General features: G+C 60.2%; 33 protein-coding genes, 2 rRNA genes and 1 other RNA gene (2 of these 36 only partly in view). 15 read left to right on the forward strand and 21 right to left on the reverse strand.

What is annotated here, in order from left to right; genetic code table 11:
- Together dnaX and ffs are read right to left on the reverse strand one after the other, a co-directional pair.
- Nucleotides 1-269: the beginning of a DNA polymerase III subunit gamma/tau gene (dnaX, locus tag CKO36_RS01090; RefSeq protein ID WP_200279353.1), read on the reverse strand. 1,435 nt of this gene lie to the left of the window's left edge; 269 of the gene's 1,704 nt are visible here — the first part of the coding sequence; it begins with the start codon at nt 267-269; its stop codon lies beyond the left edge, outside the window.
- Nucleotides 270-366: 97 nt separating this feature from the next.
- An RNA gene (ffs, locus tag CKO36_RS01095) (signal recognition particle sRNA small type) lies at nt 367-463 on the reverse strand.
- Between the two features lie 205 nt (nt 464-668).
- Here ffs and CKO36_RS01100 point away from each other — a divergent pair.
- From CKO36_RS01100 to dnaB, 5 genes are all read left to right on the forward strand, one after another.
- Nucleotides 669-2,174 (forward strand): M16 family metallopeptidase, encoded by a 1,506-nt coding sequence (locus CKO36_RS01100; RefSeq protein ID WP_242469307.1) that lies wholly within the window; start codon nt 669-671, stop codon nt 2,172-2,174.
- Nucleotides 2,164-3,543, forward strand: coding sequence for a M16 family metallopeptidase (locus tag CKO36_RS01105; RefSeq protein WP_200279356.1), 1,380 nt, complete (start codon nt 2,164-2,166; stop codon nt 3,541-3,543). The genes CKO36_RS01100 and CKO36_RS01105 overlap by 11 nt, the downstream gene beginning before the upstream one ends.
- 50 nt (nt 3,544-3,593) lie before the next feature.
- Nucleotides 3,594-4,136 (forward strand): 16S rRNA (guanine(966)-N(2))-methyltransferase RsmD, encoded by a 543-nt coding sequence (rsmD, locus tag CKO36_RS01110; RefSeq protein ID WP_338053393.1) that lies wholly within the window; start codon nt 3,594-3,596, stop codon nt 4,134-4,136.
- A 197-nt stretch (nt 4,137-4,333) separates the two neighbouring features.
- Nucleotides 4,334-6,238, forward strand: a complete 1,905-nt coding sequence (thiC, locus tag CKO36_RS01115) for a phosphomethylpyrimidine synthase ThiC (RefSeq protein WP_242469308.1) — start codon at nt 4,334-4,336, stop codon at nt 6,236-6,238.
- A 66-nt stretch (nt 6,239-6,304) separates the two neighbouring features.
- Nucleotides 6,305-10,447, forward strand: a complete 4,143-nt coding sequence (dnaB, locus tag CKO36_RS01120) for a replicative DNA helicase (protein ID WP_242469309.1) — start codon at nt 6,305-6,307, stop codon at nt 10,445-10,447.
- Nucleotides 10,448-10,558: 111 nt separating this feature from the next.
- On the opposite strand, the gene CKO36_RS01125 is transcribed toward dnaB, so the two are convergent.
- Entirely contained in the window at nt 10,559-12,205 is a 1,647-nt protein-coding gene (locus tag CKO36_RS01125; protein WP_200279359.1) for a methyl-accepting chemotaxis protein, read from the reverse strand.
- Nucleotides 12,206-12,421: 216 nt separating this feature from the next.
- Here CKO36_RS01125 and radA point away from each other — a divergent pair, with 216 nt between their 5' ends.
- Entirely contained in the window at nt 12,422-13,843 is a 1,422-nt protein-coding gene (radA, locus tag CKO36_RS01130) for a DNA repair protein RadA (protein WP_200279362.1), read from the forward strand.
- Here radA and CKO36_RS01135 read toward each other — a convergent pair.
- From CKO36_RS01135 to amrB, 3 genes are read right to left on the reverse strand one after another with little or no spacing between them, the layout of a single operon-like run.
- Nucleotides 13,840-15,123 carry a CNNM domain-containing protein gene (locus CKO36_RS01135; protein ID WP_200279366.1) on the reverse strand — a complete coding sequence of 428 codons (1,284 nt, stop codon included), beginning with the start codon at nt 15,121-15,123 and terminating at the stop codon, nt 13,840-13,842. The genes radA and CKO36_RS01135 overlap by 4 nt on opposite strands.
- 57 nt (nt 15,124-15,180) lie before the next feature.
- On the reverse strand, nt 15,181-15,789 hold the full coding sequence (gene amrA, locus CKO36_RS01140) for an AmmeMemoRadiSam system protein A (protein ID WP_200279369.1): 609 nt from the start codon (nt 15,787-15,789) through the stop codon (nt 15,181-15,183).
- Nucleotides 15,776-16,597, reverse strand: a complete 822-nt coding sequence (gene amrB / locus CKO36_RS01145) for an AmmeMemoRadiSam system protein B (RefSeq protein ID WP_200279372.1) — start codon at nt 16,595-16,597, stop codon at nt 15,776-15,778. The genes amrA and amrB overlap by 14 nt, the downstream gene beginning before the upstream one ends.
- Nucleotides 16,598-16,745: 148 nt before the next feature.
- Here amrB and amrS point away from each other — a divergent pair, with 148 nt between their 5' ends.
- Nucleotides 16,746-17,909, forward strand: coding sequence for an AmmeMemoRadiSam system radical SAM enzyme (amrS, locus tag CKO36_RS01150; RefSeq protein WP_200279539.1), 1,164 nt, complete (start codon nt 16,746-16,748; stop codon nt 17,907-17,909).
- Nucleotides 17,863-19,449: an O-linked N-acetylglucosamine transferase, SPINDLY family protein gene (locus CKO36_RS01155; protein WP_200279374.1), complete on the forward strand. Its 1,587-nt coding sequence runs from the start codon at nt 17,863-17,865 to the stop codon at nt 19,447-19,449. Before amrS ends, CKO36_RS01155 begins: the two co-directional genes overlap by 47 nt.
- A 36-nt stretch (nt 19,450-19,485) precedes the next feature.
- Here the strand turns inward: CKO36_RS01155 and lpdA are convergent, their stop codons facing one another.
- The 3 genes from lpdA to aceE all read right to left on the reverse strand — a co-directional run bounded on the left by lpdA (nt 19,486) and on the right by aceE (nt 25,461).
- Nucleotides 19,486-20,922 carry a dihydrolipoyl dehydrogenase gene (lpdA, locus tag CKO36_RS01160; RefSeq protein ID WP_200279377.1) on the reverse strand — a complete coding sequence of 479 codons (1,437 nt, stop codon included), beginning with the start codon at nt 20,920-20,922 and terminating at the stop codon, nt 19,486-19,488.
- 67 nt (nt 20,923-20,989) lie between these two features.
- Complete coding sequence (gene aceF, locus CKO36_RS01165; RefSeq protein WP_200279380.1) at nt 20,990-22,729, reverse strand: dihydrolipoyllysine-residue acetyltransferase; 1,740 nt, start codon at nt 22,727-22,729, stop codon at nt 20,990-20,992.
- A gap of 83 nt (nt 22,730-22,812) precedes the next feature.
- Nucleotides 22,813-25,461, reverse strand: a complete 2,649-nt coding sequence (aceE, locus tag CKO36_RS01170) for a pyruvate dehydrogenase (acetyl-transferring), homodimeric type (protein ID WP_200279383.1) — start codon at nt 25,459-25,461, stop codon at nt 22,813-22,815.
- 256 nt (nt 25,462-25,717) lie between these two features.
- On the opposite strand from aceE, the gene CKO36_RS01175 reads away from it, so the two are divergent.
- Genes CKO36_RS01175 through CKO36_RS01185 form a run of 3 tightly spaced genes read left to right on the forward strand, consistent with a single transcriptional unit; the run spans nt 25,718 to nt 27,557 of the window.
- The gene (locus CKO36_RS01175) at nt 25,718-26,758 is read left to right on the forward strand and encodes an SLAC1 anion channel family protein (RefSeq protein ID WP_338053394.1); all 1,041 of its coding nucleotides are present in this window, start codon (nt 25,718-25,720) and stop codon (nt 26,756-26,758) included.
- 35 nt (nt 26,759-26,793) lie between these two features.
- Complete coding sequence (locus tag CKO36_RS01180; RefSeq protein ID WP_200279386.1) at nt 26,794-27,210, forward strand: DUF6858 family protein; 417 nt, start codon at nt 26,794-26,796, stop codon at nt 27,208-27,210.
- Nucleotides 27,210-27,557 carry a NifB/NifX family molybdenum-iron cluster-binding protein gene (locus CKO36_RS01185; RefSeq protein ID WP_200279388.1) on the forward strand — a complete coding sequence of 116 codons (348 nt, stop codon included), beginning with the start codon at nt 27,210-27,212 and terminating at the stop codon, nt 27,555-27,557. Before CKO36_RS01180 ends, CKO36_RS01185 begins: the two co-directional genes overlap by 1 nt.
- Nucleotides 27,558-27,611: 54 nt before the next feature.
- On the opposite strand, the gene serS is transcribed toward CKO36_RS01185, so the two are convergent.
- From serS to cmoA, 5 genes are all read right to left on the reverse strand, one after another.
- Nucleotides 27,612-28,898 (reverse strand): serine--tRNA ligase, encoded by a 1,287-nt coding sequence (serS, locus tag CKO36_RS01190; protein WP_200279390.1) that lies wholly within the window; start codon nt 28,896-28,898, stop codon nt 27,612-27,614.
- Nucleotides 28,899-28,930: 32 nt separating this feature from the next.
- Complete coding sequence (locus tag CKO36_RS01195) at nt 28,931-29,248, reverse strand: DUF190 domain-containing protein (RefSeq protein WP_200279393.1); 318 nt, start codon at nt 29,246-29,248, stop codon at nt 28,931-28,933.
- 37 nt (nt 29,249-29,285) lie between these two features.
- Entirely contained in the window at nt 29,286-29,663 is a 378-nt protein-coding gene (gene crcB, locus CKO36_RS01200) for a fluoride efflux transporter CrcB (RefSeq protein WP_242469311.1), read from the reverse strand.
- Between the two features lie 100 nt (nt 29,664-29,763).
- The gene (cmoB, locus tag CKO36_RS01205; RefSeq protein WP_338053395.1) at nt 29,764-30,771 is read right to left on the reverse strand and encodes a tRNA 5-methoxyuridine(34)/uridine 5-oxyacetic acid(34) synthase CmoB; all 1,008 of its coding nucleotides are present in this window, start codon (nt 30,769-30,771) and stop codon (nt 29,764-29,766) included.
- Nucleotides 30,735-31,481 (reverse strand): carboxy-S-adenosyl-L-methionine synthase CmoA, encoded by a 747-nt coding sequence (gene cmoA / locus CKO36_RS01210; RefSeq protein WP_200279399.1) that lies wholly within the window; start codon nt 31,479-31,481, stop codon nt 30,735-30,737. The genes cmoB and cmoA overlap by 37 nt, the downstream gene beginning before the upstream one ends.
- Nucleotides 31,482-31,597: 116 nt before the next feature.
- Between cmoA and ppk1 the strand changes: the two genes are divergently transcribed.
- A complete protein-coding gene (gene ppk1 / locus CKO36_RS01215) occupies nt 31,598-34,123 on the forward strand; it encodes a polyphosphate kinase 1 (RefSeq protein WP_242469312.1) in 2,526 nt (841 codons plus the stop codon).
- An 83-nt stretch (nt 34,124-34,206) separates the two neighbouring features.
- On the opposite strand, the gene CKO36_RS01220 is transcribed toward ppk1, so the two are convergent.
- The 3 genes from CKO36_RS01220 to CKO36_RS01230 form a co-directional block, all read right to left on the reverse strand.
- The gene (locus tag CKO36_RS01220) at nt 34,207-34,650 is read right to left on the reverse strand and encodes a hypothetical protein (RefSeq protein ID WP_200279402.1); all 444 of its coding nucleotides are present in this window, start codon (nt 34,648-34,650) and stop codon (nt 34,207-34,209) included.
- Between the two features lie 269 nt (nt 34,651-34,919).
- On the reverse strand, nt 34,920-36,665 hold the full coding sequence (gene ilvB / locus CKO36_RS01225) for a biosynthetic-type acetolactate synthase large subunit (RefSeq protein ID WP_200279405.1): 1,746 nt from the start codon (nt 36,663-36,665) through the stop codon (nt 34,920-34,922).
- 110 nt (nt 36,666-36,775) lie between these two features.
- On the reverse strand, nt 36,776-37,534 hold the full coding sequence (locus tag CKO36_RS01230; RefSeq protein ID WP_200279408.1) for a retropepsin-like aspartic protease family protein: 759 nt from the start codon (nt 37,532-37,534) through the stop codon (nt 36,776-36,778).
- Between the two features lie 257 nt (nt 37,535-37,791).
- Between CKO36_RS01230 and CKO36_RS01235 the strand changes: the two genes are divergently transcribed.
- The 3 genes from CKO36_RS01235 (at nt 37,792) to CKO36_RS01245 (ending at nt 40,730) form a co-directional block, all read left to right on the forward strand.
- Complete coding sequence (locus CKO36_RS01235; protein ID WP_200279411.1) at nt 37,792-38,988, forward strand: aspartate aminotransferase family protein; 1,197 nt, start codon at nt 37,792-37,794, stop codon at nt 38,986-38,988.
- Nucleotides 38,989-38,992: 4 nt separating this feature from the next.
- A complete protein-coding gene (gene argF, locus CKO36_RS01240; RefSeq protein ID WP_200279414.1) occupies nt 38,993-39,934 on the forward strand; it encodes an ornithine carbamoyltransferase in 942 nt (313 codons plus the stop codon).
- Nucleotides 39,935-40,076: 142 nt separating this feature from the next.
- A complete protein-coding gene (locus tag CKO36_RS01245; RefSeq protein ID WP_200279417.1) occupies nt 40,077-40,730 on the forward strand; it encodes a TIGR04211 family SH3 domain-containing protein in 654 nt (217 codons plus the stop codon).
- On the opposite strand, the gene ilvD is transcribed toward CKO36_RS01245, so the two are convergent.
- The 4 genes from ilvD to CKO36_RS01265 all read right to left on the reverse strand — a co-directional run.
- Nucleotides 40,727-42,577, reverse strand: coding sequence for a dihydroxy-acid dehydratase (ilvD, locus tag CKO36_RS01250; RefSeq protein WP_200279420.1), 1,851 nt, complete (start codon nt 42,575-42,577; stop codon nt 40,727-40,729). The genes CKO36_RS01245 and ilvD overlap by 4 nt on opposite strands.
- Nucleotides 42,578-42,629: 52 nt before the next feature.
- The gene (locus CKO36_RS01255) at nt 42,630-43,751 is read right to left on the reverse strand and encodes a DegT/DnrJ/EryC1/StrS family aminotransferase (RefSeq protein ID WP_200279423.1); all 1,122 of its coding nucleotides are present in this window, start codon (nt 43,749-43,751) and stop codon (nt 42,630-42,632) included.
- Between the two features lie 62 nt (nt 43,752-43,813).
- Nucleotides 43,814-43,929, reverse strand: a 5S ribosomal RNA gene (gene rrf, locus CKO36_RS01260).
- 117 nt (nt 43,930-44,046) lie between these two features.
- Nucleotides 44,047-46,574, reverse strand: a 23S ribosomal RNA gene (locus tag CKO36_RS01265) (it continues 360 nt past the right edge of the window).

Below are 46,574 nucleotides of genomic sequence, written 5' to 3' on the forward strand. Positions count from 1 at the left end.
GAACAGACTCCGCAGGGCGTAGCGCTAATGCCTTGCTCGCAATTCAGCGACTTGGCCAGAATGCGGGCCAGTGTAGTTTTACCAACACCACGGGTGCCAGTAAACAGATAAGCGTGATGCAACTGGCCGCGATCCAGCGCATTGGTCAACGCCTGAACCACATGCTCCTGACCGACCAGATCGGCAAAGGTATTCGGGCGCCATTTGCGCGCCAGCACCTGATAGGGTGCCTGAGGCGACACGGCGGGGTCGGAATCACTTGGCGACATGCGAGTGCAGCGAAAGAGCGTGGATAGCTGGAACGGGCGACAGACAAGACGATGCGCGCAGATTCGGTGCGCATCTGGAAAGATTAAGGGTGGCGAACGATGCCAGCCACACCACGGCACAGACGTCAATCGCTGCGGCTGCTCCCTTCCGGGCCTGACCGGGTTCACGATCTAATCTTGCGCGGGGACCGACATCATCCACCATTGACAAGCAGCACCGCAGATTCTACTAGCTGCGCCGTGCAGAGTGCAAAGTTAGCAGAGAGCGGGAGGGGATACAAGCCGGGTGGCATGATCCCCTGGAGTTTCAGCCAGTGCATCCCCACTGTATCGCGGCAGAGATGATTCACAACTGTAACCATGTAAGCGCCTACGAAGGCGTTAGGTCACCTTGAGCTTATGAGTATCCCACCCCTGCAATTACGCCGGTTGGCGTTGACCTTGCTGCTCGGCGCGCTGGCCGGGCATGTTCTGGCAATGCCACCCGCACATTCGCCCGCTACCACGCCTGCAAGCCATGCCCCGACACCAGCGCCCGCCACGGCTAGCGCGCCGGGCGCTACACAGGACAAGCCTCAGGTCGTCGAGACTACACTCGACAATGGCCTGAAGATTCTGGTCAAGCCGGATCGGCGCGCCCCCATTGTGACCTCGCAGGTCTGGTACCGGGTCGGCTCCAGTTATGAATATGGCGGCATCACCGGAGTGTCGCATCTGTTGGAGCACATGATGTTTAAGGGTACCGAGCGTCTGGCGCCCGGCGAGTTCTCGCGCATTATCGCTGCCAATGGCGGTGACGAAAACGCGTTTACCAGTCGTGATTACACCGCGTACTTTCAAACCTTAGCGGCCGACCGGCTGGAAATCTCCTTTAAACTTGAAGCTGAGCGCATGCGCCGCCTCGCCCTGCCGAAGGATGAATTTCTTAAGGAACTGGAGGTGGTCAAGGAGGAGCGCCGTCTGCGCACTGAAGACGACCCCGAATCCATGACCTTTGAACGCTTCAACGCGACAGCCTATGAAGCCTCGCCCTATCGCATCCCGATCATTGGCTGGTCCAGCGATCTTGACTCAATTCAGGTTGAGGATCTGCGCGCTTGGTACCGACGCTGGTATGCGCCCAACAATGCCACCCTGGTGGTGGTGGGCGATGTTGACCCGGCTGAGGTCTTTGCGTTGGCGAACAAGCATTTCGCCCCCTTGCAGCCGGAACCTATCGCCCCTCCCAAACCGCGCACCGAACCCGAGCAAATCGGCGCCAAGTCGCTGATCGTGCGCGCCCCCGCGAAGGAACCCTATCTGCTGTTTGGCTATAAGACACCGGCGCTGCACGAGCTCGGCCCGGACAGCGAGCAGGCCTGGGAGCCCTATGCCCTGGAAATGCTCGCCGCCGTGCTCGATGATGGCGCCAGCTCGCGCTTCAGTCGTCACTTGGTGCGCGGCCAACAGATTGCCGCCGCCGCCGATGCCAGCTACAGTGCCTTCAGCCGCCTCTCCGGCATGCTGCTGTTCGATGGCACCCCGGCCAAGGGACAGGACATTGAGGCGCTGGAACAGGCCATGCTCGCCGAGATCGGGCAACTGCGCGACGAGCCGGTCGCGCCCGATGAATTGGCGCGTATTCGCACCCAGCTGATTGCCGGCAAAATCTACGAACAAGATTCGGTCTTCTACCAGGCGATGCTGCTCGGGCAGCTTGAAAGCGTCGGACTTGGCTGGCGCCTGGCAGATGACTATGTCAAGCACCTTGCCGCCGTGACCCCGGAGCAAATCCAGGCCGTCGCGCGCCGCTACATCCGCCCTGAGAATCGCACCCGTGCCGTACTGGAGCCGCTGCCACTGGATGGCGCGACGAACGAAGCCTCGGCGGTCACGGCTACCGGAGATCACCGCCATGTTCGTTAAGCTTCGCCCCTTGCAACTGTTCGCCTGTTTGTTGCTCGCCAGTGCGCCCCTGAGCCAGATCCTGGCCGGACCGCCGATTCAGCACTGGCAGACCGCTCAGGGCAGTCAGGTGTTGTTCGTTGCGGCGCCCGATTTGCCGATGCTCGACATTCGCGTCGCCCTGGATGCTGGCAGCGGACGCGATGGCGCCCGCCCCGGTCTGGCGTCCCTGACCGCCAGCCTGCTCACCCAGGGCGCGGGCGACTGGGATGCCGACACCATTGCCGAGCGCATTGAGTCCATCGGTGCTCAGCTCAGCGCCAGTGCTGACCGCGATATGACCACCGTCAGCCTGCGCACCCTGACCGCCCCGGCGGATCTCGATGCCGCCGTCGCCACCCTGACGCAGGTCCTGAGCGCGCCACGTTTCGCCCCGACGGATGTTGCGCGCCTGCAACGCAACCGCTTGACCGCACTGCGCCAGGCGGAGCAGGATCCGGGCACAGTCGGGCGCAAGGCGCTCTACCAGGCCGTGTTTGGCGATCATCCCTATGCCAGTGATCCGCAAGGCACCGCTGCCAGCATTGAACAGCTGACTCCGGAGGACTTCAAGCGCTTCCATCAGGACTACTATCGCGCCACAGGGGCCACCATCGCCCTGGTCGGAGCCATCGACCGGGCGCAGGCCGAAGCCATTGCGACGGCCATTGCCGCCGGTCTGCCCCGGGGAGCCGCCCCACCACCACTGCCGCCAGTACAGGCGCCGGAGCAGGGCCGCACTCAGGTCATCGCCTTCCCCTCCAGCCAGACGCATCTCTATGCCGGTCAGCCGGGCATGCGACGCGGCGATCCGGATTATTTTCCGCTCTATGTCGGCAACCATATCCTCGGCGGCAGCGGCCTGGTATCGTTGCTCATGGAGCAGGTGCGCGAACAGCGCGGCCTGTCCTACAGCGTCTACAGTTACTTCCTGCCACTGGCGCAACGCGGACCCTTCGTGCTGGGGCTGCAAACCAAGAATGCGCAAGCCGAACAGGCGCGCTCAGTGCTGCTCGACACCCTCAAACAATTCATCGACACCGGCCCGACCCAGAAGCAGCTCGATGATGCAGTCAAGAACATCACCGGTGGCTTTCCGCTGCGCATTGCCAGCAACAGCAAGATCGTGGCCTATCTGGCGGTCATCGGCTTCTATGATCTGCCACTGGATTATCTGGAACGCTTTACCGACCGCATCCGCGCGGTCACCCACGAGCAGATTCACGCCGCCTTCCAGCGTCGCGTTCATCCCGAGCAGCTGCAAATCGTGATGGTTGGTCAGCCCGCCACCGGCGAACCAGTGGCGCCGACCACCGCCGCAGCGTCCCTGACCACCCCGGACGGACGCTGACCCTGGCCCGCGCACAGCCTTCCAAGCGGCGCGGTGCTGCGCCGGGCCAGGTGCGTCTGATCGGCGGGCGCTTCGGCGGGCGGCGTCTGCCCATTCCAGATCAGCCCGGCTTGCGCCCCACCGGCGACCGTGCCCGCGAAACCCTGTTTAACTGGCTGCAACCCATCCTCAGCGGCAGCCGCTGCCTGGATGTCTTCGCCGGCAGCGGTGCCCTGGGGTTCGAGGCCTTATCGCGCGGCGCGGCGCAGGTGGTGATGCTGGAGCGCAATGCACTGGTCGCGCGCCAATTGCGCGCCAATGCCAGGCAGCTGGCCGCCGCAGCGCTCGATATTCAGCAGACCGACAGCCTGCGCTGGCTCGCCACCAGTCCCCCGCGCCCGTTCAACATTGTCTTTCTCGATCCGCCCTTCGCTGCCGACCTGCTGCCCGCCAGCCTGGAACAGCTCAGCACCCGGCCCTGGTTAGCACCCGAGGCGCGGATCTATCTCGAAACCGCTGCCCAGGCACCGGCCATCGAGCTTCCCAGCGGTTGGCACTGGCTGCGTGAGAAAAGCGCTGGGCAGGTGCGTTATGGGCTGGCAATCGCAGCCTAGCCGCGCGCTTGCCGACGCAGATCCCAGGCTGTGTGGAGGATCGACCGCTTGAAATCCCCCGCGCCATGGGCTAGCGTGCCGGTACAATCCTGCTGGGGGTGTCCACAGGTCCGGCTTCTTATCCCCAGTACCAGCCTAAGACTTACCGTTTGCCGTCCGTTCCGCTCTGGAGCGCGCGGCCAGAGAGGATCGCCGCGATGAGCGCCACGCCCCCCATTTTCCCCGCCGACTTCGTCGCCACCAGCGCGCGCCTGTCCGCCGAAGTCACCCAGCCGTTCACCGGCTCCCGCAAGCTCTGGGTCCAGGGTTCGCGTCCGGATCTGCGCGTGCCCATGCGCGAGATCGCCCAGACTCCAACCGAGACCCGCCAGGGGCCGGAAGAGAATCCGCCGGTGATCGTCTATGACACCTCCGGGCCCTACACCGACCCGGACGCTCGCATTGATCTGCTGCGCGGCCTGCCCGATGTGCGCGCGGCCTGGATCGACGAGCGCGCCGATACCGAGCAGCTGACTGGCCCCAGTTCAGCCTTCGGCCAGCGCCGTCAGCAGGATCCGACCCTCGACCATCTGCGCTTCGAGCATCTGCGCGCCCCGCGCCGCGCCAAGGCCGGCCACAAGGTCACTCAGATGCACTATGCACGCCAGGGTCTCATCACCCCTGAGATGGAATATGTCGCCATCCGCGAGAACTTGAAACTCGATGAACTACGCGCCGACCCGCGCTACGAGAAACTGCTGCGCCAGCATCGTGGCGAAGCCTTTGGTGCCGGCCTGCCCGACATCATCACGCCAGAATTTGTCCGCGACGAGGTCGCGCGCGGGCGCGCTATCATCCCGGCCAACATCAACCACCCGGAACTGGAGCCCATGATTATCGGGCGCAATTTCCGGGTGAAGATCAACACCAACATTGGCAACTCGGCGCTCACCTCCAGCATTGCCGAGGAAGTGGAAAAAATGGTCTGGTCCACGCGCTGGGGTGGCGACACCCTGATGGACCTGTCAACCGGCAAGAACATCCACGAAACCCGCGAATGGATTCTGCGCAACGCCCCGGTGCCCATCGGCACCGTGCCTATTTATCAGGCACTAGAGAAGGTCGAGGGTCGCCCCGAAGATCTCACCTGGGAGCTGTTCCGCGACACCCTGATCGAACAGGCCGAACAGGGTGTGGATTACTTCACCATTCATGCCGGAGTGTTGCTGCGTTACATTCCGCTCACCGCAGATCGGGTCACCGGCATCGTCTCGCGTGGCGGTTCCATCCTGGCGAAATGGTGCCTGGCCCATCACCAGGAAAACTTTCTCTACACCCATTTCCGCGACATCTGCGACATCATGGCCGCCTATGATGTCGCCTTCAGCCTCGGCGACGGCCTGCGCCCCGGCAGTCTAGCCGATGCCAACGACCGCGCCCAATTCGCCGAACTGGAAACCCTGGGCGAACTGACCAAAATCGCCTGGGAGCAGGACGTGCAGGTGATGATCGAAGGCCCCGGCCATGTGCCGTTGCAAAAAATCCATGACAATGTCACCAAGGAACTGGCCGACTGCCATGAGGCGCCTTTTTACACCTTAGGCCCCATCATCACCGATATTGCCCCGGCTTATGACCATCTGACCTCTGCCATTGGTGCCGCCAACATTGGCTGGTATGGCACCGCCATGCTGTGCTATGTCACCCCCAAGGAACACCTCGGCCTGCCGGACAAAGAGGACGTGCGCGATGGCATCATCGCCTACCGCATCGCCGCCCATGGCGCCGATCTAGCCAAGGGGCTGCCCGGTGCTCAGGTGCAGGACAATGCCATGAGCAAGGCACGCTTTGAGTTCCGCTGGGAGGATCAGTTCAACTTGGCACTCGACCCGGAGCGCGCCCGCGAGTTCCACGATCAGACTCTGCCCCACGACTCGCATAAGGTCGCGCACTTCTGCTCCATGTGCGGGCCGCAGTTCTGCTCGATGAAAATCACCCAGGATGTGCGCGACTATGCGCAAGCCCATGCGCTGAGCGACGCCGAGCAAGCCCTGAGTGCCGGGCTGGAAGAAAAGGCCGCGCAGTTCCGCGACACCGGCGGGGAGCTGTACAAAGCCGTTTGAGTCCGGTGCATGTATCTCCGGGCCGCCGGCCGCCTTTCCTAATCGTCGTCGCACAGGATTTTGCCGTTGGCATCAAACGATCTGTCGGACCTCGCTGAAGTCCGGGTACCACCCAACAACACCAACGCCGAGCAATCCCTGCTCGGCGCCCTGATGCTCGAAAACAGCACCTGGGAACAGGTGGCGGACAAGGTCTGCGAAGAGGATTTTTATCGCCAGGAGCATCGGGTGCTGTTTCGTGGCATCGCGATTCTTGCCGAGGACAATCAACCCTTCGATGTGGTGACCCTGTCGGAAGCGCTCAGCAAGCGCAATCTGTTGGAGGACTGCGGCGGTCTGCCCTATCTGGCCGAGATTGATCGCAACACCGCCTCCGCTGCCAATGCGCTACATTATGCGCGCATCGTGCGCTTCAACTCGGTGCTGCGCCAGCTGGCGCGTGCCGGAGTGGAAATCGCCGATCTGGCCTATGCCACCGAAGGTCGCGGTGAAGCGGAAATTCTCGATCTGGCCGAAGCCAAGGTGTTCCAGATCGCCGAGCAGCTCAGCCGTGGCGGCGGCGGCTTTCAGCCGATTCGCAATCTGCTGGTCACCGCGATGGACAAGATCGACGAGCTCTACCATCGCGAAGAACCCATTACCGGCGTACCCACCGGTTTCACCGACTTCGATATGAAAACCTCCGGCCTGCAAGCGGCGGATCTCATTATCGTCGCCGGGCGACCGTCGATGGGCAAATGCCTCGACGCGAAGACCGAGATTCCGCTCGCGGACGGGTGCGTCGAAACCATCGAAACCCTGTTTTACCGCCGCCAAGCCGAGTTGCTGACACTCAATGATCGGATGCGACTGGAGACGGCACAGGCAAACGCTTTCGTGGATGACGGCTTCAAATCCGTTTTTCGCGTGACCACCAGGCTCGGACGCGTTGTCGAAACCACCGCCACGCATCCCTTTTTGACCCTGGAAGGCTGGAAGCCGCTCGGTGAACTCGCCATCGGCGACACCATTGGCGTCCCGCGTCGCCTGCCCATCTTTGGCACGCGGGCGATGCGCGAGTGCGAGGTCAAGCTGCTCAGCTACCTGCTTGGCGATGGTTGCTTCAGAAACCGAACGCCGAAACTGATTAATGAAAACGCTGCGATTCAGGCGGACTTTATCGCGGCGGCACAGGAATTCGGCGGAGTGCGCGCACAGCTCAAGCAGCGCCCAGACCGCACTCCTGAGGTTTGCGTGATCGGTGATCGCGCGCAAATCCAGAGCCAACGCAAAGCCTTTGGTCAGGCGCTTACGGACGCCTTGATCGCGGCTGGCTCTTCCCAGCGATCACTGGCTCTCGCAACAGGCGCCAGTCCAGCCAGCGTGTGCAACTGGACTCAAGGCCGGAGCATGCCCGGCGCGGCGCTGTTCGAACGAATTCATACCTTTTTTACCGATGCGCACGTCACCTGGGATCCCAATCCACGGGTGGATGGCGCAAAAAACGGCCCCAACGCCCTAACCCGCTGGCTCATTGAACTTGGACTCTGGGAACGCGATGCGCATGGTAAATTCGTTCCTGCCCCCGTCTTTCAACTGCCGAAGAATCAACTGGCGCTGTTTCTGAACCGGCTCTTTGCCACCGATGGTTGGGCAACACGACTCAGCAGCGGACAATGTCAACTCGGCTACGCCTCGGTCAGCGAGCGCCTCGCCCGACAGATCCAGCACCTCCTGCTGCGCTTCGGCATCATCGCCAAGCTGCGTCACCGCCGCATTCGCCGCGAACAGAATGACTCCCATGCCTGGCAATTGGATATCACCGATGGCGACTCGATAAGAACTTTTGCCGCTGAGATTGGCATCTTTTCGAAAGAGGCGGCCCTTGAACGAGTGCTTGATGCGCTCGCGCAAAAGCGCCAGCAGACCAACACCGACCTGATTCCAGTAGCCGTTTGGGAGCGGCTGCGAGCAATGAAGGGCGAGGAGTCCTGGAGTCATCTTGCCGAGCGCGCGGGCTTGATCGGAACCAGCAACATCCATGTAGGCAAGCGCGCCCTGTCACGGCAACGGCTCGCGCGGCTGGCTCATGCCTTGCAGGACCAATCCCTTAGCGATCTCGCCAGCAGCGATCTGTTCTGGGACCCCATCGTCGCCATCGAATCCCTTGGCCGGCGTCAGGTCTATGATCTGACGGTTCCCGACACCCACAATTTCGTCGCCAACGACATTTGCGTGCACAACACCAGCTTCGCAATGAACATCGCCGAAAATGTCGCTATCAAAACCGGCAAAGGCGTCGCCATCTTCAGCATGGAAATGCCCGGCGACTCGCTGGCCATGCGCATGATGTCCTCGCTCGGTCAGATCGATCAGCATCGGGTGCGCACTGGCAAGCTCGGCGATGACGATTGGCCGCGTCTGACTTCGGCTGTCAGCATGCTCTCGCAAGTGTCCATGCACATTGATGACACCGGCGGCCTGTCGCCAACCGAGGTGCGCGCCCGCGTGCGTCGGCTGCAACGCGAGCTGAAGCGCGAAGACAAGGAGCTGGGACTGATCGTGCTCGACTACCTGCAACTCATGCAGGCATCCACCGCCGGGGAGAACCGTGCGACCGAAATCTCGCTGATTTCCCGCTCGCTCAAATCGCTGGCAAAAGAGCTGAACGTACCCGTTGTTGCTCTATCACAGCTCAACAGAAGCCTGGAAAACCGTCCCAACAAACGGCCGGTGATGTCCGATCTCCGCGAATGTGTCACTGGAGATACCAAAGTTGTGCTGGCGGATGGTCGCCGGATTCCGATTGCCGAGCTGTGCGGTAGCCAGGCTCGGGTGTTGGCCATTGATACCAGGGGACGACTCATCGAGGCCGAAGCCGAGTGTGTCTGGCAAGTTGGCACTCGACACGTTTTCAGTATCAAGCTGGCAAGTGGGCGAGTCATGCGCGCGACGGCCGAGCACCGGCTCAAAGGCGCAAATGGTTGGATCAAAGTCAGTGAGTTAGCCCAGGGCACCCGTCTGGCAACAGCGCGCTTACTACCCGAGCCTCGTCAACCCCAAGACTGGCCTGAGCATGAGCTGATCCTTCTCGCCCACCTAGTCGGAGATGGAAGCTACCTGAGCGGTCAGCCGCTCAGATACACCACGGCATCGGAAGACAATAGCCGAGTGGTCACCGAATGCGCCCAATTTTTTGGGGTAAAGGTTAACCGACACCCAGGTCGCGGCAACTGGCACCAGCTCGTTTTTAGCGGTAATGGTAACCGCTGGCACCCAGCAGGTATCAATCTGTGGCTGCGCGGACTTCGCCTGTTTGGACAACGCTCCTATGAAAAACGACTGCCACCCGAGCTTTTTCAATGCCCTAACGCACAGATTGGTCTTTTTCTTCGGCACCTTTGGGCGACAGATGGCACGATTTCGCCGCGTAAGCCTGGCCAAAAAGGCAGCCACGGAGTGCATCTTAGTACTAACAGCCGCAGCCTGGCCGAGGATGTCCAGGCGCTGCTGCTGCGTCTCGGGATTCGCTCAAAAATCCAATCCGTGGAACAAGCTGGCTACCGTACCACCTATCTGGTTTGGGTGATCGGCGCAGAAGCCCAGCAGCGCTTTCTCGATCAAGTCGGTGCTTTTGGACCGAGAGTCGGAGCTGCAATAAAACTACAAGCACTACTCGAAGGTATGAAGGCGAATTCCAATGTCGATACCTTGCCAATTGAGGTGTTCGGGCAAGTACGCAGTCGCATGCTGGCGTCTGGCATCAGCACCCGACAGATGGCCGCATTGCGCGGAACCAGCTACGGCGGCAGCGCTCATTTCAACTTCGCGCCCTCGCAGGTAACCCTGTCAAGCGATGCGACCCTGCTGGATGATCCGGAACTGCGCGATCTCGCCGAGAGCGACTTGTTCTGGGATCGCGTTGTCGCGGTCGAGCCAGCAGGCGAGGAGGCGGTTTACGACCTGACAGTCCCCGGTCCTGCCTGCTGGCTCGCCGATGGTATTGTTAGCCACAACTCGGGCGCAATCGAACAGGACGCGGACCTCATTGCGTTTATATACCGAGACGAAGTGTATAACGAAGACAGCCCCGACAAAGGGGTTGCGGAGATCATTATTGCCAAGCAGCGCAACGGCCCTATTGGCACTGTTAAGCTGGCTTTCCTCGGGCAATACACCCGCTTCGACAACCTGGCCAACGAATACTATCGCGATGACAATGGTTATTAAACTGCATCCCGTTTGAACGGATATCTCTGAATTGATCAGTCGCAATCATTGCGACTGTCAAGTCCCGGAAGATTGTCAGGAAGTTAAACACGCGCGATCTTTGGGCCAAGTTCATACCTTGAAATGCCCAACCATGGCCTGCAAATCTCCCGCAAGCGCGGCCAGCTGGCCACTCGCAGTGGCCGTCTGACGCGAACTCTGAGCATTCTGCTGCGCCACCTCGCCGATATGGGTGATGTTGCGATTGATATCCTCGGTCACCGCATTCTGCTCTTCGGCCGCAGTGGCAATCTGCGAGTTCATGGTATTAATCTGGGTCACTGCGCCGGTCATCGCCTCCAAAGCATCGCTTGCCTTGACGGCCTTCGCCAAAGCATCCTTGGCCTGTTCGCTGCCTTCCTCGACGGCCTCAACCGCATTGCGCGATCCGGTTTGCAAGCGCTCGATCATCCCTTGGATCTCTTGCGTCGATTGCTGACTGCGACTGGCGAGCGCCCGCACCTCGTCGGCCACCACGGCGAACCCTCGCCCCTGCTCGCCCGCGCGCGCCGCTTCAATGGCCGCATTCAAGGCCAAAAGATTCGTCTGTTCCGCGATCTCCCGGATGACGTTCAGGATCGAGCCGATCTGCTCACTATCGTGCCCCAGCGTCTGGATCACCGCAGTTGTGGTTCCAATATCCTGTGCCAATTGCTCCATAGCTGCGGCGGTCTGGCCGAATACGTCCCGACCATTCTTGGAGGCAAGATCGGCCTGCTCCGCAGCAGCTGCGGCCTCGCTGGCATTGCGTGCCACCTCCTGAACGGTCGCCGACAGTTGGTTTACCGCCGTAACAATCTGGTCGGTCGCCGATTCCTGCTCGGTAACAGTCCGATTGGCCTCCTCGGTAATAGCCGACATCTGCTCAGCCGCAGCCGCCACTTGCGCACTCGCGCCAGCAATACCACCGATAACAGTTTGCAACTTGTCGATAAACTGATTTAAGGCCGTCCCTAACTGCCCCAACTCGTCACGAGTATTCACCTGCACGCGGGCCGTGAGGTCGCCCTCGCCTTGCGCAATATCTTGAACGCGATGAATAATTCGATGCAGTGGGCGCGTAATCATACCCGGAAAGACCAACACCAGGAGCAGACAGAAGGCTAAGCCGACAACGAGTGCGGTTATAGCGCTCAACTTGGCATTGCGGGCCACAGCGTCGACCCGATCGGTGGTTACCTGCGCGGATTCGAGGGTAAGCTCTGTCAGAGTATCGATCACCTCGCGCATCGCCTCGAACTGCTCGCTGGCCTTGCCAAGGCTCAATTCGAGCGCACGTGAGCTTTCCTGATTGTCCGCCAAACGGTCGGCGGTCATCACCGCATTTGTAGACAAACGCCATGCATCGTAGAGCGTATCGAACTGTTCCAGCAGTGCATTAACCTCAGGCGTATCGATCAATGCGGCGAACTTCCCGACGCGCGTCCGCGCCTGATCCATATTTTCGTCGTGGTCCCGACGCAGTTGCTCGAAATATTCTGTGCCAACATCCACAAAAAACGAGGTACGCTCCGCCACTAAGGCTTGATAAAGATCACGATCCGCCTCGATCAGGAAATCAACACCCGGCATATAGAGGTGCGCAATGTGGTCTGACTGATCTTTGAGCTCAGAGACCCGCTGGATTGCAATGACGGAAACTCCTGTCAAAACCAGTGCAATAAGCGCGATTGGGAGCCTGAGCTTCCAGCGAAAAGACAGATCGTAAAACCAATGCACGTTGCCACCCCCGCGATAGTTAAATGCTGTATTTTTTATCTCAACAAGCCAGCAAGTTTCAACCTAATATTTCATTGTGCCGAATTATAGTTAAAAGCTCAATCTTTAAGATAAGTAGATAGCGATGATAATCAGTCTCGCTCAGGTTTGCGGACTCAAGGCCAGGTGGGCAGTGCGCGCTTAATGGTTTCTATTAGAGCCGTTATACTCTGCCCCATGCCATCTGCTCCCCACCAGCCAAAAAAATCCAAGTCGCTGTTCGTCTGCGGCGCCTGTGGCGCTCAGTTTCCAAAATGGAGCGGCCAATGTTCGGATTGCGGGGCCTGGAATCAAATTGAAGAACGCCGCGTGCCGGTTGAGTCGGGGCGCCGTGCGGCCTTGTCCGGCTACGCCGGTGCGGCCGCCGCCCCCGCTGCTACAGTGCATGATCTAACCGAGCTAGCGCTGGAGGTGGAAACCCGCTTTCCCTGTGGCATCAGCGAGCTTGACCGAGTGCTGGGCGGTGGCCTGGTCAGTGGCTCGGTGGTATTGCTGGGGGGCGATCCGGGCATTGGCAAATCAACTCTGTTGCTCCAAGCCTGCACCGCGCTCGCTGCGCGCTGGACGCAAGAGGCGCTACGCGGCTATCAGCATCCCGTACTCTATGTCACGGGCGAGGAATCGCCGGAGCAGGTTAGTCTGCGCGCCGCGCGCCTGGCGTTACCGCGTGCGGCGATTCGGTTGCTGGCAGAGACTTCGGTTGAGCGTATCCTGGCGACGGTGGAACAGGAGCGCCCGGCGATGCTGGTGATTGATTCCATCCAGACGCTCTTCACCGAAGCGATCTCCTCAGCCCCCGGTTCGGTCACGCAGGTGCGCGACAGCGCGGCCTTGCTGGTGCGCTTCGCCAAACAAAGCGGCACCACGGTGTTTCTGGTTGGCCATGTGACCAAGGATGGTACTCTGGCCGGCCCGCGCGTACTTGAGCACATGGTTGATACCGTGCTCTATTTCGAGGGCGGACCCAGCGGCACCCATCGCCTGGTGCGCGCAGTCAAGAACCGCTTCGGAGCGGCCAATGAGCTGGGCGTCTTTGCCATGACCGATCGCGGGCTGCGTCAGGTCAAGAATCCCTCAGCGATTTTCCTGGCGCGTCAGGCCGAACCTGTACCTGGCTCCGTGGTGCTGATCACCCGCGAGGGCACCCGGCCCCTGTTAGTGGAAGTGCAGGCGCTGGTGGATGAAAGCCCGCTGGCCAATCCGCGCCGCGTCACCCTGGGACTGGATCAAAATCGTCTGGCCATGCTGCTGGCAGTGCTGCATCGCCACGGCGGTGTGCCGCTGTTCAATCAAGATGTCTTTGCTAACGTGGTCGGCGGAGTGCGAGTCACCGAGACCGCAGCCGATCTGGCACTGGTGCTGGCGGTGCAGTCAAGCTACCGGGATCGCGCACTGCCGCTGGAACTGGCAGTGTTTGGCGAGATCGGCCTGGCTGGAGAAATTCGCCCGGTGCCCAATGGACTGGAGCGGCTGCGCGAAGCCGCCAAGCACGGCATGCGCCAGGTCATCATCCCCAAGGCCAATGCGCCCAAGGGCGGTATTGAGGGGCTGGAAATCCGCGCCGTTACCCGCCTGCGCGAAGCGCTGGAAGCGGTTTAACGACCCACCTCGCTGTCGCTGTCATCATCCTGACCGGCGTATTTCACCGTCTTTACGGCCGTATCATCGGCTTGAATAATCTCCAGCGGATAACCGTGCAGTTTCAAACTGGTGCCCGGCTCAGGGATGGTTTCCATGTAATCGAGAATCAGACCGTTAAGTGTCTTGGGGCCATCGGTGGGCAGCTCCCAGCGCAGGGCGCGGTTGAGTTCGCGCACCGTGATACCGCCATCGAACAACAGGCTGCCGTCTTCGTTGCGGTGCAACTCAGGGAAGGAATCCGACGGATCAGTGGTGATTTCGCCGACGATCTCCTCGACCAGATCGGCCAGTGTAACCATGCCCTGAAAGTCGCCATACTCATCGACAATGAGTGCAATGCGCTCCTTGGCACGTTGAAAGTTCAGCAACTGTCGATAGAGCTGTGTGCCCTCGGGGACAAAATAGGGTTCACGCGCCAGGCGGCGCAAGGCGTCCTTCAGCCCGTCACGTTCGAGCAAGCCGCCAAGCGCATTGCGGGCGTGAAAAATGCCAATGACATTATCAATACTGCCATCGAATAGCGGCAGGCGTGCGTAGCTGGAACGTTTGATAGCGTTGATGATGTCTTCGTCATCATCCTGAATATCGATGCCCTCAACCTCATGCCTTGGGACCATGATGTCTTCGACCGTGGCCTGCTCCAGGTTCAGGATAGCCAGCAGCATGTCGCGACTGCGCTCGGGAATCATAGCGCCGGCCTCAGTGACCACGGTGCGCAATTCCTCCTGACTCAGGGCATGGCCCCGGTGCTCGTCCGGGCGCACACCGAGCTGCTTCAGCAAACCATTAGCGATGAGATTCACCAGCCAGACAATGGGATACAGCACTCGCAGCAGCGGCATATAGATGATGGCCGCTGGATAGGCCAGGCGCTCGGGATGCAAAGCGGCCAGCGTTTTCGGTGTCACCTCAGAGAACACCAGAATCACCAGCGTCAGGAGTCCGGCCGCCAAGGCAATCGTGCCTTCTCCGCCCAGGCGCAGGGCGATCACCGTCGCCAGCGATGAGGCCAGTATATTGACGAAATTATTGCCCAGTAGAATCAGGCCAATCAGCCGGTCAGGGCGTTCGAGCAAGCGCGCGGCCAATTGCGCGCCACGATGCCCCTGTTCCGCCTGATGGCGCATCCGATAGCGGTTCAGCGTCATCAATGCCGTCTCGGAGCCGGAGAAGAAGCCCGAGAGAATCAACAAACCGAGCAAGACCAAAAAGAGTCCGGCCAGCGGAAATTCGTTCACGGCTGCTGTGGACGTATCGCCATTGAATGAAGAATCGTGAACCGGGAGGCGCGCGCTTTATTCACCAAAATACTCGGTGCGGTAGCGCCAGGCGCGCAGGTTCTCGGGCCATTCCTGTGCAGACAGGCCGGCTTTGCGCTTGAGATGGCGCAGAAAATCCTCTGCGCGCGGCAGCTGTTCCCACACCGAGGGCAAAAAGGTGCCACGACGCGCGCCGGCCTCCAAAATCAAGCCATCAACGCCCGGGCAGAGCGCCGCCAGCAGCTCATCTTCGCTTGCGCAGGCCATAGCTTGCCGGGGCCCGATCACGGAAATACTAATGTGCAAAGCTGCAAACTCGGCTTGATGCAGCGGCTCAAAACGCGGATCGCGAAAAGCTGCGGCAAAGGCGTTGTCGCTCACATCCGCCGCCAGGCTGCGGTGCGGGGAAGCTTCCAGGCTGCCAATGCAGCCGCGCAGCTGGGCGTACAATTCGAGCGTGACAAAGGCCGCACCGGGTGCGCGCAGTGTCTCAGATTCCGACTCGGGATGCAGCACCGCCGCATGGCCATATTCCAGCCCTTGAGCAATGGAGGCGCGGGCAATAACCAGCAAACGTCGGCGGTCAGCGTCAACCAAGCGCGTGCCTGGCGCTGCGCTGGTGGTAGAGGCATCAGTGGAAGGCATAGGCACCATACCCGACCACGCGGTCGGGTAAGCCGGCTGTCTGGCTGGAGTTGCGCAAATCGAGCTGCTCGACGCTCAGTCCGCGCTCGCGCGCCAGCTGCAACAGCCCCGACATTGGGTAACGACCACAGGCCTGCTCCGGGCCGATGGCCTGTGGTTGCAGATTCAAAATGGCGGCCGCTGTTTGTGCATCCAGAGCGCGGGCACGGGCGTCATCGAGAAAATGGCTCAAATCCGAGCTGATCAGGATCAGGGTCTCAGCGCCACCCCACAGCGGCGCCAACACCCGGGCCACCTCAACAGGGCTGGCAGTCCCCACCAGCAGCGGCACCAGTTCAAAGTCGCCCAGCATGTGCTGTAAGAATGGCAGTTGTACCTCCAGACTGTGCTCACCCTCGAAGGCGGCATCCAATCGCTGCACCAGCCCCTGTTCAAGCAGGGGCGCCAGCGCCGACCGGGCCACGGGTACCCGGCCCAGCGGTGTCTCGAAGGCCTCAGCGTCACAGATGGCCAGCCCGTGCAACGGCCAGCGATGTGCCGGGCCGAATAGCACCACACGGCGAATGTCAGCCGCCTGGGGCGCCAGGCGCGCATAGGCACTGGCGGCAATCGGTCCCGAGTAGGAATAACCGGCATGCGGCACAATCAGTGCCTTGGTCCGTTGCTTGGACGACGTCCCTGGCTCGGCCACCGCTGGTTCGACCACCGCTGCACGGCGCGCAAAGCAGGCGTCAATGGCGGCGCGCAAGTGCGCCGGATCGGCGGGGTAGAAGGTTCCGGCCACGCAGGCGTGGCGAATGTTGGTCATGCCAAGCGCTCCCAAGCAGGTTCAATTGCACCCAGGCGACGCGCATTCGCGCCTGTTCAGTTATAGTCTAGACGATGCTTGCTCAGAACAGAACCGTCGTCGTCACGCGCGCGTCTGTCTCCACCCAGAGGAGGCCATGCACATGCACATGCCCAGCACCTCAGCAACCGCAACCGCCGCCGCCACAACACAGCACCTGAATGCCGAGCATGACAGCTTTTGTCATGGCCTTGAAGATGGACGCGTGCAATGTGATCTCTGCCCGCGCGTCTGCCGGCTGCGCGCGGGGCAGCGCGGACTGTGCTTCGTGCGCGGCGCGCGCGAGGGGCGTATTGAGCTGCTGACCTACGGACGCTCCAGCGGCTTTTGCATCGACCCGATTGAGAAAAAGCCCCTCTATCACTTTTTGCCCGGCACCCCGGTGTTGTCCTTCGGCACCGCTGGTTGCAACCTGAGCTGTGACTTTTGCCAGAACTGGGACATCAGCACATCGCGCGCCACCGATACTCTGGCCGCCCAGGCCAGCCCGGAGCAAATTGCCCGCACCGCCCGGCAGCACCATTGCCGCAGCGTCGCTTACACCTACAATGATCCGGTCATCTTTTTGGAATATGCGCGCGACACCGCTCACGCCTGTCAGGCACTAGGTGTGAAGAACGTCGCCGTCACTGCCGGTTACATCAGCCCCGGTGCGCGTGAGGCCTTTTTTGCTCCCATGGACGCCGCCAACATTGATCTCAAGGCCTTCAGCGAGGACTTCTACCGCCGCCACTGTGGCGGACATCTCGCGCCGGTGCTGGAAACCCTGCAATACCTGAAGCAGGAGACCCAGGTCTGGATCGAAATCACTACCCTGCTGATTCCGGGGCTGAACGACAGCGACGCCGAACTCAACGCCCTGTGCGCCTGGATTGCCGAACACCTTGGCACCGAAGTGCCGCTGCATTTCTCGGCGTTCCACCCAGACTTCAAACAAGGCCACCGCCCACCGACGCCACGCACGACACTCGTTTGCGCGCGCCAGACTGCAATGGCCCATGGTTTGCATTATGTCTATATTGGCAATCTGCACGACCGTTGCGGCGCCAGCACCTGGTGCTCCAACTGCGGCGCCCAACTGATTGAACGCGAGGCCTATCAGCTCGGCACCTGGAACCTAACCACCTCCGCCACCTGCGCGCATTGCGGCACCCTCTGTGCCGGCGTATTCGAAGCCCGGCCGGGTGACTGGGGGGCGCATCGACAGCCAATAACGATCACCCACCATGCATCCCCTGCTACACACCGCCTACGCCAAGGCCGCCCGCGCTGACTTTCCCGCGTTGCTGCGCCTGTGTGAACAGGTGCGCAGCGATCCGGCTGTCACCCCGGATCATCTGCTCGACAGTGCCAACCTGCTAAACCAATACGGCTTTCTCAGCGACGCCGAGGCCTGCTGCCGGCAAATCCTTGCGCTGGCCCCGAAGGATCTGCGCCCGTGGGTCACGCTTGCGAATCTGGAACGCGAGCGCGGAAACCATGCCATCTCCCGCGCCTACTATGCCCGCCTGCTGAGCCAGCGGCCGGATCACCCTGTCATCCGCCGGAATCTCCTGATCGGCCTGGAGTACGACCCCGCCGTCACTGACACTGATCGCCTCAACGCCGCCCATGCCTGGGGCGAGTGGGCCATCGCGCGCGCTGGCGGTCCCCGTCCGCGCCCGCCGCTCAAGCCACTGGGTGATCGCCCACTGCGCCTGGGCTATGTCAGTGCCGACCTGTGTCAGCACACCGTCGGCCTGTTTCTCCACCCCGTACTGGCCGCCCATGATCCTAACCGCATCACCGCCTTTGCCTACAGCGCTGGTGCGCATCGGGACTGGGTTACCCGCGCCATCACGGCCAACTGCCGTGCTACTGGTGGCGCCTTGCGCGATGTCACCCGCCTGGATGACACCGCCTTGGCGCAGCGTATCCAGGCGGACCAGATCGACCTGCTGGTCGATCTCTCCGGCCACACCGCCGGCTCGCGCCTAAGTGTCTTTGCTCACCGCCCCGCACCGGTTCAAGTCAGCTGGCTGGGTTACTTCGCCACCACCGGCCTGGCGCCCCTGGATGCGGTACTGCTCGATCACTGGCATGCCCCCGCAGGCACCGACCGCCAGTTCATCGAACCTCTCCTGTCCTTAACCCCCGGGCGCTGGTGCTACCAGCCCGTCCCATTCGCCCCCGAGGTCGCATCCAGCCCGCATCAAACCACCGGCACCATCACCTTCGGCAGCTTCAATAACACCGCCAAGTACCACATTGAGGTCTTCGCCCTCTGGGCCCGGGTGCTTCAAGCCGTGCCAAATTCGCGCCTGATCCTCAAATGGCGCACCTTCAACGATGCCGCGCTCAAGGCTCAGGTCACCGACTGCTTCCAACGCTATGGCATCGCCCCCGAACGCCTCGACCTGCGCGGCCCTTCCTTCCATGAAACCCTGCTGCGCGAGTATGCCGACATCGACATTGCCCTCGATCCCTTCCCCTTCAATGGCGGTTTGACCAGCTGCGAAGCTCTGTGGATGGGGGTACCGGTGATGACCTGGCCGCAAGCGCGTGTGGTCAGCCGCCAGACCCACGCGGTGCTCCATCAGATTGGCCTACCCGATCTGTCGGCCAAGGATCCGGAGGGCTTTGTCCGTCTGGCCGCTAACCTGGCGCGCGACACCGCCCGCCTGCGCGACCTGCGCCGAGGACTCAGAGCACAGATGCAAGCCTCAGCGTTGATGGATGTGCAGGGGTTTGCGCGCAGTCTGGAGGAGACGCTGATCGCCTGCTATCGGCGGACTGAGGGTGGGGCTGCCATGGGTGCCACTGGCAGCAAGTGAGGCGCGAAGCGTAGCCCGGGCCAGGATTGATCTTAGCTAGCGCTCACGCCGCTTCGGTGGCAGCAAATCGGTGATGGAGCCATGCGCCATCTCGGCAGCCAGACCGATGGTTTCGTTCAGTGTCGGGTGCGGGTGGATGCTCAGCCCAATGTCTTCCATATCCGCGCCCATTTCCAGCGCCAGCACCGTCTCGCCGATCAACTCACCGGCATTGGGGCCAACGATGCCGGCGCCCAGGATGCGCTTGGTTTCGGGGTCGAACAACAGTTTGGTCAAACCCTCGTCGCGATGGATGCCGAGTGCGCGCCCACTGGCGGCCCAGGGAAAGACGCCTTTTTCGTAGGCAATGCCCTTGGCCTGAGCCTCGGTTTCAGTCAATCCCATCCAGGCGACTTCCGGGTCGGTGTAAGCCACCGAGGGGATGGTCAGCGGATCGAACAGGCTCGGCTCGCCAGCAATCACCTCGGCAGCCACCTTGCCTTCGTGGGTGGCTTTGTGCGCCAGCATGGGGCCACCGACCACATCGCCAATGGCAAAGATGTTGGGCACATTAGTGCGCTGATGGGCATCGACCTTGATAAAACCGTGCGGATCGACCTTGACTCCGGCCTTCTCAGCGTCGATCTGCGCCCCATTGGGCAGTCGACCGATGGCGACCAGTACGCTGTCGTATTCGGCCTCAGTGTTTTCCTGGCCCTCGAAGCGCACCTGGATGCCACGACTGGTGGCGGTCATGGCAGCCACCTTAGTCTCCAGCAGAATGCGGTTGTAACGTTTTTTGATGACCTTTTGGAGCGCGCGCACCAGATCGAGATCCGCCCCCGGCATCAGTTGGGCTTGCATCTCTACCACGTCGATGGTGCTGCCAAGGGTGCCATAGACACTGGCCATTTCCAGCCCGATGATGCCGCCACCGACGATCAGCAGCCGCCCGGGAATGTCTGGCAACTCCAGAGCATCAGTCGAATCCATCACCCGCGGGTCTTCATGCGGAAAGCCGGGGATACGGATCGGGCGCGAGCCGCAAGCGATGATGGCCTGATCGAAGTGCACCGCCACATGCCCCTCGCGACTGTCAACGCCAATGCGGTTAGGTGCCTCGAAGCGGCCAGTGCCCTGCACCACCTGCACCCCGCGCTGTTTGGCCATGCCGGCCAGCCCGGTGGTGAGTTTTTTGACCACCTTGTCCTTGCCGGCGCGCATCTTGTCCAGATCGATCTCCGGTGGGGCGAAGGTCACCCCCATGGCACCGAGGGTTTTGGTTTCCTCGATAATCAACGCGGTGTGCAGCAAAGCTTTCGATGGAATGCAGCCGACATTCAGGCACACCCCACCGAGGCTCGGGTAGCGTTCGATCAACACCACGCGCAGGCCAAGGTCGGCGGCACGAAAAGCAGCCGTATAGCCGCCGGGGCCACCGCCCAAAACGGCAACCTGAGCGCTGAGTTCTTGATGTGAGGCGGAGTCGGTCATGATGTCTCTGATGGTTTCTATGAATACGAGAATTCGCTCTGTTATGCCTTGACAGCAAACAACCGCTTTACAGCAACAACCGCCGAATATCCGACAGCAGCCGCCGCAGCAGGCTGGTGAAGCGCACGCCATCGGCGCCATCGACGACTCGATGGTCATAGGACAAGGATAGCGGCAGCATCAACCGGGGCTGGAAAGCCTGGCCATCCCACACCGGCTTCATCTCGGTACGCGAAACGCCGAGAATGGCGACTTCGGGGGCATTGACGATAGGGGTAAAGGCGGTGCCGCCGATGCCGCCAAGGCTGGAGATGCTAAATACCCCGCCCTGCATGTCGGCGGCCAGCAGTTTGCCGTCACGGGCTTTTTGGCTGAGGCTCATCAGCTCCTCGGCCAGGACAAACAAGCCTTTTTGATCAACATCCCGCACCACCGGCACCACCAAGCCATTGGGGGTATCCACCGCCACACCGATGTGGCAATAGTGCTTGTGAATCAGTTGCTCGCCATCGGCGGCCAGTGAGGCCTTGATGATCGGCATCTGGTTGAGCGCGGTGGCAACGGCCTTGAGCAAAAAGGGCATGAAGGTGAGCTTGACGCCGGCTGTTTCGGCGGCGGCTTTTTGCTCCTTGCGAAACGCTTCCAGCTCAGTGATGTCAGCCTCGTCGAACTGGGTGACATGAGGCACCGTGAGCCAGCAGCGGTGCAAGTGCGCGCCACTGATCTTCTTGATGCGTGGCAGCGGTTCACTGGCCACCGGGCCGAACTTGCTGAAATCCACCGCCGGGGCACTGGGCAGCTGAAAGGGCGTGCCCGCTGCGGCGGCCGGAGCGTCACCAGCCAGACTGTGCTTAACGAACCGCTGAACGTCTTCCTTCAGGATGCGCTGTTTGCGTCCACTGCCCTTGACCCGATGCAGATCGACACCCAATTCGCGCGCAAAGCGTCGCACCGCTGGGCTGGCGTGCGGAGTGCGCCCATGGGCGATGGCGGCCATATCAGCCGGGCGTGGCAGGATGGGTGCCTTGCGCCGTTCCGCTTCGCCAGGGGCGCGCCCACCGGAGGCCCGGCTGGGGGGGCTGCTGGGTGCTGTGGCCGCTGGCCTGGTGGCTGGAGCGTCACTGGATGCAGCAGGCGTGGATGTGGCTGCATCGGCTTTGGGTGTTGCAGCTGGCGCCGGAGCACTTTCCTCATCGTCGCCGGGTTTCTGGCTGGCGTCGGTGTCGTTGGTGCGCACCCTAAACAGCCGATCCCCCTGACTGACGGTATCGCCCACCTGCACCTCAACGGCCGTCACGGTTCCGCCGCGCGGTGCGGGGATTTCCATGGTGGCTTTATCACTTTCGAGCGTCAGGATGGATTGCTCAACGGCGATCTGATCACCCACACCCACCAGCACCTCAATGACCGGAATGTCGGCAAAGTCGCCTACATCCGGCAGGCAGATCTCGACTTCCTCGGCTGCCGGAGCGGCCGGAGGCGCACCGGTTTCAGCAGCTGTGGAGGCTGGCACAGAAGCGACCGCTGATGTTGGTGCTGAAGTCTCCGCTGCCGGCGTTGCGGCGGCGGCCGTTGCCACCCGCATCAATGGGTGGCCTTGACTGATCCGGTCGCCAACCGACACCAGCAGCTCTTTCACCTCCCCACCCATGGGTGAGGGGATCTCGATGCTGGCCTTGTCGCTTTCGAGCGTTAGCAGCGACTGCTCGGGCGCAATCCGCTCGCCTGGGGCGACCAGGATCTCGATGATTTCGACATCTTTGAAGTCCCCGATATCGGGAAGCAGAACCTCTTCTAGCTTGGCCAAAGGTGGCATCTCCAGGCAATCTTGTCAGTCGTCAGTACGCAGTGAGCCGGTATCGGCGGTTCGCTGGCCGCATTCCGCAGTCGTTATTGCGTCACCGGGTTGGGCTTGTCAGGGTCAATGCGATATTTGCTGATCGCCTCGCTTACCTGCGCCGGCTCGATGGTGCCTTCAGCGGCCAGAGCACTCAGGGCGGCCACGACGATATACCAGCGATTGACCTCGAAGAACTTGCGCAACTGACTGCGCATGTCGCTGCGCCCAAAGCCATCGGTGCCGAGTGTCAGGTAACGTGCCGTGATATAGGGACGAATCTGATCGGCATAAGCGCGCATATAATCGGTCGCGGCCACGATCGGGCCAGTGGTCGCACCCAGTTGCTGCTGCACGAAGCTCTGGCGCGGCTCGGCGTCGGGGTGCAGCATGTTCCAGCGTTCGCAGTCCAGACCGTCGCGACGCAGCTCGTTGAAGCTGGTGACACTCCAAACCTGCGCCTGGAGGCCAAAATCCTTTGCGAGCAATTCGCTCGCCGCCAATACCTCGCGCAGAATGGTGCCACTACCGAGCAACTGCACCTGTGCCTGCGCGTCTTCCCGCACCGGGTAGAGGCCGCGCTTGATGCCATCCTCCGCGCCCTCGGGCAGCGCCGGCTGCGGGTAGTTCTCGTTCATCACCGTGATGTAATAGAAGACGTTTTCCCGCTCCTGATACATCCGGCGCAGGCCATCCTGCACAATCACCGCCAGCTCATAGGCATAGGCTGGGTCGTAGCTGACGCAATTGGGGATGGTCGCAGCGGCCAGATGGCTGTGGCCGTCCTGATGCTGCAAACCCTCGCCGGCCAGGGTGGTGCGCCCGGCGGTGCCGCCGACCAGGAAGCCGCGCGCCTGCATGTCTCCCGAAGCCCAGATCAGATCGCCAACGCGCTGGAAGCCAAACATCGAATAATAGACATAGAAGGGAATCATCGCCTGGCCATGGTTGGCATAGGCGGTAGCGGCAGCGATCCAGGACGACATGGCGCCGGCCTCGTTGATGCCTTCCTGCAAAATCTGGCCGTTTTTCTCCTCGCGGTAGTACATCACCTGATCGGAATCAACCGGCTCGTAGAGCTGACCGACATGGGAGTAAATGCCGAGCTGGCGGAACATGCCCTCCATGCCGAAAGTGCGCGCCTCGTCCGGCACAATGGGAACCACGTACTGGCCGATGGCCTGGTCGCGGACCAGAGTTGAGAGTAGCCGCACCAGCGCCATGGTGGTGGACAATTCACGCTCGCCGCTGGACTCCAGCAGCGCGGAGAAAGCCTCGAGTGCGGGCACGGTGAAGGGTTCGGTGCGATCCTGCCGCGCCGGCAGCGGGCCGCCAAGGGCCTCGCGATGCTCATGCAGATAGCGAATCTCCGGGCTGTCCGGTGGCGGCTTATAGAAGGGGGCAGCACCGATCTGATCATCGGAAATCGGAATATTGAAGCGGTCGCGGAAGGCTTTCAGGTGGGTCTCGCCCATTTTCTTCTGCGAATGGGTGATGTTCATCCCTTCACCAGCCACGCCCATGCCATAGCCCTTGACTGTCTTGGCCAAGATCACAGTCGGCTGCCCCTCGGTGCGCAAGGCTTCCTGATAGGCGGCGAAGATCTTCACCGGATCATGGCCGCCGCGATTCAGGCGCCAGATGTCCTCGTCGGTCATATTGGCGACCAGATCGGCGAGTTCCGGATACTTGCCGAAGAAATGCTCGCGCGTGTAGGCGCCCCCCTTGGCTTTGTAGGCCTGATAGTCCCCATCGACGCATTCTTCCATGCGGCGCACCAGAAAACCGTCCTTGTCGCGCGTGAACAGCGGATCCCAGTAGCTGCCCCACAGCACCTTGATGACATTCCACCCGGCGCCACGAAACACGGCTTCGAGTTCCTGAATGATCTTGCCATTGCCACGCACCGGCCCGTCGAGCCGTTGCAGATTGCAGTTGACCACGAAAACCAGATTGTCCAGCCGCTCGCGCGCCGCCAGCGAAATGGCGCCCAGAGACTCCGGCTCATCCATCTCACCATCGCCCAAAAAGGCCCACACCTTGCGCCCTTCGGTATTCAGCACGCCGCGATCACTCAGATAGCGCATGAAGCGCGCCTGATAGATGGCCATAATGGGACCCAGGCCCATGGAAACAGTTGGGAATTGCCAGAACCCCGGCATCAGCCAGGGGTGCGGGTAGGACGACAGTCCGTTGCCATCGACCTCCTGGCGGAAGTTATACAGCTGTTCTTCGCTAATGCGGCCTTCCAAGAAGGCGCGGGCGTATATGCCGGGCGCCGAGTGGCCCTGAATGAACACCAAATCCCCACCATGGTCCTTGCTCGCGGCGCGGAAGAAGTGATTGAAGCCAACATCGTACAGGGTAGCACTGGAGGCAAAAGAGGAAATATGCCCACCCAGCTCAGTTGACAGCCGGTTGGCCTGCACCACCATCGCCATGGCGTTCCAGCGCACGAAGGAGCGGATGCGACGCTCAATGGCCCGATCCCCCGGGAAGCGCTCCTGCTGCGTCACCGGGATGGTATTCACATAGGCTGTATTGGCACTGAACGGCAGATGGGCACCCGAGCGGCGCGCCTTGTCGATCAGGCGTTCGAGCAGATAATGCGCGCGCTCGATTCCCTCGTTCTCCAGAACAGCGTCGAGGGCTTCGAGCCACTCCTGAGTTTCCTGCGGGTCGATATCAGGCTTATTGGGCATAGCAGTGCGAAATCTTCAGAAGGCCAGTAACAGGCTGGTTGAGTCCAGGTTAAGCGGGCAAAACGGCGCCAAAGTAACCCAGACTGGACTAAATTGGCAAATCCAAGTCCGGCCCTGCCGCGCCGCTGTCACAGATCGCATCCGCCTCGGCGCTATTGATCCATTTCAATGCGATGCGCAGCCACAGCCACTTAATCTGCCGGAAATCCAGACGCTGCAGGCGTCCAACAGATTCTGCACCTCAGGGCTTATTTGCATGACCACCACATCTCCCCTGCCGGCGGCAGCCGCTTCATCCGCCAGCCCTTCAAGCGCGGGCATGACGGCCTCGGAGCCGCGCCTCAAGCACTTTCCGATCGCTTTTTTTGCCATCGTCATGGGCCTGACCGGCGTCTCTATTGCCTGGCACAAAGCGCAACACACCTTTAATCTTCCAGTCGACATGGCCGGTGGTCTGCTGTGGATTGCCATCGGGATTTTCGCTGTGGCCGTGGTGCTCTATCTGGCCAAGCTGCTGCGCTTTCCCCACGCTGTTGTACAGGAGATTCGCAATCCGGTGCAGTTGAATTTCTTTCCAGCGATTTCCATCAATCTGTTGCTGCTAAGCATTGCCCTGCTGAACAGCGCCCCCGCTGTGGCAGAAGTGTTGTGGATGCTGGGTGCTGCCGTGCATTTGGCGCTTACGCTGTATGTCATGACCGTCTGGATGCATCACGATCAACTGGAGGTGCACCACATCAACCCTGCCTGGTTTATTCCCATCGTGGGCACGGTCGTGGTGCCCATTGCTGGTGTTCCCCTGGGATATGGCGAGCTGTCGTGGTTCTTCTTCAGCATCGGCATTTTGTTCTGGCTGGTGCTGCTGACCATCATTGTCTATCGCATGCTGTTTCATCACCCGTTGCCCGAGCGCCTGATGCCGACCTTTTTCATCCTGATCGCGCCGCCGGCCGTAGGTTTCATCGCCTACACACGACTGGCCGGTCTGACGGATGGCGGCCATCTCGATGTGTTTGCACGCATCCTGTATTACAGCGGACTCTTTCTGACCCTGCTGCTGGCCACGCAAATCGGACGCTTTTTGCGCATCCAGTTCTACCTGTCCTGGTGGGCCTACTCCTTCCCGCTGGCGGCCATCACCATTGCCAGCCTGATAATGTATGAGCTGACCGGCCTGCAGGCCTTTGCCATCATCGGCGCCTGTCTGTTGACCGCCGTCACCCTGGTAGTGCTCTTCCTGCTGTTTCGTACCGCGCAAGCCATTGGCGCCAAACAGATCTGCATGCCGCATATGTGAACGAACCCAACTTCCAGGGGTAGGATGCACCCACAATGAAGCAAGAATTATTGTTTGAAAAATATCCGCTATTCGTGATGGAAATCCATCATGATGAGACGGATTTCACCTCTGTCGATGCCATTTGCGAGCATCTGCGCACCCGCATCGAGGCGCATCGCTGTGCGCAGTTCATCGCCATTTTCGATCACTACGCCCACACCTGCGCGCTGCCGGAAGGTCATGTCGCTACAGACATTCTGGCCGCCAAGAATGTCATCTTCTGCTTTGGCATCGCCCTGCCCTGCCCCGAAGCCCTGGCCGTGCGGCCACGTTCGATTGGCGTCGCTGAGACACCGCAAGGCTTCCTGATCAGCTTTATGGAAACCCCGATGCCCATCGCCAATACCGCAATGGAAGACTGGGCCGAAAGCCTGCGCCGCACCGAATCAACCCTGAATGGAACCTCTTAATGCGTATCGCCATCAGCAGTCAAAACTTCCGTACCATCACCAGTCATGCCGGCAAAAGCCGTCGGTTCATGCTGTTTGACATTGATGCAGACAGCACCATCACCGAACGCGAACGCTTGGAGCTGCCCAAGGGTATGAGCCTGCATGACACCGGTGGCCCGCATCACCCGTTATTCGAGCAAGGCCTCACGCATTTCCTGACCGGCAGCGCTGGCGAACGCTTTGTCGAGCGCATGGCCGCACAGGGCATTGAGGTGATTCAGACCAGCGCCACCGACATCCCCGAGGCACTCAAGACCCTGGCCGCCGGCCAGCCCCTGCCGCCGGCGGCCCCGCACGAGCACTGAGCCACCAGCGTACAGCAGGAGCAGGGGAGCGGCCGCCGGCCGGGAATCCAATTCTCAAGCGGCCGCAGGTTCGAGCCGCTCCAGGCCGCCCAGATAGGGACGCAGCGCCGGGGGAATGCGAATACTGCCATCGGCCTGCTGGCCATTTTCGAGCAACGCGACCAGGGTGCGGCCCACAGCCAGACCAGAGCCGTTCAGGGTATGCAGCAGTTCCGGCTTGTTGGTCTCAGGATTGCGCCAGCGCGCGAGCAGGCGGCGCGCCTGGAAGTCGCCAAAGTGGCTACAGGAAGAGATCTCGCGATAGCACTGCTGACCGGGCAGCCAGACTTCGAGATCGTAGGTCTTGCTGGCAGAGAAACCGAGATCACCGGCGCACAAACTCACCACCCGATAGGGCAGCTCCAAACGCTGCAAAATGGTTTCGGCATGGCCGGTGAGCTGCTCAAGTGCGGCCTGGCCATCCTCGGGACGCACCGCCTGCACCAGCTCAACTTTCTCGAACTGATGCTGGCGAATCATGCCGCGGGTGTCCTTGCCATGTGAGCCAGCCTCGCTGCGAAAGCAGGGGGTATGCGCCACCCAGCGCTGCGGCAGGTGGTCGGATTCCAGAATGCTGTCGCGCAACAGATTGGTGACCGGCACTTCGGCGGTCGGAATCAGATAGAAGTCGCGCTCGCCCGGTATCTTGAACAGATCCTGTTCAAACTTGGGTAGCTGCCCGGTGCCTTCCAGACTGGTAGCATTAACCAGATAGGGAACATACACTTCCTGGTAGCCATGCTCCTGAGTGTGAATATCAAGCATGAACTGCACCAGCGCGCGTTGCAGTCGCGCCATGGGGCCCTTGAGCACCACAAAGCGGGCAGCAGCAATGGTGGACGCACGGTCGAAATCAACCCAGCCGCCACCAACGCCAAGATCGACATGGTCGCGCGGCTCAAAGTCAAACGCCGGTGGCTCCCCCCAACGGCGCTCCTCGCGATTGGCGCTTTCGTCCCGGCCATCCGGTACGCTGGCAGCGGGCAGATTGGGCAGCCCCAGCGCGATGGCACGCATCTGCTCCTGAATCTCGGTCAGTTCCGCATCGAGCTGCTTGAGCTCTTCGCCGTAGGCGCTGACCTCAGCCTTGAGCGGCTCGATGTCCTGCCCGGCGGCACGCGCCTGGCCAATGGCCTTGGAACGGGTATTGCGCAGATTTTGCAGTTCCTGCACCCGCACCTGAACCTGCTTGCGCCGCTCTTCGAGCGTCTGAATATCCTGCACCTTGACGGTAAAGCCTCGGCGCGCCAGTTGCTGCGCGACCTGATCGAGATCCGCGCGCAACAGTCGAGGGTCCAACATAAGTTTTTAAGCCTTTTCGTTACACTGTTCGTTCAGTTGAGCTGAGCGGGTGCCACCAGCACATTCCAGGTTACCAGATGCCCCGGCTCGACAAATTCCTGAATACGCTCAATGGCCTGATGCACCCGCTCCGGGCGGTCGAAAAACTCCAGCACCAGTGGCAAATCAGTTGAGAGATCAAGCAAACGGGCACTGTGAACCACTCCGGTTTGACCGAATCCGGCGACTCCACGCATCACCGTCGCACCGCACACCTTTAGTTCTTCATGCAGGCATTTTAACAAGGGGTTCAGCTCCCGGTCTGACTCCGAGAGATACACCCGCACCATGGTGGCTTCGACCATTGTCATTGTGTCACCTTCGCTATCAGTGGTGGTCAGTGGCCAATCACAGCGCCCGTGCCGCAATCATGCCGAGCCAGCAGGCACCAAGACACAGGAGCACACTGACCCCGACGTTGAGCAACGCGCGCCCAGCGGCGCCTTGTTCCACCAGTGCCAGGGTTTCCAGTGAAAAAGTGGAGAAGGTGGTAAAGGCGCCGAGAAAACCGACCAGTATCGCCGAGCGCCACTCCGCTGAAGCCACACTGCGTTCAAAAAACAGGACAAAGAGCGCACCCATGAGCAGTGAACCACCGACGTTGACCGCCAGGGTCCCCCAGGGAAACTCCCGCCCCAGCAGGCGATAGACGCCAGTGGATACCGCAAAGCGCGACACAGCGCCCAAGGCACCGCCAGTGGCAATAGCGCTCAATTGTGCAAACATTGGCATAGTCGTAATGGAGAAGAGCCAAGGTTAAAGCGCCCCATTATAGCAATCGCCTGCGGCGGAGGTGGACTCCATACCGTCTGTCACAGGGACGCACTCAAACGCGCCGCGCAAGCACCATGGCGCGCACCGGCGCGGGATGCCCTTCGCAGGTGCGACTGGCATCATGGGGATCGAGAAAATCCGCCAGGGACTGAAAACGCATCCAGTCGGTGCGACGTTGCTCGGCGCTGGTGGTCGGCGTGAGATCGACCCCTTCGATCTGTTGGAAACCGACCGCGTGCAGCCAGCTGTGTAGTCTGGACAGACTCGGAATTGCATGGACGTTGCGCATTTGCGCATAACGCCCCGGTGGTTCCAGCACCGCATCCTCGTCGGTGTCTAACACCAGGGTTTCCAGCAGCAGCCGCCCTCCGGGAAGCAACAGTCGATGGAGAATGCGCAAATGCCGCAGCGGCTCGCGACGGTGATAGAGCACGCCCATGGACAGCAGCAGATCAACACCCGCCTCCAGGTCACTCAAATCCTCATCGGCCAGAGGCAGCACCGCGAGCCGATCACTGCGCAGCATCTGATTCAGCGCCAAAAACTGAGCGACAAAGCGCAGCCCGGGATCGACACCGAGCACCAGACGCGCGCCGGCACCCAAGGCCCGGTAGCCGTAGTAGCCGTTGCCACAGCCAATATCGAGCACTAGCGCATCGCGCAAGGAACCCAGGGCTGCGGCCACACGCGCCCATTTCCAATCCGAGCGCCATTCGGCATCAATGGTGACGCCATGCAGGCAAAACGGCCCCTTGCGCCAGGGATGCAAAGCAAGCAGTCCGGCGCGCAGCTGGTCGCGCATACTGGCATCAAGCGGTGGCGTGGCCTCCACGCCAACACAGGGCGCATCAAAGCGCCGCACGGCTGGCTCGATCACCGGCAAGTGCGCGAGCTGTTCCATCCAGACTCGCCAGTCGCCATGCCGGGGCGCGTGCAGCCGCGCCTGGCTCAGCTCGCGCAAGCGCGGACACCAGGCACCCGCGCGACTGCTCTGCCAGTGGCGCAGAAAGGGTTCGTAACGCGCTAACACCAGGCGGCCCAAGCCATGAAGTTCAAACACTGAAACCAGGGAACCACCTGGGTAAAACCGGCCGCCTGCAAGCGCTCGCGATGCATCTCTAGCGTGTCCGGGCGCATCACGCGCTCCAAGGCGGCACGTTTGCGGCTGATCTCCAGCTCCGAATACCCATTGGCGCGCTTAAAGGCGGCGTGACTGTCGTTAACCAGGGCTTCGGCAGCAGGCTGCGGGAAGCGCACCTTTTCAGCTAACAGTAAACCGCCGCCGGGACGCAGACGCTCGCGCAGGCGTGTGAGCAACGCCAAGCGCTGTTCGGGAGGAATGAATTGCAAGGTCAGATTGAGCACCACCAGACTGGCGCCATGGGTATCGACCGTCATTACATCCGCACAACGCGGTTCCAGCCGACCGGTAGCGACTTCGCCAGCCAAGCGCTCATGCAGCTTGTCGATCATGGCTTGGGAGTTATCCACTGCCACCACTCGCAGTCCAGGCAGCGCATGCTGGGCAAGCAGTGCCGCACTCACGGCTCCGAGCGAGCAGCCGAGGTCGAAACAGCAGGCGCCAGGCTGCACAAAGCGCCCGCCCACCAGCGCGAGCAGTCGCACAAGTTCGCGATAGCAAGGCACGGAGCGGCTAATCATGTCAGGGAACACCTGCGCCACCGACTCATCGAAGGCAAAATCACCTGGCGGCACATTGGCGCCGGCATAGAGTCGGTCACGCATATCGTCCGGCAAGAACTCAGTCATTCGGTCAACTTCTGGCAACACAAGCGGGGCAAAAGGCTGCTAGCATACCGCGATTACCAACACTTGATGCCTGCCCCCTTCCCACACAGCCTCGAACTGCCGCTCAGGATACGCCGATGACTGCCAACAATACCGCCGCAACACAGGATTTTAGCCAACTCGAGTCCAGCCAGCAGACGCCTTGGAACTCCCCTGAAACCTCTGCCGCACCTGAGCCAGTGCCTTCTTTAACCACGGACGAGGCATCTGAAACCACCGACCCAGCGCCCAGCCAAACCTCCGAAACCTCCGAAACCTCCGAAACCTCCGAAACCTCCGAAACCTCCGAGGAAACAGCTTCATTCATTCATGAATTGGAACCAGAATCTGAATTGGAATCAGAATTAGAGTCAGAACCGGATTCGGAGCCAGAACCAGAGCCGGAACCGGAACCGGAACCGGAACCGGAGCCAGTATCAGCCTCAACAACAGCTCCAATCCAGGAATCAATCCCCGCTGCGGAAATCGACCTGTACGACCCGGAACTCTATCTGAACCGCGAGCTGACCTGGCTTGCCTTCAACCAGCGAGTCTTGCATGAGGGGCAGGATTCACGCACCCCGCTGTTGGAGCGGGTAAAGTTTCTCGCCATCGTCAGCAACAATCTCGATGAGTTCTTCATGAAACGCATCGGCGGACTCAAGCAACAACTGGCCGCCGGCGTGCATACGCCCACCATCGACGGTCGCACGCCCGAGCAGCAACTGGCTGCATGCCGCGAACTCATTGCGCAGCTGCAAGAGGATCAGGAACAGCTCTATGACACCCTGATGCAGGCATTGGCCGAGCACGATATCCGTCTGGTCACCGTTGAATCACTGCCCGAGGATGCCCGTGCCCGTCTGCGCGAACACTTCCGCACCAACATCTTCCCGATGATCACGCCGCTGGCGATGGATCCCACGCATCCCTTCCCCTTTATCTCCAATCTCGCGCTGAATCTGCTGGTGCGTCTGCGTTACCCCGGCGGCAACGAGACCTATATGGCGCGCATCAAGGTGCCGGTCAGCAAGGATGTCTCCAAGCGGCTGATTCAAGTCGATGATGTCAATACCTTCGTCACCCTTGATGACTTGATAAAGCACAACCTCGACATGCTGTTTCCTGGCATGGAAATCGAAAGCTGCGAACTGTTCCGAGTGACGCGCAATGCCATTGTCGAACCGGAAGCCGAGGCCGCGAACGATCTGCTGGAGATGATCGAAACCGAACTGCGCGAGCGCCATTTCGCACCCATTGTGCGCTTGCAGGTTCAGGCCGATATGGACCCGATCCATCGCGGCATGCTGGCGGCGGAACTGGGCCTGAATGAAGCCAATGATGTCTATGAAGTCGCCGGCATGATGGCCAAGCGAGATCTGTTTGAACTCGCCAGCCTGAGTTTGCCTGAGCTGCATTTCAAGCCGCACCGTCCTGGCGATCATCCACTGCTCGCCAACGACCGGCGCAATATCTTCCACGTCATCCGCGAAAACGGTCCCCTGCTGCTGCAACACCCCTATGAATCCTTCTCCACCACGGTGGAGCGGTTTTTATCAACAGCGGCCAAAGACCCCAAGGTGCTGGCGATTAAGATGACCCTGTATCGCACCTCGGCTGGCGCCATTTTGGATGCGCTCATCGCAGCCGCGCGTAATGGCAAGCAGGTCGCCGTGCTGGTGGAGCTCAAGGCGCGTTTCGATGAAGCGGCCAACATTGGCTGGGCCCGCCGACTGGAGTCGGAAGGTATTCACGTCACCTATGGGGTGCTGGGGCTAAAAACCCACAGCAAGCTGATTTTCGTGGTACGCCGCGACTACTCGCAACTGCGCCGCTACTACCACATTGGCACCGGCAATTATCATCCGGGCACCGCCAAACTTTACACCGACATTGGCATGCTCGGCTGTGACGAGGAGATCGGCCAGGATCTAACCGAACTGTTCAACTATCTGACCGGCTATTCCCCACCGCCGAGCTATCGTAAAATTCTCGCCGCGCCCTACACGCTGAAACCCGGCATTCTGAGCCGCATTCAGCGCGAGATCGATCACCACCAGCGCGATGGTAACGGCCTGATTCAGATGAAAATGAACGCGCTTGATGATCCGGATATCACCCGCGCGCTCTATAAGGCCAGTCGGGCGGGCGTGAAGGTGGATCTGATTGTGCGGGATACCTGTCGCTATCGTCCCGGTGTGCCGGGCCTGTCAGAAACGGCCCGGGTGATCAGTATTGTGGGACGCTTTCTTGAGCATGGGCGCATCCTGTACTTCCGCAACGGTGGTGAGGAAGAATATTACTTTGGCTCGGCGGACATGATGCGCCGCAATCTGGAAGCACGGGTGGAAGTGCATGCCCCAGTTGAGAACCCGGAACTGCGCCAGGAACTGCGGCTGATTCTCGATGTACAGTTAGCCGATTCCCGCTCGGCCTGGGACATGCAGCCGGATGGCAGCTATGTGCAACGCCAGCCCAGCGATGACAACACCAAGGGCGCGCAGGACCTGTTGATTCAGGTCGCGGAAAAACGCCTGGCGGCTGCGGCTAAACATAAGGAAAAGAGCCTGCGTTCGCGCCTGCTCAGCCATTTCGAGCGCCGGCTGGCAGCGAATCAGACGTAAGCAGGGGTGTAGTGGTGCCGATGCCCTGATGCAACAACAACAGGCATCGGCCGCTGGCCTACCTCTAGACCTGCCGCTGATCTTCAGGCGGCCTGGGCGCGTTCCTCAAGCTTGCGGATCAACGGGTAAAGATGCTCGGTTTCGCGTTGGATCCGGTCCAGCACCAGACCGAACATCTGCTCAGTCTCGCTCAGAAAGTGCTGATGATCGCGAATTTGCAGGCGCCGCTGCGGCTCCGAGCACCATTCCTTCAAATACTGATTGAAAATACGCTTGATTTCGGTGGAACCCGACAGAAAGCGATTGGCGGTGTTTTTAACCGACTGATCGGGGTAAGAGAGCAATTGCCCGCATACCTCACGATCAACAAGCTCGATATGCTCACGCACCTTGGCTGTATACTCAAAAAAAACATCACATGCCGTTGCAGTGTCACACATCTCGCGATTTTGCACCAAATACAGAAAGATGTTCGACAGCTCGGTGATTTTGTGGTTTTGAGCATGCAGTTGAGAAAAGGCGATCATAAACGAATCCTCCAGTCATTCGGCGATCATTCGGCGGTTATCTCGTCGCCTTTTCGCTGATGAGGCGGCTATTACAGCTTCAAGCACCAGGCAGACGACATTCTTATTTGATCGGGCGCGCAGCCAGTGCAAAGCGCCCAGGTTAAGCACGTCCCTAATAGTTTGACACAGGTTGACACGTTGGACTAGGCCGCAGCCATCCAAAGCCTGCACGTCAGCCGAGCCATGCAGCGCCGCATGGCCACCACCGGCACGTCGCCCCGCTGGCTTTATGTGCGCTCAATCATGGCATCAAGCCGTTTGCCGGGTGGCACCATGGGCAAAACGTCCTCAGCCTTATCGACCCAGACATCCACCAGCACACTGCCCTCCTGCTCCAGCGCCTCGCGCAGACTCTCGCGCATGCCCAGGGGGCCGCGCAGGCGCTGCGTCTTCAGACCGGGATACACATGACTGAGCCCGGTCAGATTCGGCACCTGGCGCCGGCAGGTCTGGTCAATGGCGATACAGTCACGCTCGCAGTCTTCATTCCGCGCCAAGCAGGTTTCGTAATGATGGCCATCATCCATCATGTCTTCCCATTGCCGCACCATGCCGAGAAAGCTGTTATTCAGCACAAAGATCTTCAGCGGGATGCGGTGCGCGACCACGGTGGCCAGTTCCTGGATGTTCATCTGAAAGCTGCCATCGCCGTCCACCAGCACCACCGGCTGATTCGGATTGGCGAACCAAGCACCGATCGCGGCCGGCAGGCCAAAACCCATGGTGCCCAGACCGCCGGAGCTGATCCATTGGCGCGGGCGCTGAAACCCGTAGTACTGCGCCGCCCACATCTGATGCTGCCCCACGCCGGTCACCAGGGTTGCGTCGCCGGCAGTCAGCTCCGAGAGTGTCTCAATAACAGCTTGGGGCTTGATGTAATCACCGTCTGGGTAAGGCAGTGGCATTTGGGTGCGCCATGCGCTGATGCGCTCCATCCATGCGGGATGCTGCGCCTGCACAGGGCTGGCCAGGGCATGCTCGAAAAACTGCTCCAGCGAAGCGACTAGTGCCAGGTCGGTTTTAATGGTCTTGTCGATTTCCGAGGGATCAATATCGACATGCGCAATGCGCTTGCCGGTGGCAAAGCCCTTCACCGCCACCCGATCATCAAAGCGCCCACCGAGGGTGAGGATAAAATCGGCTTCGCGCAACGCATAGTTGGCCGGAATACTGCCGTGCATGCCCGGCATGCCGAGCGCATGGCGCGCGCTCAGGGGCACGGCCCCCAGAGCATTGAAAGTGGTGGTCACGGGGGTATCGAAACGCTCGACGAACTGACGTAGCGCATCGGACACCTCGGCATGAATCACGCCACCGCCAGCTTTGATGACTGGGCGTTCCGCAGCCGCCAGGGCTTCGAGTATGCGATCAGCGGCCTCGCGATCAAATGGATAGGGCGTGCGATGGCGCACCCGGGGCGGATTGGGCTGATCAAGCAGCGCAATCTGCGCGTCCTTACAAATGTCCACCACTACAGGACCGGGACGCCCGGAGTTGGCCAGGGCGAAGGCTTCACGCAGCGTCCATTCGAGATCGGCCACCGTCTTGACCAGATAGTTGTGCTTAGAAATGGGCCGGGTCATGCCCAGGGTATCGACCTCCTGGAAGGCATCGCTGCCGATGGCTGTGCTGGACACCTGTCCGGTAATGAAGACCGTGGGCACTGAGTCCTTATGGGCATCGGCAATCGGCGTGGCTAGGTTGGTCGCTCCCGGCCCCGAGGTCGCCAGAACTACGCCGACCCGGCCGCCGGCACGGGCATAGCCCTCGGCCGCATGGCCGGCGGCGCCTTCCTGCCGGCAGAGGATAAAGCGCGGCGCCGGCTTACCCCGGCGCATGCGCTTATTGAGTTCAACATGCAGCGGAATGACGGCACCACCGGTATGGCCGAAAATCAACTCCACACCCAAATCCGTTAGGACATCAAACAAAATAGCCGCGCCACTGCGACGCGCCGGAACCGAAGCCGTCATGCAATCCCCTTCAATCAATCCGTTCAACAGGTGTTATTACCCTGAGCTGAACCACCCAAAGGCTTTGGCCATGAGTTTAGCGCCTTGCCGGGATGGCGCCTAGTGGGGCCTCAACGCGACTCAAGCAGCAGACGATGCGCCTGATCGTCAATGGTCATGCGAAAACGCCCCAGCAGGCTCATGCCCAGCAGACCGTGGCGGCCTAACTGGGCATCATCAAGAAAGGCCACAGCGATATCCGCCACCCGCTGGCCGTTGAGCCAAACCGCCGGTAACTGACCATAGCGCGCCTGGGCACGACCATTGGCGGTCTGCACCTCCCGCTGACGCAGGCCAGCAGTACTGAGTCCGAGCTGGCTGATCATAGAGGCAGGCAGCACCAGCGCATCAGCCCCGGTGTCAATCAGCAGCTCTTGGCCCAGCCGTCGCGCGCCCGCGCCTTCGAGTTCGACCCGCACCAGGTGCTGATTGCCACGCCGCCGCGTCGGCAGCTCAATGAATCCCGGGGTCGCAGGCACCACAGGCACATGAACCGGGGTCGGCGGCATTCCCGACCCGGCCATCTTGATGCCCAGAATCAACACCCGCTCCACGCTTCCATCGGGTCTCTGGATAATAATGTAGTCGAAGGTCTCCAGTAAGGTTCGCAAGCGCTGATACAGTGAGCCATCAATTAACCGCCCGCGCTGTTCAGCGAGATACTCGCCACCCTGGATGCGAAAACCATGCTGCTGTGCCAGACGTGCAAGTTCGGCGCTCAACTCAACCGAGGCTGCGCCGCTGAGCCCCGACCCAAGCATCATGATCAACAATAGCAGCATCAAGAACCGCTGGCGCGCCCCCCGGGTGCCGCTACTTGAGATAAGCATCCATGAAAACCTCATGCAGTTAATGTGGAAGCAGGGCCGGCTTTCCCAATTGCTGCGCTATTACTGCACTGAAAACGCGCTATGCCAGGTCAATCAGTTGTGAGTCAGCACCATCCGCTGATATATTAGGCGTTTCGATGCACTTGGCCCAGCGAAACTTAAGCAGGCGGTCTCGACGCTGACGCGCGCGACCGCTTTATTTTTTGTGGCCTTCGGCCAAGCGCCGCTTTAACTCTGAACGAGAACTCTAACCTGCCATGGGCCAATCCTTGATGCCGACCTATGCACGACAGCCCGTCACCTTCGTTCGCGGCGAAGGGGTCTGGCTGTGGGATACTGAGGACCGCCGCTATCTGGATGCAATTGCCGGCATTGCTGTGTGCGGACTGGGGCACGCTCACCCAGGCGTGGCAGCGGCGCTCTGCGAACAAGCCAAGCGGCTGCTGCACACCTCCAATCTCTACCAGATTGAGGCCCAGCAACAGCTCGGCGATCGCCTGACGCAGCTCGCCGATATGGATCGGGTGTTTTTCGGCAACTCAGGCGCGGAAGCCAATGAGGCCGCAATCAAGCTTGCCCGTCTGCATGCCCATCAGCGCGGCATTGCTGATCCCGCCATTTTGGTCATGGAGTCGAGCTTTCACGGGCGCACCATGGCCACCCTGACAGCCACCGGTAACCGCAAGACTCAGGCCGGCTTTGAGCCGCTGGTGCAAGGCTTTGTGCGGGTACCCTACAATGACCTTGAAGCCATTGATCGGGTGGCGGCCAATCGCACCAATATTGTCGCCGTGCTGGTGGAACCTATTCAGGGCGAGGGCGGCGTGATCCTGCCTGCCTCCGATTACCTCACGGGCCTGCGTGCGCGTTGCGATCAACACGGCTGGCTGCTGATGCTGGATGAAATACAAACCGGCATGGGCCGCACCGGGCGGCTCTTTGCGCATCAGCACCAAGGGATCCGGCCCGATGTTATGACCCTGGCCAAGGGGCTCGCCAATGGTGTACCCATCGGTGCCTGTTTGGCACGAGGTGCGGCGGCCGATGTGCTGGGTCCAGGGAGTCACGGCTCCACCTTTGGCGGTAATCCGCTCGCCTGTCGCGCGGCTTTGGCTGTGTTACAGGCTCTGGAGGATGAGGCGCTGCCGGCTCAAGCCGCACGCCAGGGGGCAGCACTCTTGGAGCGGCTGCGCACCGCCCTTGGCGATCAGCCTGGCGTGCGCGAGATTCGCGGGCTTGGCTTAATGATTGGCATTGAGCTGGCGCGCGACTGCACCGAACTCGTCGGCCAGGCTCTGGCACAAGGCCTGCTGATCAATGTCACCGCCGGGCGCGTCCTGCGGCTATTGCCACCGCTGATTCTCGATGATGAACAACTGGCGCTGCTTGCAGATGGACTGATCCGCCTGATTCAGCATTTTCTAGCCTCGGCGCCACCACATGACCCGGAGTAGCGCGATGGAACCACTCAGCGCAGGCACAGCACGGCACTTTTTAACCCTGCTTGACCTCTCCGCGCAAGAAGCACAGGCACTGATTCAGCGCGCACAGGAACTGAAGCGCCTGCAAGGGGATCCTGCACACCCGCTGCCCTTGCAACAGCGTACCCTGGCCATGATTTTCGAGAAATCCTCGACGCGCACCCGGGTGTCTTTCGAGGTCGGCATGGCACAGCTTGGCGGTCATGCACTGTTTCTGTCGCCACGCGATACGCAGCTTGGTCGTGGCGAGCCAATTCCAGATAGCGCCCGGGTGCTGTCACGCATGGTCGATGCCATCATGATCCGTACCTTTGCGCATGACACACTTGAAACCTTCGCCGCTCACTCTCAGGTTCCGGTCATCAATGGCCTAACGGATCGCTTCCACCCCTGTCAATTGCTGGCGGATATGCTGACCTATCAGGAGCATCGCGGCCCAATCAATGGCCGCCGCGTCGCCTATATTGGGGATGGAAACAATATGTGCCATTCTTATATGAATGCGGCTAAGCTGTTCGACTTTGAACTGCACATCGCCTGCCCGGTGGGATTTGAGCCCGATGAGGACTTGCTCCGCGCGACGGCCAGCCACTGTCAGCTGTCAAACGACCCTGCAGCAGCCGTCGCCGGGGCCGATCTTCTGGTCACTGATGTATGGGCCAGTATGGGTCAGGAGGAGCAGGCACGCGAGCGTCGTCAAGCCTTCACGACGTTTTGCATTGACCAGGCGCTGCTTGCGCAAGCTAAACCCGATGCACTCTTTATGCACTGCCTGCCGGCTCACCGCGGCGAAGAAGTCAGCGCCGAGGTAATCGACGGACCGCAATCGGTGGTTTGGGATGAAGCCGAAAATCGCCTGCATGCGCAGAAAGCGCTGCTGGAATTTCTGTTGCTTGAGCCGTCAGTCAACACGGCTTGAGAACCAGATCAGCCGATCACGCGTTTGCCTTAAGAGCAATGAAATCGTCTTACCCGCTATGCTAAAGCCTACTGCGATCTCCACCCCTGTCGCTTTGAACGCACCTGTTTCACTGCACCCTCACCGGCGATGGTTCGCTGCCGTGCTGGTATTTCTGGTCTGTGGGGCGGCAGGTGCTGAAACCGCCTACATCACTGATCAAGGCCAATTTAATCTGCGCAGCGGTGCAAGCACCCGCCACAGAATTATCCGCACCCTGTCAAGCGGCACCCAGGTCGATGTGCTATCGAAGGACGAGGACAGCGGTTATTCGCGCGTTCGCACCGAAGATGGCAAAACTGGCTATATCCTGACGCGTCACCTGCAAGACAGCCCGGCGGCGCGCAGTCAGCTGGCGGAAATGCGCGCGCAGCTGGAAGAATTACAGCAGGAACCGGATCAGCTGGCGGCCAGGCTCAGCAAAATTAATACCGAACATGAATTGCTCAAGGAGCAATACGCCACGGTCGCCAGCCGCAATGTTGAACTCGAAGAAGCCCTTGCCGAGTTTGAGCACACATCCGCCAACATTGTGCATATCAACGAGGAGCGCAATCGGTTGCAGCGGGATGTTGCCAAACTCACCCGCACCGTTGGTGACCTCGAACAAGAGAATCTGGCGATTCGCAGCGGCGATAACTGGCAGTGGTTTCTCACCGGTGCCGGTGTCGCCGGCGCCGGTCTGCTGGTCGGACTGGTTCTGGGCGGCTCCGGCTTGGGCGGACGCCGCCGCAGCGGATCACGCGATCTGTTTTAACCCCCGATCTGCGTCAAATCCCGCACCGCACCATGCGCGGCACTGGTGGTCAGTGCCGCATAGGCGCGCAACGCTGTGGAGACTGGACGCTGGCGTTTCACCGGCTTCCACGCCCGATCCGCGCGAGCCTCCATGGCCTGGCGACGCTCAGTGAGTACTTGCTCAGATACATCGAGATGAATCCGCCGCGCCGGAATGTCGATGTCGATGCGATCGCCTTCCTGCACCAATCCAATCGTGCCGCCCTCGGCCGCTTCGGGCGAGACATGGCCGATCGACAGCCCGGAGGTTCCCCCGGAGAAACGCCCATCGGTAATCAGTGCACAGCGCTTGCCAAGGCCTTTGGATTTCAGGTAGCTGGTGGGGTACAGCATTTCCTGCATGCCCGGGCCACCTTTAGGGCCTTCATAGCGAATCACGACGATATCGCCTGGTGCAACACGATCGAGCAGGATGCCTTCAACCGCATCCTCCTGACTTTCAAAGACTCGCGCGCTTCCGGAGAAGCGCAGGATAGACTCATCAACCCCGGCGGTTTTCACAATGCAGCCTTCCTCGGCTAAATTACCGTAGAGGACCGCAAGGCCTCCATCGCGACTGTAAGCCGACTCAAGCCGGCGGATACAACCCTGATCGCGATCCAAATCCAGCGCCGGCCATTGCGCATTCTGACTAAAGGCCTGCTGCGTGGGTACTCCACCGGGCGCCGCCAGATAACGCTGAACCACAGGCGGTTCAGCGGTACGCATCACATCCCATTGCTCCAGGGCGGCGGCCAAGGACGTGCTATGCACGGTTGGTACATCACGACGAATCAAGCCGGCACGATCCAATTCCCCCATAATACCCATGACGCCACCGGCGCGGTGCACATCCTCCAGGTGATAGTGTTGCGTTGCCGGTGCAACCTTGCACAAATTGGGCACCTTGCGGCTGAGACGATCGATATCACTCATTGAGAAAGCCACGCCAGCCTCGGAAGCCGCCGCCAACAGATGCAACACAGTATTGGTCGAGCCACCCATGGCAATATCCAGCGACATTGCATTTTCAAAGGCCTCAAAGGTGGCGATGGAGCGTGGCAGGACGCTGGCATCATTGTGTTCGTACCAGCGTTGACTTAAGGCCACAACCTGACGCGCAGCCTCCAGAAAGAGTTCGCGGCGCGCTGCATGGGTGGCAAGCAATGAGCCATTGCCAGGCAAGCTGAGACCAAGCGCCTCAGTCAGACAGTTCATTGAATTGGCCGTGAACATGCCCGAACAGGATCCACAGGTGGGACAAGCTGAGCGCTCATAAGCGGCTACCTCAGCATCTGATCGGTTGGGATCAGCTGCCACTACCATGGCATCGACCAGATCCAGCGCCTCTTCCTGTTCGCTATTGATGACTTTACCCGCTTCCATAGGGCCACCGGAGACAAACACGGTGGGGATATTTAAGCGCAAGGCGGCCATCAACATGCCAGGGGTGATTTTGTCGCAATTGGAAATGCACACCAGCGCATCCGCACAATGCGCATTGACCATGAATTCGACTGAATCAGCGATCAGGTCACGCGATGGCAATGAATAGAGCATGCCGCCATGTCCCATCGCAATGCCATCATCCACAGCAATGGTATTGAATTCCTTGGCCACTCCACCAGCACGCTCGATCTCGGCGGCGACCAATTGCCCCATATTCTGCAAATGAACATGGCCTGGGACAAATTGGGTAAATGAATTGGCAACAGCAATGATCGGCTTGTTAAAGTCGTCATCTTTCATACCGGTCGCACGCCAGAGCGCACGCGCGCCGGCCATGTTGCGACCCTGGGTGGTGGTTCGGGAGCGATATTCAGGCATCTGTTGTTACCCGTTTTAGTGACAAAAGAGACAGGCGACAGGGCGGTTTTGCTTAGCCACAGGCCATAAGAACGCGATCAATAATGTAGTCCTGGTCCTGTTCGCACAAATAGGGATGCATCGGCAAACTGACAACGCGCCGCGAGACCCGTTGCGACACCTCAAGCGACTGCCTTACCGGATAATGCGCGAAGGCCGGTTGTTCATTGAGTGGCACCGGATAATGGACGGCGGTTGGGATCCCATCCCGGTCGAGCGCCGCAATCAATGCATCACGGTCATCGACCTGAATCGTATATTGTGCATAAACAGAGCGCTGATCATCTGGCACATAGGGAACCAGAAGCCCTTGTTCAGCATCCTGAGTGGTCGCTGCACCGCGCGCCACAAATTGCTTCGTGTAGCGCTGGCCAATGGCCGTTCGCTGCTCAACCTCCTGCTCAAAGGCTTCCAGCTTGGCGAGCAAAATAGCTGCTTGCAAGGTATCCAGCCGGCCATTGAAACCCAGGCGTGGGTGATGGTAGCGCCGATCCTGTCCGTGATTGCGCACCTGGCGCAAGGCTGAAGCAAGCGCTGCATGATCTGTAAAGCAGGCGCCGCCATCCCCATAGCCGCCGAAGGGCTTGGATGGAAAAAATGAGGTACAGCCGATTTCACTTAAGCCGCACGACCGCCGGCCACGAATGCTGGCACCAAAACTTTGCGCACCATCTTCGATCACGGGTATCCCGGCTTCTTGAGCGATCTGGCCAATATCATCGACAGCGAAGCACTGGCCATAGAGTGACACCGGCATAATCGCCTTTGTTCGCTTGGTCAGGACCGCTGCAACCTGCTCCGGTGCGATGTTATAGGAGACCGAATCGATATCGACAAAGACCGGCACAGCCCCGAGCAACGCAATGGTCTCAGCGGTTGCCACAAAGGTAAAGGGCGAGGTGATGACCTCATCACCCGCCCCCACCCCAAGGGCCATCATGGCTGCCAGCAGTGCATCCGTGCCACTCGAGAGTGTGACACAGTGCTCCACACCGACGAAGCTTGCCAGTCGTTGCTCAAGCTCTGCCACTTCAGGCCCCATAATGAACTGACCATGCTCCAGAACCTGTTGAATTCCAGCATGAATCGGCCCACTGAGTCGTTCGTATTGAGTTTTAAGATCGATGAATTTCATTTGCCTCAGCTCAACATAAAAAAACCCCAGGGAGCGCATGCTTCCTGGGGTTTTGAATAAGACCCTGGCGGTGACCTACTTTCGCATGGGGAGGCCCCACACTATCATCGGCGATACACCGTTTCACTTCTGAGTTCGGGATGGGATCAGGTGGTTCCAGTGCTCTGTGGCCGCCAGGAAAAAAGGGTTGATGACTCAATGGTTTGAACATTGACCCATCGGGCATTCGGTGAGGGATCGCTTCGCAAACGTCGGCGTCTCATAACCCGCTGACTCGAAAGCCTTTGGGTGTTATATGGTCAAGCCGCACGGTCCATTAGTACGGGTTAGCTTCACACATTACTGCGCTTCCACACCCCGCCTATCAACGTTGTAGTCTTCAACGGACCTTGAGGGACGTCAAGCGTCCAGGGAGACCTGATCTTGGGAGGGGCTTCCCGCTTAGATGCTTTCAGCGGTTATCCCGTCCGACCATAGCTACCCGGCTGTGCCACTGGCGTGACAACCGGAACACCAGAGGGTCGTCCACTCCGGTCCTCTCGTACTAGGAGCAGCTTCCCGCAAGTCTCCAACGCCCACGGCAGATAGGGACCGAACTGTCTCACGACGTTCTAAACCCAGCTCGCGTACCACTTTAAATGGCGAACAGCCATACCCTTGGGACCGACTTCAGCCCCAGGATGTGATGAGCCGACATCGAGGTGCCAAACACCGCCGTCGATATGAACTCTTGGGCGGTATCAGCCTGTTATCCCCGGAGTACCTTTTATCCGTTGAGCGATGGCCCTTCCATTCAGAACCACCGGATCACTAAGACCTAGTTTCCTACCTGCTCGACGTGTCTGTCTCGCAGTCAAGCACCCTTATGCCTTTGCACTCAATGCGCGATTTCCGACCGCGCTGAGGGTACCTTCGTGCTCCTCCGTTACGCTTTGGGAGGAGACCGCCCCAGTCAAACTACCCACCATGCACTGTCCCTGATCCGGATCACGGACCGAGGTTAGAACTCCAAATCGACCAGGGTGGTATTTCAAGGATGGCTCTACCAGAACTGGCGTCCCGGCTTCAAAGCCTCCCACCTATCCTACACAAGTCGATTCAAAGTCCCGTGCAAAGCTGTAGTAAAGGTTCACGGGGTCTTTCCGTCTAGCCGCGGGTACTCGGCATCTTGACCGAGAATTCAATTTCACTGAGTCTCTGGTGGAGACAGTGCCGCCATCGTTACGCCATTCGTGCAGGTCGGAACTTACCCGACAAGGAATTTCGCTACCTTAGGACCGTTATAGTTACGGCCGCCGTTTACCGGGGCTTCGATCAAGCGCTTCTCCGAGGATAACGCCATCAATTAACCTTCCGGCACCGGGCAGGCGTCACACCCTATACGTCCGCTTGCGCGTTTGCAGAGTGCTGTGTTTTTAGTAAACAGTCGCAGCGGCCTGGTCACTGCAACCCCCGTCCGCTCCATGGGCAAGCCACTTCACGTACCAGGGGCGTACCTTCTCCCGAAGTTACGGTACCATTTTGCCTAGTTCCTTCACCAGAGTTCTCTCAAGCGCCTTGGGATTCTCACCCTGCCCACCTGTGTCGGTTTCGGGTACGGTCAACTATTACCTGAAGCTTAGAGGCTTTTCCTGGAAGCGGGGCATCAATCACTTCGCGTCCGTAGACACTCGTCATCACGTCTCGGCATTGACTCTCCGGATTTGCCTAAAGAGTCTGCCTACTCGCTTGAACCGGGATAACCATCACCCGGATGACCTAGCCTTCTTCGTCCCCCCATCGCAGTAATAGTTGGTGCCGGACTATTAACCGGCTTCCCATCGACTACGCCTTTCGGCCTCGCCTTAGGGGCCGACTCACCCTGCGCCGATGAACGTTGCGCAGGAAACCTTGGGCTTTCGGCGAGGGGGCCTTTCACCCCCTTTATCGTTACTCATGTCAGCATTCGCACTTCCGATACCTCCAGCATGCTTTACAACACACCTTCAATGGCTTACGGAACGCTCCCCTACCATGCGAGCAAAACTCGCATCCGCAGCTTCGGTACATGGCTTAAGCCCCGTTACATCTTCCGCGCAGGCCGACTCGACCAGTGAGCTATTACGCTTTCTTTAAAGGATGGCTGCTTCTAAGCCAACCTCCTGGCTGTCTGGGCCTTCCCACATCGTTTCCCACTGAGCCATGATTTTGGGACCTTAGCTGGCGGTCTGGGTTGTTTCCCTCTCGACGACGGACGTTAGCACCCGCCGTCTGTCTCCCGTGATTGCACTTGCCGGTATTCGGAGTTTGCATCGGTTTGGTAAGCCGGGATGGCCCCCTAGCCGAAACAGTGCTCTACCCCCAGCAGTGAGACACGAGGCGCTACCTAAATAGCTTTCGGGGAGAACCAGCTATCTCCGGGCTTGATTAGCCTTTCACTCCAACCCACAGCTCATCCGAATCTTTTTCAACAGATCCCGGTTCGGGCCTCCAACGCGTGTTACCGCATCTTCACCCTGGCCATGGGTAGATCGCCCGGTTTCGGGTCTACTCCCAGCAACTAAACGCCCGTTTAAGACTCGCTTTCGCTACGCCTCCCCTATGCGGTTAAGCTTGCTACTGAGATGTAAGTCGCTGACCCATTATACAAAAGGTACGCCGTCACCCCCTAAGGGGCTCCGACTGCTTGTACGCAGACGGTTTCAGGTTCTATTTCACTCCCCTTCCGGGGTTCTTTTCGCCTTTCCCTCACGGTACTGGTTCACTATCGGTCGGTCGGGAGTATTTAGCCTTGGAGGATGGTCCCCCCATGTTCAGACAGGATTTCTCGTGTCCCGCCTTACT

Source organism: Rhabdochromatium marinum, assembly GCF_016583795.1.
Classification (GTDB): domain Bacteria; phylum Pseudomonadota; class Gammaproteobacteria; order Chromatiales; family Chromatiaceae; genus Rhabdochromatium; species Rhabdochromatium marinum.

Excerpts from the sequence above, each read along its gene's own strand:
- CKO36_RS01100 (WP_242469307.1), top strand. The coding sequence starts at position 669 with ATGAGTATCCCACCCCTGCAATTACGCCGGTTGGCGTTGACCTTGCTG.
- CKO36_RS01105 (WP_200279356.1), top strand. The coding sequence starts at position 2,164 with ATGTTCGTTAAGCTTCGCCCCTTGCAACTGTTCGCCTGTTTGTTGCTC.
- thiC (WP_242469308.1), top strand. The coding sequence starts at position 4,334 with ATGAGCGCCACGCCCCCCATTTTCCCCGCCGACTTCGTCGCCACCAGC.
- radA (WP_200279362.1), top strand. The coding sequence starts at position 12,422 with ATGCCATCTGCTCCCCACCAGCCAAAAAAATCCAAGTCGCTGTTCGTC.
- amrA (WP_200279369.1), bottom strand. The coding sequence starts at position 15,789 with ATGCCTTCCACTGATGCCTCTACCACCAGCGCAGCGCCAGGCACGCGC.
- amrB (WP_200279372.1), bottom strand. The coding sequence starts at position 16,597 with ATGACCAACATTCGCCACGCCTGCGTGGCCGGAACCTTCTACCCCGCC.
- amrS (WP_200279539.1), top strand. The coding sequence starts at position 16,746 with ATGCCCAGCACCTCAGCAACCGCAACCGCCGCCGCCACAACACAGCAC.
- CKO36_RS01155 (WP_200279374.1), top strand. The coding sequence starts at position 17,863 with ATGCATCCCCTGCTACACACCGCCTACGCCAAGGCCGCCCGCGCTGAC.
- lpdA (WP_200279377.1), bottom strand. The coding sequence starts at position 20,922 with ATGACCGACTCCGCCTCACATCAAGAACTCAGCGCTCAGGTTGCCGTT.
- aceE (WP_200279383.1), bottom strand. The coding sequence starts at position 25,461 with ATGCCCAATAAGCCTGATATCGACCCGCAGGAAACTCAGGAGTGGCTC.
- CKO36_RS01175 (WP_338053394.1), top strand. The coding sequence starts at position 25,718 with ATGACCACCACATCTCCCCTGCCGGCGGCAGCCGCTTCATCCGCCAGC.
- CKO36_RS01180 (WP_200279386.1), top strand. The coding sequence starts at position 26,794 with ATGAAGCAAGAATTATTGTTTGAAAAATATCCGCTATTCGTGATGGAA.
- CKO36_RS01185 (WP_200279388.1), top strand. The coding sequence starts at position 27,210 with ATGCGTATCGCCATCAGCAGTCAAAACTTCCGTACCATCACCAGTCAT.
- serS (WP_200279390.1), bottom strand. The coding sequence starts at position 28,898 with ATGTTGGACCCTCGACTGTTGCGCGCGGATCTCGATCAGGTCGCGCAG.
- CKO36_RS01195 (WP_200279393.1), bottom strand. The coding sequence starts at position 29,248 with ATGACAATGGTCGAAGCCACCATGGTGCGGGTGTATCTCTCGGAGTCA.
- crcB (WP_242469311.1), bottom strand. The coding sequence starts at position 29,663 with ATGTTTGCACAATTGAGCGCTATTGCCACTGGCGGTGCCTTGGGCGCT.
- cmoA (WP_200279399.1), bottom strand. The coding sequence starts at position 31,481 with ATGACTGAGTTCTTGCCGGACGATATGCGTGACCGACTCTATGCCGGC.
- ppk1 (WP_242469312.1), top strand. The coding sequence starts at position 31,598 with ATGACTGCCAACAATACCGCCGCAACACAGGATTTTAGCCAACTCGAG.
- CKO36_RS01220 (WP_200279402.1), bottom strand. The coding sequence starts at position 34,650 with ATGATCGCCTTTTCTCAACTGCATGCTCAAAACCACAAAATCACCGAG.
- ilvB (WP_200279405.1), bottom strand. The coding sequence starts at position 36,665 with ATGACGGCTTCGGTTCCGGCGCGTCGCAGTGGCGCGGCTATTTTGTTT.
- CKO36_RS01230 (WP_200279408.1), bottom strand. The coding sequence starts at position 37,534 with ATGCTTATCTCAAGTAGCGGCACCCGGGGGGCGCGCCAGCGGTTCTTG.
- CKO36_RS01235 (WP_200279411.1), top strand. The coding sequence starts at position 37,792 with ATGGGCCAATCCTTGATGCCGACCTATGCACGACAGCCCGTCACCTTC.
- argF (WP_200279414.1), top strand. The coding sequence starts at position 38,993 with ATGGAACCACTCAGCGCAGGCACAGCACGGCACTTTTTAACCCTGCTT.
- ilvD (WP_200279420.1), bottom strand. The coding sequence starts at position 42,577 with ATGCCTGAATATCGCTCCCGAACCACCACCCAGGGTCGCAACATGGCC.
- CKO36_RS01255 (WP_200279423.1), bottom strand. The coding sequence starts at position 43,751 with ATGAAATTCATCGATCTTAAAACTCAATACGAACGACTCAGTGGGCCG.